50 protein-coding genes and 1 pseudogene are annotated in these 56,718 nt (G+C 71.7%); 27 read left to right on the top strand and 24 right to left on the bottom strand.

The window, feature by feature from the left end; translation table 11 throughout:
- Positions 1–278 precede the first annotated feature (278 nt).
- The 3 genes from P3T35_RS35690 to P3T35_RS35700 form a co-directional block, all read right to left on the bottom strand.
- Positions 279–1,118 (bottom strand): hypothetical protein, encoded by an 840-nt coding sequence (locus P3T35_RS35690; protein WP_101384326.1) that lies wholly within the window; start codon positions 1,116–1,118, stop codon positions 279–281.
- 17 nt (positions 1,119–1,135) lie between these two features.
- Positions 1,136–1,912: a papain-like cysteine protease family protein gene (locus P3T35_RS35695; protein WP_280709202.1), complete on the bottom strand. Its 777-nt coding sequence runs from the start codon at positions 1,910–1,912 to the stop codon at positions 1,136–1,138.
- Between the two features lie 942 nt (positions 1,913–2,854).
- A complete protein-coding gene (locus P3T35_RS35700; RefSeq protein WP_101385550.1) occupies positions 2,855–3,742 on the bottom strand; it encodes a hypothetical protein in 888 nt (295 codons plus the stop codon).
- Between the two features lie 407 nt (positions 3,743–4,149).
- Here P3T35_RS35700 and P3T35_RS35705 point away from each other — a divergent pair, with 407 nt between their 5' ends.
- Positions 4,150–4,575 carry a carboxymuconolactone decarboxylase family protein gene (locus tag P3T35_RS35705; protein ID WP_101385551.1) on the top strand — a complete coding sequence of 142 codons (426 nt, stop codon included), beginning with the start codon at positions 4,150–4,152 and terminating at the stop codon, positions 4,573–4,575.
- Entirely contained in the window at positions 4,572–4,898 is a 327-nt protein-coding gene (locus P3T35_RS35710; protein ID WP_101384327.1) for a nuclear transport factor 2 family protein, read from the top strand. Before P3T35_RS35705 ends, P3T35_RS35710 begins: the two co-directional genes overlap by 4 nt.
- 308 nt (positions 4,899–5,206) lie before the next feature.
- Here the strand turns inward: P3T35_RS35710 and P3T35_RS35715 are convergent, their stop codons facing one another.
- Complete coding sequence (locus P3T35_RS35715) at positions 5,207–6,433, bottom strand: SpoIIE family protein phosphatase (RefSeq protein WP_101384328.1); 1,227 nt, start codon at positions 6,431–6,433, stop codon at positions 5,207–5,209.
- Between the two features lie 337 nt (positions 6,434–6,770).
- Complete coding sequence (locus P3T35_RS35720) at positions 6,771–7,043, bottom strand: hypothetical protein (protein WP_101385552.1); 273 nt, start codon at positions 7,041–7,043, stop codon at positions 6,771–6,773.
- An 804-nt stretch (positions 7,044–7,847) separates the two neighbouring features.
- On the opposite strand from P3T35_RS35720, the gene P3T35_RS35725 reads away from it, so the two are divergent.
- Complete coding sequence (locus P3T35_RS35725) at positions 7,848–8,291, top strand: universal stress protein (protein WP_101384329.1); 444 nt, start codon at positions 7,848–7,850, stop codon at positions 8,289–8,291.
- 7 nt (positions 8,292–8,298) lie between these two features.
- Here the strand turns inward: P3T35_RS35725 and P3T35_RS35730 are convergent, their stop codons facing one another.
- The 11 genes and pseudogenes from P3T35_RS35730 to P3T35_RS35780 all read right to left on the bottom strand — a co-directional run bounded on the left by P3T35_RS35730 (position 8,299) and on the right by P3T35_RS35780 (position 19,579).
- A complete protein-coding gene (locus P3T35_RS35730; protein WP_143677026.1) occupies positions 8,299–8,556 on the bottom strand; it encodes a hypothetical protein in 258 nt (85 codons plus the stop codon).
- A gap of 202 nt (positions 8,557–8,758) precedes the next feature.
- Positions 8,759–8,902, bottom strand: a pseudogene (locus tag P3T35_RS35735) (exodeoxyribonuclease III); the annotation flags it as partial.
- A gap of 392 nt (positions 8,903–9,294) precedes the next feature.
- Entirely contained in the window at positions 9,295–10,578 is a 1,284-nt protein-coding gene (locus P3T35_RS35740; RefSeq protein WP_180356805.1) for a glycosyltransferase family 4 protein, read from the bottom strand.
- Entirely contained in the window at positions 10,575–11,696 is a 1,122-nt protein-coding gene (gene rfbG, locus P3T35_RS35745) for a CDP-glucose 4,6-dehydratase (protein ID WP_180356806.1), read from the bottom strand. The genes P3T35_RS35740 and rfbG overlap by 4 nt, the downstream gene beginning before the upstream one ends.
- Positions 11,678–12,478 carry a sugar phosphate nucleotidyltransferase gene (locus tag P3T35_RS35750; protein WP_107503380.1) on the bottom strand — a complete coding sequence of 267 codons (801 nt, stop codon included), beginning with the start codon at positions 12,476–12,478 and terminating at the stop codon, positions 11,678–11,680. The genes rfbG and P3T35_RS35750 overlap by 19 nt, the downstream gene beginning before the upstream one ends.
- A 34-nt stretch (positions 12,479–12,512) precedes the next feature.
- A complete protein-coding gene (locus P3T35_RS35755) occupies positions 12,513–14,327 on the bottom strand; it encodes an ABC transporter ATP-binding protein (RefSeq protein WP_218976747.1) in 1,815 nt (604 codons plus the stop codon).
- Entirely contained in the window at positions 14,324–16,207 is a 1,884-nt protein-coding gene (locus tag P3T35_RS35760) for an ABC transporter ATP-binding protein (RefSeq protein WP_218976748.1), read from the bottom strand. Before P3T35_RS35760 ends, P3T35_RS35755 begins: the two co-directional genes overlap by 4 nt.
- Positions 16,208–16,293: 86 nt before the next feature.
- Positions 16,294–16,911 carry a chorismate pyruvate-lyase family protein gene (locus P3T35_RS35765; protein ID WP_101384332.1) on the bottom strand — a complete coding sequence of 206 codons (618 nt, stop codon included), beginning with the start codon at positions 16,909–16,911 and terminating at the stop codon, positions 16,294–16,296.
- On the bottom strand, positions 16,908–18,326 hold the full coding sequence (locus P3T35_RS35770) for a fatty acid--CoA ligase family protein (protein WP_101384333.1): 1,419 nt from the start codon (positions 18,324–18,326) through the stop codon (positions 16,908–16,910). Before P3T35_RS35770 ends, P3T35_RS35765 begins: the two co-directional genes overlap by 4 nt.
- A gap of 47 nt (positions 18,327–18,373) precedes the next feature.
- Positions 18,374–18,625 carry an acyl carrier protein gene (locus tag P3T35_RS35775; protein WP_101384334.1) on the bottom strand — a complete coding sequence of 84 codons (252 nt, stop codon included), beginning with the start codon at positions 18,623–18,625 and terminating at the stop codon, positions 18,374–18,376.
- 60 nt (positions 18,626–18,685) lie between these two features.
- On the bottom strand, positions 18,686–19,579 hold the full coding sequence (locus tag P3T35_RS35780; protein ID WP_143677028.1) for a glycosyltransferase family 8 protein: 894 nt from the start codon (positions 19,577–19,579) through the stop codon (positions 18,686–18,688).
- A 454-nt stretch (positions 19,580–20,033) separates the two neighbouring features.
- Here P3T35_RS35780 and P3T35_RS35785 point away from each other — a divergent pair, with 454 nt between their 5' ends.
- The 13 genes from P3T35_RS35785 (at position 20,034) to P3T35_RS35845 (ending at position 33,434) form a co-directional block, all read left to right on the top strand.
- Entirely contained in the window at positions 20,034–20,969 is a 936-nt protein-coding gene (locus P3T35_RS35785) for a transglutaminase domain-containing protein (protein ID WP_180356807.1), read from the top strand.
- Positions 20,966–22,081 carry a Gfo/Idh/MocA family oxidoreductase gene (locus P3T35_RS35790; RefSeq protein ID WP_180356808.1) on the top strand — a complete coding sequence of 372 codons (1,116 nt, stop codon included), beginning with the start codon at positions 20,966–20,968 and terminating at the stop codon, positions 22,079–22,081. The genes P3T35_RS35785 and P3T35_RS35790 overlap by 4 nt, the downstream gene beginning before the upstream one ends.
- Positions 22,069–22,923, top strand: a complete 855-nt coding sequence (locus P3T35_RS35795) for a carbon-nitrogen hydrolase family protein (protein ID WP_101384337.1) — start codon at positions 22,069–22,071, stop codon at positions 22,921–22,923. The genes P3T35_RS35790 and P3T35_RS35795 overlap by 13 nt, the downstream gene beginning before the upstream one ends.
- On the top strand, positions 22,920–23,858 hold the full coding sequence (locus tag P3T35_RS35800) for a TIGR03621 family F420-dependent LLM class oxidoreductase (RefSeq protein ID WP_101384338.1): 939 nt from the start codon (positions 22,920–22,922) through the stop codon (positions 23,856–23,858). The genes P3T35_RS35795 and P3T35_RS35800 overlap by 4 nt, the downstream gene beginning before the upstream one ends.
- Before the next feature lie 101 nt (positions 23,859–23,959).
- Positions 23,960–25,540 carry a carbamoyltransferase C-terminal domain-containing protein gene (locus P3T35_RS35805; RefSeq protein ID WP_280709217.1) on the top strand — a complete coding sequence of 527 codons (1,581 nt, stop codon included), beginning with the start codon at positions 23,960–23,962 and terminating at the stop codon, positions 25,538–25,540.
- Complete coding sequence (locus P3T35_RS35810) at positions 25,537–26,601, top strand: nicotinate-nucleotide--dimethylbenzimidazole phosphoribosyltransferase (RefSeq protein WP_101384340.1); 1,065 nt, start codon at positions 25,537–25,539, stop codon at positions 26,599–26,601. Before P3T35_RS35805 ends, P3T35_RS35810 begins: the two co-directional genes overlap by 4 nt.
- On the top strand, positions 26,598–27,266 hold the full coding sequence (locus P3T35_RS35815) for an HAD family hydrolase (protein WP_101384341.1): 669 nt from the start codon (positions 26,598–26,600) through the stop codon (positions 27,264–27,266). Before P3T35_RS35810 ends, P3T35_RS35815 begins: the two co-directional genes overlap by 4 nt.
- Positions 27,267–27,275: 9 nt before the next feature.
- Positions 27,276–27,812: a 2-oxoglutarate and iron-dependent oxygenase domain-containing protein gene (locus P3T35_RS35820; RefSeq protein ID WP_101384342.1), complete on the top strand. Its 537-nt coding sequence runs from the start codon at positions 27,276–27,278 to the stop codon at positions 27,810–27,812.
- The gene (locus tag P3T35_RS35825) at positions 27,809–28,744 is read left to right on the top strand and encodes an NAD-dependent epimerase/dehydratase family protein (protein ID WP_101384343.1); all 936 of its coding nucleotides are present in this window, start codon (positions 27,809–27,811) and stop codon (positions 28,742–28,744) included. Before P3T35_RS35820 ends, P3T35_RS35825 begins: the two co-directional genes overlap by 4 nt.
- A complete protein-coding gene (locus P3T35_RS35830) occupies positions 28,741–29,961 on the top strand; it encodes a cytochrome P450 (RefSeq protein WP_101384344.1) in 1,221 nt (406 codons plus the stop codon). The genes P3T35_RS35825 and P3T35_RS35830 overlap by 4 nt, the downstream gene beginning before the upstream one ends.
- A gap of 77 nt (positions 29,962–30,038) precedes the next feature.
- On the top strand, positions 30,039–30,779 hold the full coding sequence (locus tag P3T35_RS35835) for a hypothetical protein (RefSeq protein ID WP_280709227.1): 741 nt from the start codon (positions 30,039–30,041) through the stop codon (positions 30,777–30,779).
- Between the two features lie 32 nt (positions 30,780–30,811).
- Positions 30,812–32,419, top strand: coding sequence for a condensation domain-containing protein (locus P3T35_RS35840; RefSeq protein WP_101384345.1), 1,608 nt, complete (start codon positions 30,812–30,814; stop codon positions 32,417–32,419).
- Positions 32,409–33,434, top strand: a complete 1,026-nt coding sequence (locus P3T35_RS35845; protein WP_101384346.1) for a hypothetical protein — start codon at positions 32,409–32,411, stop codon at positions 33,432–33,434. Before P3T35_RS35840 ends, P3T35_RS35845 begins: the two co-directional genes overlap by 11 nt.
- On the opposite strand, the gene P3T35_RS35850 is transcribed toward P3T35_RS35845, so the two are convergent.
- A complete protein-coding gene (locus tag P3T35_RS35850) occupies positions 33,394–34,458 on the bottom strand; it encodes a LacI family DNA-binding transcriptional regulator (protein ID WP_101384347.1) in 1,065 nt (354 codons plus the stop codon). The two genes, P3T35_RS35845 and P3T35_RS35850, sit on opposite strands and share 41 nt — an antisense overlap.
- Before the next feature lie 259 nt (positions 34,459–34,717).
- Here P3T35_RS35850 and P3T35_RS35855 point away from each other — a divergent pair, with 259 nt between their 5' ends.
- Together P3T35_RS35855 and P3T35_RS35860 are read left to right on the top strand one after the other, a co-directional pair.
- Entirely contained in the window at positions 34,718–34,990 is a 273-nt protein-coding gene (locus P3T35_RS35855) for a phosphopantetheine-binding protein (RefSeq protein WP_101384348.1), read from the top strand.
- Between the two features lie 7 nt (positions 34,991–34,997).
- The gene (locus tag P3T35_RS35860) at positions 34,998–36,689 is read left to right on the top strand and encodes an amino acid adenylation domain-containing protein (RefSeq protein WP_101384349.1); all 1,692 of its coding nucleotides are present in this window, start codon (positions 34,998–35,000) and stop codon (positions 36,687–36,689) included.
- Between the two features lie 617 nt (positions 36,690–37,306).
- Here the strand turns inward: P3T35_RS35860 and P3T35_RS35865 are convergent.
- Complete coding sequence (locus P3T35_RS35865) at positions 37,307–37,432, bottom strand: hypothetical protein (RefSeq protein WP_280709232.1); 126 nt, start codon at positions 37,430–37,432, stop codon at positions 37,307–37,309.
- A gap of 648 nt (positions 37,433–38,080) precedes the next feature.
- On the opposite strand from P3T35_RS35865, the gene P3T35_RS35870 reads away from it, so the two are divergent.
- The 5 genes from P3T35_RS35870 (at position 38,081) to P3T35_RS35890 (ending at position 43,902) form a co-directional block, all read left to right on the top strand.
- Entirely contained in the window at positions 38,081–38,884 is an 804-nt protein-coding gene (locus tag P3T35_RS35870; protein ID WP_280709233.1) for an SDR family oxidoreductase, read from the top strand.
- A 147-nt stretch (positions 38,885–39,031) separates the two neighbouring features.
- Positions 39,032–40,069, top strand: coding sequence for a MupA/Atu3671 family FMN-dependent luciferase-like monooxygenase (locus P3T35_RS35875; RefSeq protein ID WP_101384350.1), 1,038 nt, complete (start codon positions 39,032–39,034; stop codon positions 40,067–40,069).
- 127 nt (positions 40,070–40,196) lie between these two features.
- Positions 40,197–42,722: a beta-ketoacyl synthase N-terminal-like domain-containing protein gene (locus P3T35_RS35880; protein ID WP_180356811.1), complete on the top strand. Its 2,526-nt coding sequence runs from the start codon at positions 40,197–40,199 to the stop codon at positions 42,720–42,722.
- Positions 42,719–43,636, top strand: a complete 918-nt coding sequence (locus P3T35_RS35885) for a transglutaminase domain-containing protein (protein WP_101384352.1) — start codon at positions 42,719–42,721, stop codon at positions 43,634–43,636. The genes P3T35_RS35880 and P3T35_RS35885 overlap by 4 nt, the downstream gene beginning before the upstream one ends.
- An 11-nt stretch (positions 43,637–43,647) precedes the next feature.
- Positions 43,648–43,902 carry a hypothetical protein gene (locus P3T35_RS35890; RefSeq protein WP_101384353.1) on the top strand — a complete coding sequence of 85 codons (255 nt, stop codon included), beginning with the start codon at positions 43,648–43,650 and terminating at the stop codon, positions 43,900–43,902.
- A gap of 489 nt (positions 43,903–44,391) precedes the next feature.
- On the opposite strand, the gene P3T35_RS35895 is transcribed toward P3T35_RS35890, so the two are convergent.
- On the bottom strand, positions 44,392–45,195 hold the full coding sequence (locus tag P3T35_RS35895) for an exodeoxyribonuclease III (RefSeq protein ID WP_101384354.1): 804 nt from the start codon (positions 45,193–45,195) through the stop codon (positions 44,392–44,394).
- Between the two features lie 292 nt (positions 45,196–45,487).
- Between P3T35_RS35895 and P3T35_RS35900 the strand changes: the two genes are divergently transcribed.
- Positions 45,488–46,291 (top strand): GntR family transcriptional regulator, encoded by an 804-nt coding sequence (locus tag P3T35_RS35900; RefSeq protein WP_101384355.1) that lies wholly within the window; start codon positions 45,488–45,490, stop codon positions 46,289–46,291.
- A gap of 77 nt (positions 46,292–46,368) precedes the next feature.
- Here the strand turns inward: P3T35_RS35900 and P3T35_RS35905 are convergent, their stop codons facing one another.
- Positions 46,369–47,529, bottom strand: a complete 1,161-nt coding sequence (locus P3T35_RS35905) for an ROK family protein (RefSeq protein ID WP_348533451.1) — start codon at positions 47,527–47,529, stop codon at positions 46,369–46,371.
- A gap of 313 nt (positions 47,530–47,842) precedes the next feature.
- On the opposite strand from P3T35_RS35905, the gene P3T35_RS35910 reads away from it, so the two are divergent.
- A complete protein-coding gene (locus tag P3T35_RS35910) occupies positions 47,843–48,550 on the top strand; it encodes a 50S ribosomal protein L11 methyltransferase (RefSeq protein ID WP_101385556.1) in 708 nt (235 codons plus the stop codon).
- Between the two features lie 6 nt (positions 48,551–48,556).
- On the opposite strand, the gene bioD is transcribed toward P3T35_RS35910, so the two are convergent.
- Genes bioD through bioB form a run of 3 tightly spaced genes read right to left on the bottom strand, consistent with a single transcriptional unit; the run spans position 48,557 to position 51,887 of the window.
- Positions 48,557–49,306: a dethiobiotin synthase gene (bioD, locus tag P3T35_RS35915; RefSeq protein WP_101384357.1), complete on the bottom strand. Its 750-nt coding sequence runs from the start codon at positions 49,304–49,306 to the stop codon at positions 48,557–48,559.
- Between the two features lie 5 nt (positions 49,307–49,311).
- Positions 49,312–50,616, bottom strand: coding sequence for an adenosylmethionine--8-amino-7-oxononanoate transaminase (locus P3T35_RS35920; protein WP_101384358.1), 1,305 nt, complete (start codon positions 50,614–50,616; stop codon positions 49,312–49,314).
- Positions 50,616–51,887, bottom strand: coding sequence for a biotin synthase BioB (gene bioB, locus P3T35_RS35925; protein WP_101384359.1), 1,272 nt, complete (start codon positions 51,885–51,887; stop codon positions 50,616–50,618). The genes P3T35_RS35920 and bioB overlap by 1 nt, the downstream gene beginning before the upstream one ends.
- A 194-nt stretch (positions 51,888–52,081) precedes the next feature.
- Between bioB and P3T35_RS35930 the strand changes: the two genes are divergently transcribed.
- A complete protein-coding gene (locus P3T35_RS35930; protein WP_101384360.1) occupies positions 52,082–52,846 on the top strand; it encodes a hypothetical protein in 765 nt (254 codons plus the stop codon).
- A gap of 75 nt (positions 52,847–52,921) precedes the next feature.
- Here the strand turns inward: P3T35_RS35930 and P3T35_RS35935 are convergent, their stop codons facing one another.
- Positions 52,922–55,438: a DEAD/DEAH box helicase gene (locus P3T35_RS35935; RefSeq protein ID WP_101384361.1), complete on the bottom strand. Its 2,517-nt coding sequence runs from the start codon at positions 55,436–55,438 to the stop codon at positions 52,922–52,924.
- A 90-nt stretch (positions 55,439–55,528) separates the two neighbouring features.
- Between P3T35_RS35935 and P3T35_RS35940 the strand changes: the two genes are divergently transcribed.
- Positions 55,529–56,707 (top strand): 8-amino-7-oxononanoate synthase, encoded by a 1,179-nt coding sequence (locus P3T35_RS35940; RefSeq protein WP_101385557.1) that lies wholly within the window; start codon positions 55,529–55,531, stop codon positions 56,705–56,707.
- Positions 56,708–56,718: the final 11 nt, after the last annotated feature.

Here is a 56,718-nt window from a genome sequence, read left to right on the forward strand (position 1 = left end):
AACAACAAACACCCACACACACCACCCCCCTGTTTCGCGCCCGCGGGGGCCCCCCCCCCCCCCCCCCCCCGGGGGGGGGGGGGCCCCCCCCCCCCCCCCCCCCCCACGGCCGTCCGGAACTGATGCTCCGCAGCGAGGAGTTCGCCCTTCTGGCGATCCTCGCCGACTGGCCGCGCGCCCAGCGTCGGGCGCGCCTGGGCAGCAACCTGCGGCAGGGCAACCCCACGTGCCCTGCCGCAGGCGCATACGGATCCCGACTCCGCGTCCGCGCGCGGAATCTACCCCTGCGTCCGGGCGCGGCGCCGACGCAGGGTCAAGGTGCCGCCGGCCAGCGCCAGCGCCGCGGCACCGGAGGCGCCGAGCTCAGCCGTGGACGGCCCCGACTGCTGAGCCTTCCGGGCGGAGGCGAGGCCGTATCCGCCGGCCAGGCCCTTCTGGTCATAGGCCGAGCCCGGCAGCTTGTCGGCGTAGCGCTGGTGCACCAGCTTCTGGTACTCGGCCAGCGGCATGCTCGGGCGGCCGGCGAGCCCGTCCTGCGCCTCGTGGTTCAGCGGCTCGACCTTGCCGTCCGCGAGCACGTACCAGGCGTGGATCTGCGGCTCCGTGAAGACCGTGGTCCCCGGCGTGGCCCGCTTGGCGTAGCCGGTGTCCTCGCTCTGGGAGCGCACTCCGGCCAGCGCCCACGAGCCGGTCCGGTGGCTGAGCAGGACATCGGCGTGGTGGCCGTCCTTGCTGGTCACCGGGCTGGCCAGGAACGCCAGGTGCACGGTGTTGCCCGGCGTCGCCGACGACGTTCCCCGGACGAAGTCGGGCGAGAGCTCGTAGAGCGGGACGGGGGTGTCCATGCTGAACGACTGCCCGGCGACCGGGGATGCGGCCGCCCTGGGTACTGCGGGCGCACCGCCGGCGCCGCCTGCGGCCATCGCGCCGAGGAACTGGGAGACGGTGCTGTGGACGTGGTCGGAGGCCAGTACCTGCTGGGCCCCCGCCAGGTCGGGGACGTCCTGCCCCTGGTCGGCCTGGGCCGCCGGGGACACGACGGCCACGAGCGCTGCCGCGCCGAGGGCCAGCGCGGCCAGCCGGGCCGCTCGCCGAGCGGTACGGATGTTGTTTCGCATTGCGGCTGCGGCCTTCCTCAGTTGTGGATCCCGATCCGGGAGTGGGTCCAGGTGAACGAGTTGTTGCTGACGTAGCTGCTGTAGTCCCACCAGGTGTAGGTCTGGGTGGACGGCCACGGGTCGCCGACGGCGATCATGTTCGAGGACGGGTCGTACCCGTAGACGACGTTCATGTGCCCGCCTCCCGAGGTCCAGCCGATCCGAACCGCGAACGGGCGGCTGTTGGCTATCTCGTCGGCGGTCTCCGCGAAGGTGGCGCTGCGGTTGAGGTCCCTGCCGGTGCTGGCGAAGCCCATCTCCCACAGCGCGCCTGCCATGTCGTCGAGCGTGGCGGGTTGGTCGTTGCAGCTGATGCCGCTGTACTGGTTGGCGAGATTGCAGAAGTCGTACTGGTTGTACTGGTTGTAGCTCCAGTAGTTGGCGATGGTCAGGCCGGAGGCATCCCAGCACCATTCGTCCTGGACCTGCTTCTGCATGGTGATCGGCAGGGAGGACTGGCCGCAGGTGGGCAGGGAGTCGGTGTTCTCCGAGATGAAGGCGTCGGCGATGAAGAAGGAGCCCGACCAGATCCAGCGGGAGTCGTTGTCGACGGTGTCGCCCTGGGTCTGGCACTTCATGTTCACCGTGCTGCCGGGGGACGCCTGCCCCACGAGGGACGCGGACAGGTGTGGAGCGGCGCGTTCGTTGATGTACGAGTAGTTTTCCTGACCGCCTGTCACCGTGCCGGTGGAGTCGGCGAAGGCCGGAGCAGCCGCCCCGAGCCATCCCGCCACGGTCATCAGCCCCGTGGCCACCGCGATAGTCACCCTCCGCCGACGACGGGAGGGAGGAGAACCGTGCATGCAGCACTTCCTTCTCGAACGGACAGGTGGAACGAGCCGGTACGGCAGCAGCCGGGCACCGTGCAGCCGGGGACTCATGCGGAACCAACGCTGGAGGACATGAGTCGGCAGACAGCTGTGCCGCCGGCGCGGCACGGTTGCGTCACTTCTGCGGAGACACCCCGTGGTGGACAGACGAGGCTACGAAATCAGTCTGTGTACGACTTCTTCATGACCATTCCCCCGGGATGCATGGCAAATGGCACCGGCTCGGCACCTGTGATGGGTTGGCTGCCCGCCTGCAGCCCTGATGTGCAGACCGAAGGGCACTGGGTCGAGAGCCTTCGGCGTGCTGATGCGGATCATGTTAGTGACACGTCAAGCCACTTGGTCAAGCCCCTGGAATCACGAATTCCGCCCCGGGTGACAGGTCATCAGTCTTCGATCAGCCAGGCCACAACCACGTGATGACGCCAAGTCGGCTCGCTTGCTCAGCGGCTGGACGCTGCCGCCCGCAAGCGCGCGCATCGAGCATGAATGCCATGGGGGTGCTCTGGCGGCCGCGTTTCGCTCGCCAGTGCACCGCCCTCGGGGCAGGTGTGACATGGCGCCAGGGTCGCGCAGGATCACGGCGGCGAGGATTCGCCATGACCATGATCTCGCGCCAGGGGCATGACATGTGCAATGGTACGTCCGACCGGTCGGTCGGCTTCAGCCGTCCCGCCCGGCCGTCCCATGTGCCAAAGGGGGATTCGTTGTGCTGACAGGTGAGTTCGGCCAGTGCTGGGATCAGCTCGGACCGGGGTACGACCTGGGTGGGGCGGTAGACGGTCTCCAGGAGGGCATGCTTCTTGAGCTGCTCGACACACCACCGTCGGCCAGGGGATGGCGTGACTCGTCAGGCTCCGTGCACAGTCACTCCGTTGCCGGTGCCGGTGCGCGCCCGGCGCCGGCGGCGAAGACGCCCGCGGGGAAGGCCCCGTTGGCCAGGCTCACCGCCGTCAGCTTGCCCGCGAGCTCGGTAAGCCGGGCCACGCCGTCCTCGCCGAGGGCGCGGTAAGGGGACGCGGCCAGGCGGTCGGTGCGATCCTCGATCTGCTGGCGCAGCTGCTCGCCGGCCTCGGTCAGCCGGCCCGCGCCGTCCAGCAGTCCCCGGGAGCGCAGCCGCTCTTCGCCGCCGGCCCACTCGTCCTCGCTCCAGCCGCGGGTGGCCCGCGCCGCCTCGGGCAGGAATCCCTTCCCGGTGGCAGTGTGGCTGATCAACGCCTCCAGCCCGTCCAGCTCGGCGTCCAGCAGCGCGGCCAGGTGCCCGTCGCCCCGGTGCTCGCGCAGCAGGGTGGCCGCGTGCCACAGCGCCGGGGCAGGCTCATCGGGGACCGGCTGGTCCGCGTGCGCCGCGTACAGCGGCCGCCCCGGAGCGGTGCACCCCTCGGCAGCCCGCAGCGCCAGCTCGGCTGCCTCGGCCAGCTCCGCCGACGCCAGCAACTCCGCGCCCAGGGTTCGCTGTTGGGCTGCCGCCACGGCGCGCAGCCTGGCCGCCAGCACGGCTTCGGGAGCGGCGATCTCCCAGAGCGCGGGGACGTGACGGGAGATCAGCGCCTTGTTGTAGTTGTAGAAGGTGCCCGCGACCACTCCGGGCCCGACCCGGCCCATCGCGGCCGCCCGTCCGGCGAAATAGCTCATCGTGCCCGGGGCGAGGCCCAGCGCGGTGAACTCCGCCTCGGCCTCCGGTGCGAAGTAGATCATCGAGTGCAGCGGGTTGAGGACGTTGTGGCAGTGCCTACCGGCGGCGAGTAGCGTCATGCGGCCACCGTACTTGCACCGGTCCCGCACGGTCGCGGCTCAACCCGGGTTGTCTTCACGATGACCCGCGTCATCGAGCGGCCAGACCAACCGAGTTGAGTTCCCGCCATCGGGCCTGATGCGGCGTCGCCCACGGCCTCGGACCGGGCCGGACGCGCGGCGGTCGAGGGGGCGTTCGCCTGGCAGCATTCCAGGCGACTCCGCGTCTGCCGGACCAAGAGGTCACCGAGCTGCCAGGTCGGCCGTCATCGCGGCGGCTTGCCTTAGAGTGCGCTCCAACTCCTATGGTGATCTTGCACCGGGCAGGAGTTGCCTGGTCGGCGGCGGATGTGTCGGGGATCTGACGGGGCGTCGGAGCACGTCTCGATCGAGCAGGTGGAACGGAGTACGGAATGACCGTCGGGGACATGGGAGCGGAGACTCGCCAGGACCGCTTCGAGCGGGGTTCGAGAGTGCTCGGTGCGGTGGACGGCGAGGCCGCTGAGAAGGTCATCGGCTCGCTCGCGGACATCTCGCCGGAGCTGGGCCACCAGGTGGTGGCGTGGGGCTTCGGGGAGATCTACAGCCGACCGGGCCTGGCGCCGCGGGACCGCCAGTTGGTCACACTGGGCATGCTGACGGCGCTCGGCGGGTGCGAGCCCCAGCTGGAGGTGCACGTCAACGCGGCGCTCAACGTGGGGCTGAAGCCGACGGAGATCGTCGAGGCCCTGCTGCACTCGGCGGTGTACTGCGGCTTCCCCAAGGCCCTGAACGCGACGTTCGTGGCGAAGAAGGTCTTCGGCGAGCGCGGGCTGCTGCCCGTCGAAGCGCAACGCGCGGCGAGCCCGGCATGAACGAGAAGACCGCGGTGGTGGACCGCCAGCTGTCCGCTTACAACGCGCACGACCTGACGGCCTTCCTGGCCACGTACGCACCCGAGGTGACGATCGAGCGCCGTGACGGTTCGTCGATGAGCGGCCGCGAGGCGCTGCGTGAGAGCTACGCGGGGATGTTCGCGGCCGGGCGGTGCCGGGCCGAGATCGTCGGACGGCTGGCCGAGGGCGACTGGGTCGTTGACCACGAGATCGCCCACGGGGTGGCTGAGCAGCCGATCCGGGTGTTGGTCGGGTACCGGGTGCGGGACGGGCTGATCGACCTGGTCCGGTTCCTGGGCTGAGCCGTCCCGCAGGTCGGACTCCTCGTTGCCCTGGCCGTCCGCGGTCGCCTGGACCCGTACGGCTTGGCACGGGCTGCGGGGAGGTTGCTGCACGGTCGGGGTCTGCGCGTTCTTGATCTGGACGCCGGCCTCGACAATCGCCGAGCCCGCAGGCCCTCCGGGCCCGTGTCACGGCCCTCACAGACCCGGGCGATACACGGCGTAGCCGATATTGCCGGCGGGGTCTCAAGTCCCCTGTCAGGCAGCGCACGTCACACGTCAACACGTCACACGTGCCGCTGTGGCGGTCACCGGCCGCTCAGGAGCGGCTATAGGCGAATGACGACCAAGGCGGTGTCGTCCGTGGCGCCGGCGACGGGGAGCAGGTCGTGCAGGAGCGCGTCGGCCAGCTGCTCGGGTGCTAGCGCGCGGTGGGCGGCCAGGGAGTGGGCGAGGCGGGCCAGGCCGACATCGATGTCTTCACGACGGCGTTCGATCAGACCGTCGGTGTAGAGAACGAGGGTGTCCCCGCTGGCGAATTCCTGCCGTGCCTGGGGCCGCGACGCGTGCTCGGGCCGGGCGCCCAGAGGTGGGTCGGTGGCCTGGTCCAGAAACGCCACCGCGCCACCCTCGCGCAGCAAGGCCGGCGGGGGATGGCCGGCGCTGCTGTAAGTGAGGGAAAGGGCGGACCAGTCGATGTGCACGGACACCGCGGTGGTCGACTCGGCGCCGTTGACCGATCGGGCGTACAGGCCCAGCGCCTCCAGAGCCTGGGCAGGTCCGGCCGAAACACGGGAGGCGGCGCTGAGCGCGCTGCGCAGCTGGCCCATGACGCCGGCAGCGGCCAGACCGTGGCCCACGACATCGCCCACGGCCACCGCCAATCGCTCGCCGGGGAGCTCGACGAGGTCATACCAGTCCCCGCACACGTTCAGCGCGCCGACGGCCGGCTGGTAGCGCACCGCGGTCCGGTGGTGATCGGCCAGGCGGGGGACGGGCAGCATCGCGTCCTGGAGTGCGAGTGCGACCTCCCGTTCGCGGGCGTGGGCCTGCCGTAGCCGCTCATTCACCTCCTGCAGTTCCCGGGAGCGGGTGTACAGCTCCGCCTCCAGCACCCAGGCACGATCCCCCGCCGCCCGGCCGCGGGCGCGGAGCAGCTCGGTGACCTCCTCCACCCGGTGCACCAGCAGCACGACCCGGCCCTCGGCGTCCAGCACCGGGGCATTGATCGGACTCCAGTACCGCTGCTCCCACTCGCCCGGGCGTTGCAGCGACTCCACGTCGTAGCGCTGCAATGCCATCGTGTCGCGCTCCCCAGTGGCGATGACCCGGCGCAGGGACGCTTCGAGATTGCGGGCTCCCGTGGCGGCGGGATCATTCGGATTGTTCGGGAACACGTCGAAGAGATAGCGGCCGACCAGGTCCTCGCGGGTGCGGCCGGAGTTGCGCAAGTAGTCCGCGTTGGCATTCACGTACACCAGCTCCGGCGTCAGCAGCGCCACCATTCCCGGCAGCGCCTGGAACACCGCCCAGTAGTCGATAGCCGGTTCGTTCATGTCCACACCCAGTCCTCGCATTCCACGCCCCCACCGTCGCACGCCCGGCCCGCGGCGGCCCCTGGTGCAAGTCGGCCTGACGCGCTGCCACCCGAACGAGGTAGTCGCCGGGGTACGGCAGCTTGCCAGGCACGCCAACGCTGGCCTTTCACGAGTTCACAAGTGGCAGTCGCATTGCCGAGGTGGCATTCGTTCAACTTCAACCTGTCGAGAACACCGGCACCAAGCCATGGCCTTGCAAGACCCTCTACGCCGCCTTGGCCGACCGCAGGGCCTCCCCTCAACCGGTCGACAGGACGGCCGCCGGCCCCGCCCGGGTATGGTCATGGGCGCCTCGTCACGGGGTGTCGCCGGCCCAGTCGAACCGGCGCGGATCCCCCTGGCGTGGCTTGTAGCGGGCGCGCCCGCCCGGGCCGTACCGGCCGATCTCCGTCAGCAGCGCCGCCCCGCCGGCCAGTTCCTTCTCGCTCCAGCCGGTGCCCTCCAGGAGAAGGCCGTCGAGCGGGCCTCCGCACAGCTCCCGGTAGTCGTGGCCGGGCTGCGGCCCCGGACCGGGATCGTCGTGGTCGGCTCCGTACACCCGGCCCCGCAGCAGCGCCTCGTCATCCATGAACGCCAGCATCCGTCAGCCGGCGCCGTCGGCTCCGGCGCCCGGACGCGGCGCCGGGGCAGGACAGCGTAGACAATGACACCATCAAGGGTTTGTACCGGGCTGTACGCGCTCGCCGGGACCTGGAAGACGATCGCGGAGAACTTCGCGCAGCATGCCAACGACTGGGTGGCCGACGTCCAGGCGCATGTCAACGGCTCCGGTTGGACGCGGGATGCGGCGGGCGCGGCGAAGGCCAACATCGCGACCTGGGAGCAGCAGCTGAAGAGCACCCAGCAGGAGCTGGAGAACTTTCACACCCAGCTGTGCGCCGCGGCGGACGACTTGTCCGCAGGGTATGTAAGCAAAAGGGGCGCGGAAGGTGCGGGACCAATAGAGTCCGGCGCTCGCCGTGGGCCCCCGGTTGCTCACGCGCGGTGGCCGCCGGGGCAGGCGGTGGTGGTAGGTGGCGATCACCTCGGAGACGGCGGCGAGGTCGCCAATCGGGGAGGCGCCCAGGGCGGCGCCCAGGGCCTGCTCGAACTACTCGCAGTCGCCGGGCAGGCCGTACCGGGGGAGCGCGGTGCGCAGTTCGTGCAGGGTGGCCGGCCTGGCCGGGGCCGGGCTCTGGTGGTCGGGCTGGGTGGGGCACCTGGGGCTTCCCGGTGGTGGCGGCCGCCGTCACGGCGGGCCGCAGGATCGACTGGGGACTGCTGCACGGCCGCCGGATACTGGAAGCAACGGGTAGACGGCCAGGTTCGGTCCGTGCCAGCCGGTTGGCGGCTGGCAGGGGGAGCCTTGAGCGCTGAAGGCTGGTGGGACAAAATGAACGAGCGCACTGGTCCAGAACGCCGGATCGTCGTCGGCGTCGACGGTTCCCCCTCATCGAACCAGGCCCTGCGATGGGCGATCCGCCAGGCGGACCTTACCGGCGCCGCCGTGGACGCCATAGCCTGCTGGCACCCCACGACCGTGTACGACTGGATGCTGCACGCGAAGGACCCCCACCAGGACGCGACCGCCAGGAAGACGCTCGCCGCGACCGTGGCCGACGCTCTCCAGGACGCACCCCCGGTGCAGGTGCGTCAGAGCGCCCTGCCCGGCAAGGCCGCCGAGGTGCTGGTGGAACGGTCCCGCAGCGCGGACCTGCTCGTTGTCGGAAGCCACGGTCATGGCGGCCTTCCCGACACCCGGCTCGGCTCCACCAGCCACAACTGCGTCCAGCACGCCCACTGTCCGGTCGTCGTCGTCCGACCTTCCGAATCCTGAAACCGAGTCAATCCAGGGCGAGGACGAGCAGCAGATCACGGCCGGCAGCGGGTCGGTCAGCAGCCAGACCGACGACGACTGCATCAGCTCGGCCGCGTTGCGCGCCAGCCGCTTCATCTCGTGCACGGCGAGGACGACCGACCTGGTCGAAGGCGGTCTCCTTGATGGCGTTGGCCGGCGCGAGCGCGGCGTCCATCTCGGAGCGCCGGTGAACGCGGGTGGAGATCTTCTCCTGGAATACCTTCGTGCAGTCAGCCTTCTCCAACGCAACGAGCCGGCTGGTGATGAGGCCATAACAACCAGCCGGCGCTCCATATGGGTAGCAATGCCGAGGCACCCTGGGCCTCCGGAGTGCCTCGGCTAATGGCAGCGTGTCAGCGGCTGCCGTGATTCGGGGCTCTGAGGCCCGCGTGCTCCACCAGGGATCCAGGCCCGGGCGCTCCGGTGCCCGGGCCGACTACGCCGGCTCAGGCCTCGTGGTCGAAGTGCGCCGTGACCGGTGCGTGGTCCGACCAGCGTTCGGCGCGGGAGGCGGGGCGTTCGACGTAGGCGCGGGTGCAGGTGCAGGCGAGATTCTGACTTGCCATCAGATAGTCGATCCGCCAGCCTGCGGCGTAGCGCAGACCGAGCGCGAGCGTCGGGTGCCAGGGGAGTCGCCCCCGAACCTCGCAGGCGGCCGTGCTCTGGTCGGCCCGGTCATCGGGAAGTGGCCCTCGAACTCCCGTGCGCGAGGAGGCCTTTCGTGCTTTCCTGAGCTGGTTGCGGGCGGGCGCAGGCGTGGCGGGCGGACCGCTGTACCGTCGTGGCGCCGGCCGACAGTCGGTACGGCGGGTCGAGGCACCAGTACCTCAGCGTGCACCGTGGGCATCCGGTCGAGCGGGTCGGGCACGGGGGTCGGAAGGGCATCGGCGCAGCCGGAGCCGGGCCCGGTCTGACGGCTGCGCACACGGGCGCGCCGTCAGCCGGGGACTGGAGCAAGGTTGGGTACGGACCGCTCTTCTGCTCAGGAGTTGCCTTCTGTGATGAGCCGCAGCCCCAGTGATGACATCTCCCGGCCGAAGCGGTCGTTGGTGAAGTGCTCCATCATCCGCTCGCGGGCCAGAGCGCCGCGCGCCGCGGCTCCCACCGGGTCCTCCAAGGCGAGACGGAGCCTGCCCGCAAGTTTGTCCGGGTTGAGTCGCCTGTTTCCTGACGGACCTTCGACCGACACGGGGTAACCAACCGAGTCGTCCGGCATCAGTTCGCGGAGGGAGTCCACGCTGCTGGCCACCACCGGCCGGCCGAAGGCCATCATCTCGGCGCACACGTAGCAGAACGACTCCCAGAGGCTGGGAACGACCGCGACGTCGGCCACCGACATCCAGCCGAGGGCCTCCTCACGCCTGATGTCGCCGAGGAAGGCGACCTGCTCGGTCAGGCCGAGCTCCGCGGCCCGTTGCCGCAGATGCTCCTCTTCAGGACCGACGCCGACCACTGCGAGCTGCACGAGGGCGGGATCCGAGCCCGGCCGGTGAACGGGCCCCAGGCGGGCCAGTGCTGTCAGCAGCACATCGAAGCCCTTCACGGGAACCAGCCGGCCGCAGGCCACCAGGAGCGGCGCGGCGGGAGTGACAGTGCTCCGGAGGGCGGCACGCCGCTCGAACCGGCCCGGGTCGGCCTCGACGGCGGTGATCTCGGCCGGGTCGACTCCGAGGTGGACCACCGACTGGGTGGCGCTGTCCGCCCCGTAGCGGGTGGTGATGGCATCGCGCAGGGCGTGGCTGATGAAGACCGTGTGGTCGCTGTTGCGCAGGGCCTTCGCCTCGATCGCGAGCAGGTCTGCGCGATCGGCGGTTGTTCCGTTCGTCACCCGGTGGCCGTCACGGTCATAGGGCGTGATCGCCTCGAAGTCCTGGAGCAGGACGTTGACCAACGGTACGGAGTGCTCGCGGGCCAGGAGTCCGGCCTCCGGATAGCAGAACAGGTCGGGCAGGGCGACCAGGTCCGGCGGGCCAACCTCGCTGACGAGCCCCTTGGCGGCCGCGAGGATGCGGTGGTGGGTCCGCAGACTCTGGTCCCGCAGACCCGTCTCGCTGTTGTAGAGGACCCCGGTGCCGGTCCGCAGTACCCGCACGCCGTCCACGCGTTCGTGGATGTCGCCGGTTCCGGTGTGGCACGTGACGACGTGGACCTGCCACCCCTCGGCGGCCAGGCCCTTCGCCAGGCTCCTGGCCACCGTACTGGTCCCGCCGACGGTGAGCGGTGGGTACTCGCGGGAGAAGACGAAGACGCGGCGTGCGGGACTCATGGCTGGTTGCCTCCGGCGGGGTCGGCCAGGTCTTGGGCGTGTGCGAGGTACCGGTCGATCTGGGCGAGAGTGGCCAGGTCGGGGCCCGCGCCGCGTTCGACCATGCGGTGCCATTCGACGATCGCTGCCGCGGCCTCGTCCAGACCGAGGCGGTGCTCCCACCCGAGTTCGGCCGCGGCTCGGCGACCGTCCAGGCGGAGCACCGTTTCCTCGGTGAACCCGGGATCGGGTCGGGTCAGGAAGGCGGGGCCGGGCGGCTCGGTGGCCCGCTGCCCGGTGCGCGCCCAGTGGGCGGCGAGCGCGGCGACGAGTTCCCGGACGGTGGCACCATCGCCGGGAGGGGCGAAGTTGAACACGCGGCCGGCGGGCACCCGGTCGGCGGCGAGCGCGTCGGCGAGGCGCAGCAGACCAGCTGTGACGTCGAGGACGTGCTGCCAGGGCCGCACGCCGGACGCGTTGCGCAGCTCGATCGGCGCCTCGGCGGCCAGGGCCGCGATCGTGTCGGGCACCAGCCGGTGCGCGGCGTGGTCGCCACCGCCGATCACGTTGCCGAACCGCACGGAGGCGGCACGGGGCCCCTGGCGGTCGAAGAGCGCCGTGTACCCCTCGAAGACGATCTCCGCCGCCGCCTTGGAGACGCTGTAGGGACAGCCTCCGCCGATCTCGTCGGTCTCCCGGTAGGGCCAGGGCCATCCGAAGTTGCGGTAGCACTTGTCCGAGGTCACGTGGACGAGCACGCCGGGCCGGGCGTGGCGGGCGGCTTCCAGTACGTTGACGGATCCGCCGATGTTGGTGCTCAGCGTGGTCCGCGGATCCTCCAACCCGGCCCGGACCAGGGGTTGGGCCGCCAGGTGGAAGACGCAGTCGTAGGGGGCGCCGCTCATCACCCGGTGCACGGCGTCGTAGTCCCGGATGTCCGCGACGTGGCTCGTGACGCCGTGACGTGCCAGCCAGCCGTCGCGCGCGCGGGTCGCCGAGTCGGCGCTGAGGGCGATCCCCTCGACCTCGGCCCCGAGTCGACGCAGCGTCAGGGCAAGCCAGGAGCCGACGAATCCGCTGTGACCCGTGATCAGGATCCGGCGGTCGCGCCAGGATCCGTTCAGTTGGGAGTCGGCCACGGGAAGTCCTCTCGCACGATGAGGTCCTCGACCTCGGTGAAGTCCTTGTAGGTGTCGAGGGGGTGCCAACGGCCCTCGTGGATGACCGCCCGGACCTGGCCGTTGGCGGCCAACCGGGGCAGGACGGCGTCCTCGAGCTCCCCGCACGGTTCGGCCAGCTCCTCGAAGACGGCCGGGGTGCACAGGAAGTAGCCGGCGGAGATCAGTTCGGGGCGCAGGGGCTTCTCCTCGAAGGAGGTGACCATCGAGTCCGGTCCGACGGTCAGCTCGCCGTAGCGTGCCCTGACCCGGGTCGCGGCCATCACGACCATGGCACGGGTGCTTCGCTGCACGGTGAGCAGCGTGCCCAAGTCGAAGTCGGAGAGGACGTCGGCGTACCCCAGGAAGAAGGAGCGCTCACCGATGTGGGATCGCGCGTCCCGCAGGCGCCGGGACTTCTCCGCCAGCGGGCCGCTGTCGACCAGCGTCACCTGGACGGTGCTGCTGAACCGCGTCCAGCCCGGCCCCGACTCCACCGCCTGCGCGGGGACACCGAACTCGGTGAGGAGGGCGCGGCAGACCGCGTCCGAGCCGTACCCCACGCAGAGCACGAACTCGCTCAGGCCGAAGGCCCGGTAGTAGTCGATGACGTGGAGCAGGAGGGTGCGTCCGTCCGGCAAGGGGCGCAGCGGTTTCGGGGTGTGGTCGTCGTGGGTGCGCTGGCGCAGGCCGAGGCCTCCGCACAACAGCAGGACCGGTGGGCGGTCGCTCGTCCTCGTCGCGGGCCCCAGTATGGCCGTCATGAGATCTTCCCGTTCTCGTTGGTGCCGGTCCCGCCTATCGCAGGCCGGTGCGGTAGGCCTCCGCCTGGATCCCGTACAGCTGTGCGTAGTGCCCACCCAGCGCGATCAGTTCGTCGTGCGTGCCGAACTCCGTGGCGCGGGCGCCGTTCAGCACCAGGATGAGGTCGGCTGCCCGGACCGTGGAGAAGCGGTGCGACACCAGCAGGGTCACTCCGCCCGTACCGGAGCGGGTTCCGGCGCGAGCGTGCATGGTGTAGCGGTCGAAGAGCGCGTGCTCGGTCTCGGCGTCGACCGCGGACGTCGGTTCGTCCAGGACGGTGAGGAGCGGCTGATCGCGCATGAACCCCCGGGCGAGGGCGACGCGCTGCCACTGGCCGTGCGAGAGGTCCACTCCCTGCGGCCAGCCGGCGCCCAGCTGGGTGTGCACTCCTTCGGGCAGCGCCCGCACGATGTCGCTCGCCCCGGCCTTCTCCAGCGCCGTGCCGATGGCGTCCGGATCGTCCGCACGCGGCAGGTCGCCTATCCCGACCGAGAGCCGCAGTCGGAACTCGAACACGAAGAAGTCCTGGAAGGTCCCGGTCACCCGGCGGCGCCATGACACCGGGTCGGTGCGCGCGAGGTCCTGACCGTCCAGTGTGACGCGCCCGGAGGTGGGTGTGTACAGGCCGCACAGCAGTTTCACCAGGCTCGACTTGCCCGCGCCGTTCTCACCCACGACGGCGACCACTGCTCCGGCCGGGAGCAGGAGACTGACCTCGTCGAGGATCAGGCGGTCCGTCCCCGGGTAGGCGAAACTGACCGCGTCGAGCCGGATGCCCTCGGAGAGGCGCTCCGGCGCGGACCGGTCGGCTGCCACCAGGCGCTTCGCGGCGTAGTCCTCCAGCCAGGCCAGCTTGCGCGAGCAGTCCAGCCAGATGGTCTGGAAGAAGTGGATCTGAGTGATCGTCTGGCCGATGTAGCCGGAGAGCCGGCTGCCCGCGGCGAGGACGAGCAGCACGGCACCCGTGCGGTTCGCGGAGTGCGCCGTGGTGTAGGCCACGGCTGCGATGAACGCCGCCCCGAACAGGGCCTGCGCGCCGGTCTGCCACGCCGTGCTGATCCAGCGGGCCCGGGCGAGCGGCCGGTGGCGCTGCTCCCACGCCCGGTGCCGCAGGCGCCGGACGAGCGGACCGGTGCGGGCGACCCGCAGTTCCTTCCCCGCCGCCGCGGAGGTGGCCAGCAGGAACAGGTGGCGGGCGAGCCGGTCGTGCCGTGCGCCGGCCTCCTCCACCCGCTTCTCCACCGCGGCGCGGCGGCCCGAGACGAGGACCGTCGGCAGCGGGAAGAGCCCGAGCAGTACCAGGAGGGGGTTCACCGAGGCCAGCAGGCCGAGGGTGATTGCCGCCCTGAGGAGGACACCGATGAGGGTGAACAGGTGCCGGTACAGGTCGCTCAGCGCCGAGGCGTGGTCGCGCAGCACGGACATGCGGTCGAGCTGGGCGGGCCGTTCGTGGTGCTCGATGGTGGCCACGCCCGCCTGCAACCCGGCGATGTGCGACTCGACGACCACGGCGGCCCGGTCCGCGAAGCGCTGGTTCACCCGGGCGCTCACCGTCTGCAGCAGCCAGTTCCCCGCCGCCATCGCCGCGAGGATCCCCGAACTGGCAGCGATCCCGGTATCATTTTCGGCGATCACCGCAGTGGCGAATGCGGTGAGCCCCCAGGCGAACATCGCGTCCGGCACGGCGCTGAGCACCTCGGCGCAGAAGGCCGCGGCGATCATCGCCGGACTGGAGCGCCAGCCCATGCGCAGGGAGCGTCCCAGGGATCGCCATGCTCCGGGGAGCGGATCGAGTTCGTCGGTGGTCACGGCCGGCCCTCCTCTGCGCGGTCGTCCTGAGCGGACCCGGCCGACCGTGCCGCCAGCGCCAAGTCGTCCTCCGGCTCGGCACCGGTCGCCGTCGACTCGTCGAACCGGGAGGCCTGGAGGGTGTAGAGGTCGTGATAGCGGCCGCGCGCGGCCATCAGTTCGGCGTGGGTGCCGAGTTCGACGATCCGGCCCTGCTCGAGCACGCAGATCCGGTCGGCCTGGCGCACGGTGGAGAACCTGTGCGAGATCAGCAGGGTCGTCACACCGCGGGTGGCACGCAGGAGGCGCCCGAAGATCTCGGCCTCGGCGCGCACGTCGAGTTGCGCGGTGGGCTCGTCCAGGATCACCAGACCGGCCCCGGACCGCACCGCGGCCAGCGCCCGGGCGATGGCCACGCGCTGCCACTGGCCGCCCGACAAGTCGGTGCCCCCCTCGTACTCGCGGGCGAGGACGGTGTCGAGCGGCGCGAGCCCGACCCCGCCGGCCTCCCGCAGGGCGGCCTCGATGACCTCGTCACTCGCTCCGTTCGGAGCGACGTTGTCCCGCAGTGGCAGGTGGTAGCGGAGGAAGTCCTGGAACACCGCCGCGACTTGCCCGCGCCAGGCCTCCAGGTCGAACTCACGCAGATCGGTGCCGTCCACCTCGATGGCGCCGTCCGTGGGGTCGTGGAGCCGGCAGAGCAGCTTCGCCAGCGTGGTCTTGCCCGCCCCGTTGACGCCGACCACGGCGAGTGAGGTCCCCGCTTCGATGGTCAGGTCGACCCCGTCGAGGACCGGGCCCGCGCTGCCGGGGTAGCGGAACTTGACCCCGCGCAGCCGGATCCGGGAGGCGGGCAGGCCGTCCGCCGGGCGCGTGCCCGACGGCAGTCGGCCGGCGTCTCCCATGGAATCCCGCAGGGCCAGGGCGGTGGCGACCGACTCGGCGGTGGGCGGCAGGGCCCAGTTGATGCCGCCGAAGGCCACGGCGGAGACCCCGAGGGCGGCCTGGGCGAACATCGCAGCCCGGCCGACGGACAACCCGCCGGCGGCCGCCTGCTGGGCCAGTGACCAGAACATCAGCCCATTGGCAGCCAAGAGGACGAGCACCGCCCAGCGCAGCGGCCTGCGCCGCAGCCGGGTCGCCTGCCACCGCAGCTCGCCGAGCTTGCGGCGCTCCGCGGTGAACCGGGCCACGGTCCACTCGCTCAGGCCGAAGATCCGCAGTTCCTTGGCGGCCGGCGCGGCCACCGCGAGGCGGTAGGAGTAGTCCGCGTCGCGTTGCGCCGCGAGCACCTCGGCCTCGGTCCGGTCCCAGGAACCGCTCTCCCGCAGCAACCAGTGCGTCGACAGCCAGGCGCCGGTCAGCAGCAGGGCGGCCCACCAGCTGTAGTCGAGCAGGACCACCGCCTGCGCCAGCCCGGCGGCCGCCTCGACCAGGCCGCCGGAGATCAACCCGATCGCGATGGTCATCGGAGGGCCGGACATCCCTTGGTCGAAGTCCTTGGCGAGCGCGAGGCGTTCGGCGAGCTCCCGGGACTCCAGGTGGGCGAGGGCGGGTGGCTCGGTCGAGGCGCGTGCCAAGACGTCCTGCAAGCGATCGGAGAGTCGTTCGCCGAGGCTGCTGCTCACCTGGGCGTGCACCGGAGCGAGCAACTGGATGAGCACGAACGCGACGCCGACCGCCACCAGCGGGCCCACGTACGACCGGTCGGCGTCGAGTGCCCCGACCAGCCCGCCGGTCAGGACCGTGAGGACCGCCGGCAGCGCGCCGCGACCGGCGATCAGGCACCACCAGGCGATGCCCAGGCGGAGGTCGGTCCGGGTGAGGAAGGCGAAGAGGACGAGCTCCTGCCGGCGTCGGATCGCGGCGATCACCGCTGCCTCGCGGTGAATGGGGTGCACATGCGGTTCGTCGGTTCCTGTCTGGGGAGGAGACGGCCGGGACGGGTGCCGGGCAGCGCGGGGGCCGCCCGGGCGGGTGCGGCGCTTCACGTGATGGTCATGGACCGGGGCTCGTCCGGGCCCGGAGCGTCGCCCAGTCGCAGGCAGGCGGTGGTGAAGACCTCGCCCACGACCATCGCGGGGCGGCCGCCGATGAACACCCGGTAGATGCGCAGGGCGCCGGTCACCGCCTGGTCCGGTCCGCGGGGCGGCGCCGCGTCCGCCGCGCCGTCCAGCGGGTCGGGCTCCTCGCCGGCGAACAGCGCGCGGCTGAAGAGGAGTTCGCGGAAGGTCTCGACCCGCCGCCGTCGCAGGACCCGGCCGATCGGCTCGGCGGTCGTGGTGAGGTCCTGGTGGACCGGCCAGGGCAGCGCCTCGGCCGCGAGTACGGACCGTGCGCGCACCAGGGTCGTGCCGGAGACGGCGCCGACCAGCAGCGTGCACCGGTTCAGGACGGGGCCGCAGCCGATGCCGTCCGTCAGGGCGGCCAGGGCCCCGGCGGGCGCGGGACCGCCGTGCTGCAGGTCCGCGAGTCGGATCGTTTCGCCGGCCAGTTCCTCCAGCAGGGTGGTGACGGTTCCGTCGCTGGTCACGAGCATCCGGGCGAACGGGCCCAGCCGGCCAGGGGGCGGCTGCGCCGCCCGGGGCGTCCCCGCGGCTCTCATCCGGAGTCCCGTGCCGGCCGTGCTCCCAGCGCCTTTCCGGTGGCCGACCGCGGGATGCGGTCAACGCGTTCGAAGGTGCGCGGCATCTGATGGGGAGCCAGCTCGGTGCGGCACCACTCGACGAGTTCACTCTCCACGGCACCGGGTCGCAGCACGACCCGGGCGGCCGGCACTTCGCCGCGCACTTCGTCGGCCACGGCGGAGACGGACACGTCGAGGACGCTCGGGTGCTGGGAGATCACCCGCTCCACCTCGCCCGGAGAGACCTTCTCACCGGCCACGTTGATGATGGTGGCCGACCGCCCGAGCAGTGTCAGCCGACCCGGTGTGACGCCCGACCACCGGGCCAGGTCGCCCGTGCGGTACCAGCCGTCGGGCTCGGAGACGGGCAGCAGCCGGTTGCCCGTCCGGGACCCGAACTGCCCCAGGGCGAGTGAGGAGGTCTGCACCTGGAGCTCCCCGCCGTCGAGACGCACCCGCACGCCCGGCAGCGGTTCCCCGATGTCACCGGGTTCCTGTTCGCGGTCGACGCGGGAGAGGGTGATCGCCCCTGCTTCGGAGGAGCCGTAGCAGTTGAAGAGCGGCAACTCCAGGGTGTTGCCGGGGTGTTGCCGGACGGCCGGTGGCAGTGCCGCCCCGGCCGAGACCGCGGCGCGCAACCGGGCCAGGTGCTGGACGGTCCACCCTTGCCACCCGGCCCCCTGCGCCAGCAAGCCGTAGTGGGCCGGTAGCGCGATCAGGGTCCGGGCGCCGAGCGCTCGAACCGCCGCGGCGCACGTCGAGGGCAGGCACCTGCTCGGCAGCAATCGTACGGCGGCCCCCGCCACGAGTGGTGCGATGAGGCCGTAATTGAAGCCGTAGGCGTGGAACGCCGGCGCGGCGCAGACCACCGGTGCCCCGGGCTCGTAGCCGAGGAAGTCCGCGACCCGCCGGGCGTCCGCGAGCACAGCGGCGGCGGGCCGGACGACCCCCATCGGCGTTCCGGTCGAACCGGAGGTGAAGAAGACCTGCGCGTCGGGCGGTAGTTCACCCGCCCACTCCGGGCCGTCGGCGGCGGCGCGGACGAGGCCGAGGAACGGTGACTCCTGACCACCGGTCGGCGCCGGTCGTCCGGCTGTGCCGGTTTCGTCGTGAACGGCCGGCCCGGACGGACCCGCCGCGGCCGACGGGTCCCGGTGCAGCACCGGGATCCCGGCCCGGTCCGCGGCGAGGGTGAGCAGAGCCGTGGACACCGGATCGTCGGTCTCCACGACGACGGCGCCGCCCGAGTAGCGCCGTGCCAGCCCCTCGGACAGCTCCGCCGCCGTGAGCAGCAGCTCGTCACGGCTCCACGAACGGTCGCCGGTGATCAGCGCGGGATCGGTGGAGCTGCCGGCGGCTGCGGCGACCGCGGCGAAGATTCCCGGCGAGTTCATGACGGCTCCTGGAGTGCGCTGCTCGGCTGGGCGACGGACCGGGCCGGTCAGCCGCGTGCAACGATGTAGTCGGCAATCTTCGCGGGCGTGCTGAACCTCTCCACCGTGAGCTCCTCGTCCGGAATGGTGAGGGAGAACTCCCCCTCGATCCAGACCAGGAGTTCCAGGACACCGAGCGAGTCGAACTCGGCGTACTCGCGCAGGTCCGTCTCGGCGTCCGGGGAGTTGCCGCGCAGCGCGGGAATCACCTCCTGGAGACGCACCGAGATCGCGGTGAGAACTTCCTGACGTTCTGCCATTCTCTTTGACTACCTGTCTCGTTGGGGAACGGGTGGGAATCGGCTGTGGACGGGGTTCGTTCATGGCGCCGGGGTGAACGACCGGTCGGCGCTGCGCACGGCTGACAGCAGCGCGCGGTACGAGGCGGCGGCGGGCCCTTCCGGCAGCAGGTCCTTCCAGGGCTTCGCCGGGCTCGCGAAGTGCAGCACCGCGGCCGTCTCCTCAAACCGGACGAGGTCCTGGAAGGGCATCAGGTCCTCCGTGGTGTAGCGGACCCAGGGCGTCCGGACCAGTGCCGACAGCGGAAAGGCGTTCCAATGCGGCTCCAACCGCTGCCACCGGTCTCGGGCGGCCCAGTTGAGTGCGTCCTGGTCCCAGAGCCGGATGTGCTCGGGATGGGCCGCGATGAACTCGATCGCCCGGGCGAAGAGCTGCTCCTCGCGGCAGGCGGCCGGGTCGATCAGCAGCACGCCGGAATTGAAGTACTCCTGCTCGGGAGGAATCCCGAGCTTGGACCAGCCGGGCAGGGCTCGCCCCCGTCCGACGACCGGGTTGAGCGGATCCCGTACGGCTCCTAGCGGCCGGCCGTCGAGCTCGGTGCCGAGCAGCGCGCCGAGGTCCCCGCGGATGACGAGGTCCGCGTCGAGGTAGAGGACCCGCTCGCAGTCGGGGTACATCTCGGGTATGACCAGCCGCAGGTAGTTGGCCTGGGCCCCGCCGAACGCGGTCGGATAGCGGATCGGCTCCAGGTGCACGGGGCGCAGCCGCACCCGCAGGCCGAGGAGTTCCGCGTGCCGCCGCAGGCGCTCGATCGTCGGCGGTGAGAGCTCCTCGTAGAGCAGGTCGATCTGCAGACGGTCGGTCAGCTCGGCGTTCGACGCACGGAGCGAGTGCCATGCCACGGTCAACGGAAGGCTGTAGGACTCGTCGATGGCGAAGACCACTCGAGTCGGTCCGCCATCGTTCGAAGGCATCGGCTTGGGCACAGGCGCTCTCCCCCGGATTCACTGCAAAGGATGGGTCCGCGACGGCCGTGGTCGGGTCTCGCCCCACCGGCTCCCGTCGCGCGGCTGCTGCCTCAACTACGGGTCCATCTGGGCTACATGACTGTTCGTCTCGCCATGTGAGCGGTCACGTGAACCTTCACGGAAACTATGATCCAGGCCGTCCACCGCTGTCAACAGCCGCATACGGAGCACGCGTTGGCCGGTGCTGCCGTCGAGATCCGGACTCATTGACAGTGCGGCTCGCCTGGGTCATAGTGCCGTGAACGATCACGTGACCGATCACGTGGATCATGCGCTCGCTCCAGTAGCCGCTCCGCCCGGCCCGCGCCGCAGGGCGCCGCGCGGCGGACCCGCTCACCACCTTTCCTCGCCGGGGACACCGGTCGCGTTCCGAGATCACGTCACGAGAATCGAGGGAGTCATGACACCGCCTCACCCGACTCGGGCTGCACGGCTGCTCCCCGCCGACCCGCTCGCCGAGGTCGTCGGCCGCGTCCGCCAAGTACCGGACCGCTACCGCGAGTTCCGTCAGGACGGGCACCGGGCAGCCGGTGAACACGGCATCAGCCCGGCGCTGCTCGGGGAGCTCGGCGACGTTGGGCTGCCGTCCTCGTCCCGTGACGGCGTCAGGTACTACGACAAGATCGATCTGGCCAACGTCTCCCTGGCGTTGCGCCTGCCCAACGCGCGCACCCTGGCGATGCGCGGCTGGGCGAACTCGCTGCGCGCCGCGTCCACCGCGTCCGCCGGCTCGTTCGAGGTCGAGGTTCGGGCGCACTGCCCGGAACCGGGGCACCCCGGTGAGTGCGCGTACGTGCGCAGCGAGGCCCTGCGCTCGCTCGCCGGCTACACGCCGGGAGCCACCGCCACCACCGGGCGGCTGCACCACCGGGTCGCGCGGCCCAGCACCGACGGGCGGCTGCCGGAGGCGCTGGCGGGCCTGGTGCGGCCGCTGTCCTTCCACCTGCTCCCGGAGCCGTTGCGCGCCGATCTCGGATTCCTGGCCGAGACCAATCTCGCCGACTGCGACCTCGCCGCCCTGTACCTGGCGCGCGAGGCCGGTCGGCTCGGCCTTGCCGCCCGCTACAGCTACGGGTTCTTCCTTGCCGCGCCCTACTCCATCGTCCACGCGTGGACGGAGGTGCTCGACGGTGGGGAATGGCACGCGTTCGACCCGCACCTGCTCAACCTCCTCGGCGACTGGTCGCTGCTCGACCCGCAGGAGTGGCCGCCCCACCGGTCCATCAGAAGCTGCATGGCGCGCGTCAGCGACCACCACGTCTGGCTGACGACGCATCACGGGGCCTGTGCTCCGATGTCGCTCGCCACGCGCTGGGTCGAGGCGACCGCCGCATGAGCAGCGAACCGCGGATACCGGAAGGGCCGGTACGGATCGTCCTGGTGGGTGCCGGCGCGATGGGGCAGGCCTGGGCCCGAGCGCTGCACAGGCACCCCCGCTGCCGGCTCGCGGCGATCGTGGACAGCGACCTGCGTAGGGCGCGGGGGCTGGCGCTGCGCCTGCGCCTTCCGGAGCTGCCCGTCAGCGCGACGCTGGAGTCGCTGCCGGGACCGGCGGCGGACGCCTGCGTCAACGCCACTCCTCCGCAGGTCCACCTGTCGGTGATCACCCAGGCCCTCACCAGCGGCCTGTCGGTACTGACCGAGAAGCCCTTCGCCATGGATCTCGACCAGGCGGTCGAGCTGACCGGGACGGCCGCCCGCCACGGCCGGCTGCTGATGGTCGGCCAGTCGCGGAGCTTCCAGCCGGGGGTGGACGCCTTCCGAGCGGCCATCGACAGGCTGGGCGGCCTGGACAGACTGGAGGCACGCTTCAGCCGCGGCTACCCCGCGGAGGGGTTCCGCGCGGAGCTGGACCAGCCGCTGCTGCGCGACATGGCGGTGCACGCCTTCGACACGGCCCGGAAGCTGACCGGGAGCGACGCGGCCTCCGTCTACTGCGACGCCCCCGCGCGTCCCCACACGGGATACCGCGGCCCGGCCGAAGCGACCGCGCTGTTCACCATGCTCGACGGCTCGCGCTTCCTCTACCGGGGCAGTTGGTGCGCCCCGGCGATGCCCACCGCGTGGAGCGGCAGCTGGCGGGCGACGGGTCTGCACGGCACCGCGACGTGGACGGGGACGGGGACGGTCCGGCTGGCGCTCGCGGGCGGTGCGGCGGTGGCGTCCGGGGAGACGGGGGCGGACCACGGGCCCGCCCCGGACGAGGCCGGAACGATCGTGGCCCGGGTCGACGACCAGGGGTTCGACCTGGATCCGGTGCGCCAGGTGGCAGCGCCGCTCGAGGAGTTCCTCGATGCCCTCGCCACTGGAGCGCCGGGCTGGGGCAGCGCCCGGAACAACCTGGCGACGATGGCGATGCTCGATGCGGCGATCGCGTCCGCGCGATCCGGCCTGCCGGGCGCGGTCGCGCCGGGCCTGGCGCGACTGTCTGACGGATGGGGCGACTGATGCGCCTGGCCCTGGTTCAGGCCCCCGCCGCGCCCGGCGATCCGGGGGAGAACCTGCGGCGCGGTCTGGCACTGTGCGAGGAGGCCAGGGCCGGCGGCGCCGACCTCGTGGTCTTCCCCGAGCTGTGGCAGACCGGGTACGCTCCCTGCCCGACCGACGCGGCGGGCGAGCACCGCTGGCGCGACCAGGCCACCTCGGCCGACGGCCCCTGGCTGGGCGCCTTCCGCGAGGCCGCCCGGCGCTTGGGCCTCGCCGTCGTCACCACCTACCTGGACGCGCACGGCACCGACCTGAGCAACGCCGCCGCCGTCATCGACGTGGCCGGCCGGGTCGTGGACGTCTACCGGAAGGTCCACGTCTGCGACTTCCTGTGGGAGCGGGTCTTCACCCCCGGGCCCGGGTTCGCCGCCACCACCGTGGAGACGGCTGCCGGTCCCGTCAGGATCGGTGTCATCATCTGCTTCGACCGCGAGCAGCCGGAGGCCTGCCGGGCGCTCGCGCTCGACGGAGCGGAACTCATCGTCTGCCCGAACGCCTCGCTGCTGTGCGACGACCGGATCGGACAGGTCAGGGCCCGGGCGTTCGAGAACTCGGCGGCGGTCGCGGTCGCCAACTACCCGCTGCCGAGGATGAACGGGCGCTCCTGCCTGTTCGACGGGCGGGCCGTGCAGCGGAACCGACCGCGCGACCACACGATCACGCTCGCTGACGGCCGCAGTCAGCTGGTCCTCGCGGATCTGGACCTCGCGGCACTGCGCGAGTACCGCGCCGGCTCGATCTGGGGCGCGGCGCACCGGCGGCCGGCGGCCTACGCCTCGTTGACCCAGGGAGTGGCCCGATGACCCAGTCACCCGCGATCCGGCCGTTCCGCTTCGGCGTGCTCGCCGGCCGTGCCGCCGACGTCGCGCAGTGGGAAGCGCTCTGCCGGCGGTGCGAGGAGTACGGATACGGTTCGTTCCTCGTCCCCGACCACCTGAACCGCGAGTGGGGCCCGCTCGTCGCCCTGGCCCTCGCGGCGCGGGTGACCCGGTCGATCGCCCTGGGCCCGCTCATGCTCGGGGCCGCCCTGCGGCAGCCGTCGGTGGTGTACAAGGAGTTGGCCACCCTCGACCTCGTCGCGCCCGGCCGCCTCGAGATCGGGGTGGGCGCGGGCTGGCTGGCGTCGGACTTCAGCCGCGCTGGCGTCGACATGGAGCCCGGTCCCGCCAGGCTCCGCCAGACGGTGGAGGCGGTGACGGTCCTGCGTCGGCTCTGGGACGAGGGGAGCGCCACCTTCCTGGGGAGCTCCCACCAGGTCCTCGACGCGGTCGGCGAGCCCCGGCCGAGCCCGGCCCGCTGGACGATGGGCGGAGGCGGACCCGGGATGCTGCGTGCGGCCGCCGAACTGGCCGACATCGTCTCCTTCTCCGCCCGGCTCTCCTCCGGCAGCAAGGACAGCAGCTTCGGTCCCTCCGCGCGGGCAGCCGAGTTCGACCGGCGGGTGCGCTGGGTGCTGGAGGCCGGGCCGGTCGGGGACCCGCCGGAGTTCCAGTGCCTGCTCTTCGCCGCCGCCATCTGCGCCTCCAGCACGCGCTACGCCGAGCGGGTCCTCACCCACATGTTCGGCCTCCCGCCCACGGAGGCACTGGACTCCCCGCTGGCACTGGCGGGCAGCGTCGACGAGGTCTGCGAGCGGCTCGAGGAGCGGCGGAAGCGGTACGGGATCTCCTACTGGGTGCTGCCCGCCGCCCAGGCGGACGCGTTCGCACCGGTGGTCGCGCGACTGGCCGGCAAGTGACCCATGCCCGACGAACACGATCAGGAGGAACGTTGCGCGTCCTAGGACTGGGTGGATCACACCATGACTTCTGCGCCGCCTTGGTGGCGGACGGTCAGGTCGTGTCGGCCATCGAGGAGGAGCGGCTCACCCGGGTGAAGATCGCCTACGGACTCGGGCCGCGCCTGCAGCGGTGCCTCGCGGCGGAGTACGTGCTGGCCGCGGCGGGAATCACCGCGGACGAGGTCGACCTCGTCGTCGCCAACGACTTCGTCAATCCCGTCTACACCCTCCGACTGCGGGACCGGGTGCGGTGGATGGGACACCACCTCGCCCACGCGGCGAGCACCTTCTACACCTCGCCCTTCGAACGGGCCGCCGTCCTGGTCATGGACGGTCGCGGATCGACCGTGGTCGAGCAGGGCCGGCTGCACGGCGAGACGGTGACCTGCTACCAGGCCGGGCCCGGCGGCCTCGAGGTGCTGCGCGCGCAGCACGGCCGCGTCACCCTGACGGACCGTCGGTCCGAGGACCCCTACGAGGACTCGGTGGGCTGGATGTACGAGGCGGTGTCCAAGGCCATCGGCCTGTTCACCACGGGAGGCATGGGCGCGCCGGGCAAGACCATGGGGCTGGCCGCCTACGGGACGCCACGCTACGTCGCCCGACTGGGGGAGTTCTTCCGGCTCAGGGCCGGAGAGTTCCGCCAGTCCACCGCCGAGCAGATCGCCATGCGCTCCTTCATCGACCGGGAGCTCGCCGGGGCCGGTGACGCGGCCGAGGACCAGGCCCGGCGCGCCGACCTCGCCTACGCGGTCCAGCACCACACTGAGCGTATCGTGATCGAGTTCGCCCGCTGGTTGCACCGCCGCACCGGTCTGACCGACCTGTGCCTGGCGGGCGGGGTGGCCCTCAACAGCGTGGCGAACTACAAGCTCCTGTCGGAGACGGGGTTCGAGCGGGTGCACGTGGTCCCGGCCGCGGGCGACGGCGGGACGGCGCTCGGCTCGGCCCTGTACGGCTACCACGAACTGGGCGGACACCCGTGGCAGCCGGCACCGGAGCCGTTCTCCCCCTACCTCGGCCGCGCGTACGGGGCGGACCGGATCGAGGCGGCGCTCGCCGCCGAGTCCGGCCGGCTGCGCGTCCTGCGGCCGGACGACTTGTCCGCCCTGGTGGCCCGTGAGCTGGCCGGCGGAGCGATCGTCGGCTGGTTCCAGGGCCGGTCGGAGGCGGGCCCGCGGGCCCTGGGGAACCGCAGCATCCTCGCGGACCCCCGGGATCCGGGGATGAAGGACCGCATCAACGCAAAGGTCAAGCACCGAGAGGCGTTCCGACCGTTCGCCCCGATCGTCCTGGAGTCCCGCCAGGCCGAGTACTTCACCACCACCGTGCCGGCCCCATACATGCTCATGGTCCCGGACGTGCGACCGGAGATGCGTGCGGTCATCCCGGCCGTCACCCACGCGGACGGCTCGGCCCGGCTCCAGACGGTGCTGCGGGCGCTCAACCCCCGCCTGGACTCCCTGCTGACCGCCTTCGACGCCCTCACCGGCGTTCCCGTGCTGCTCAACACCTCGTTCAACGACAACGAGGAGCCGATCGTCGAGACACCCGAGGACGCCGTGCGCTGCTTCCTCAAGACCGAGATCGACGTCCTGGTGCTCGGTGACCTCGTCGCCTACAAGACCGCGGGCTCGTGACCGGCGAGCCGGCGGCGATCGACGCGCTGTGCGCCCTGGTCGGACCGACGGACCGTCAGGCGGGCCGGCTCGCGGCGCTGCGGCTGCGGACCCTGGCCCGCCCGCACGGAGCGCTCGGCCGACTCGACGACCTGGTGCCCAGGATCGCGACGATCCGCAGCGATCCCGACCCCGGGCCGCTGCCCGCGCTCGTCAGCGTGCTGGCGGCCGACCACGGGCTGGCCCGGCGGGCGGTCTCGGCACTGCCGCAGCCCGCCGGGGGGCGGGTGCTCGCCCTCGTGCAGGCGGGCCGGGCGCCGCTGAACCTGATCGCCGACCGGGTGCCCGCGCGGGTCGTCAGCGCGGACTTCGGGCTCGTCGAGCCGGTCGGCGAAGCCGAGTTCCGGATCGGAGCGGGCACCGAGGACATCCTGCTGCGCGACGCGATGACGCGGGCCGACGCCGAACGCGCGGTGCTGGGCGGTGCCCGGTTCCTGCGGAGCCGGCTGGGGGAGGAGGCGATGGTCGCCGTCGGCGAGATCGGCGTCGGGAACACGACCTCGGCCGCTGCGCTGACGGGCAGGCTGCTGGAGCTGCCGGCGGCCGAGGTGGTGGGAACAGGCGCGGGCGTCGACCCGGCCGGAGCGGCGCGCAAGCACGCGCTGGTCGAAGGCGCACTGGTCCGCACCGCGGGACTTCCCGCGGCGGACACCCTGGCGCAGCTCGCCGCCCTCGGCGGCTACGAGATCGCCGGGAACGTCGGAGTGATCCTCGCCGCCGCCGCGGCGCGCCGGGTGGTCGTCCTCGACGGGTTCATCACCGCGGTCGCCGCCCTCGTCGCGGTCCGGCTCTGCCCGCCCGCGGGCCACTACCTGGTGGCCGGCCACCGTTCGGCGGAGCCGGGCCACCGCCCGCTGCTCCAGGTGCTCGGGCTGGAGCCGCTGCTGGACCTGGGCCTGCGCCTGGGCGTGGCGAGCGGTGCCGCGCTCGCCCTCGGTCTGGTCAACACCACGCTGGACCTCGCCCATCGGACGCCGCACGCCCGTGCCGTGGGTCTCGCCCTGCCCCTGGAGGACGGATGAACCGCGCTGCGGCCGCGCCGGCGGGACCGCGCGGGGTCGTCTTCGACCTCGACGGGACGCTGCTGGACACCTGGCAGATCCACGAGCACTGCCTCCGCGAGGCCGTGCGCGACCTCGGCGGGTCGGCGGTGGGCAGGGTGCGGCTCTGGCGCGCCCAGCGGCCGACCGATCTCGCCACCCTGGGCGAGCTCATCGGGGCCGAGCACGCCGAGGAGGCATTGCTGTCCTACCGCGCGGCGCTCGCCCGGGAACTGACGGTTCGTCAACCCAGACCGGTCGGCGGGGTCGAGGCGGTGCTGGTGGGGCTGAGGAGCCACGGGGTCCCGGTCGGGGTCTGCACCGGACGGTCGCGGGAGGACGCGCAGACCCTGCTGACGGCGGCGCGACTCGACGTGCCGCTGGTCGTCGCCCGCCAGGACGCGCCACCGAAGCCCTCCCCGGAGGCCCTGCTGTTCGCACTCCGACGGCTCTCCCTGGAGAAGCAGGACGCGCTGTTCGTCGGCGACAGCGAGTGGGACCGGGCGCAGGGGCATGCCGCGTGCGTCCGCACCCTGATCGTCGAGCGGGCCGGCCTGCCCGCCGAACTCGCCGCCGCGAGGTGGCCCCCAGGCACCCACCCAGCCGCTGCCGCCGAAGACCCGAGCGGCACCCCCATTCCTCAGTGAGAGTCAGACATGGACATCAGTACAGGGACCAGTCGGCCGGCTGAGTCGGCCGCCCGAGGTCCGGCCGACGCCCCGGCGGGCGAGGGCCCCACCACCGTCATCGACCTGACGGACGCGCGGGACGCCGTGGGCCGGGTCCGGCTGGCCGCACGGATCCGGGAGGTGCGCGAGGACCTCGGCGCCTTCCTCGTCGTGGGCCACGGCATTTCCGACCAGGTGGTGCACGGGGTCCGGGAGGCGACTGCCACGCTGTTCGGCGAACCCGAGCGGTTCGCCGCCGAGCTCGCCGTCGACCCCGAAGACCCCTTGCTGCGCGGTCCGATCGCCGGGAGCGTCGAGCCGCTGCTGGCCTTCGATCGTCTCTCCCTCGCCTACTTCCACCAGCTGGGCCCGGCCGCGTTCGTCACCCCGCTCGCGGGACCCGCCGGTCCGGCGACCGGGTCCGCCTACCGCCGGGTCCGGGTCGATGACTACTTCGCGGCCAAGCGCCGCCATGCCCGCGCCTCCGAGCGGCTGATCACCTCCTCCGACCGGCGGCGGGCATGAACGGGGAGCTGGCCCTGGTCACCGGTGGTGCCGGGTTCATCGGCAGCCACCTCGTCGAAGCCCTGCTCCGCGACCGCCCCGAGGCGCTCGTGGTGTCCGTCGACTCGTACCTCACCGGGCGGAAGGAGAACCACACCGACGACCCCCGGGTGCACTACCTGACCGGGGAGACCGCGGAGCTCGGCCGCCTCTGGTCCGAGAACGGCCTGCCCGCTCCCCGCACGGTCTTCCACCTGGGCGAGTACTCTCGCGTCGAGAGCTCCTTCGACGAACTCGACCGGGTGTGGCGGTCCAACCTCCACGGCACGAAGGAGGTCGTCGACTTCTGCCGCCGGCACGGGGCCCGGTTGGTCTACGCCGGGTCGAGCACGAGATTCGGCGAACCGCCTCATGACGAGCACTCAAGTCCCTATGCCTGGATGAAGGCGAAGAACGTCGAATACATCCGCAACACCGCCGACTGGTACGGGCTCGACTACGTCATCACGTATTTCTACAACGTCTACGGGCCGAGGCAGATCCGCCAGGGACCGTATGCGACGGTCATCGGGGTCTTTGAGGAACAGCGATGCCGGGGAACGGCCCTGACCGTCGTCGAGCCCGGTTCCCAGCTGCGCGACTTCACCCACGTGGACGACATCGTCTCCGGGCTGCTGGTGTGTGCCGCCCACGGAGCGGGGGACGGCTACCTGCTCGGTCGCGGTGAGGAGCACCGGATCATCGATGTCGCCTGCATGTTCGGTGGCCCGGTGCGCATGATCCCGGCCCGCCGTGGCGACCGCTTCCGCAGCGCCTCGGACTTCTCGAAGGCCCGCGACCTGGGCTGGGTGCCGAAGGTCCACCTGCAGGACTACATCGCTGGGCTCGGCCATCCGGATCCCGTTCCCGGGCCCGGCGCAGGAACAGAGCTGGACGAAGGAGTGTGTGAATGAGCATCACCGACAGCACCGGAGCGACGGCCACCTGCCCGGTGCGATTTCCGGCCGCGAGGGAGAACCCCTTCGCCCCGCCCGGCGCCTACCGTCCCGAGGGACACGACAGCGGGCCGATCGAGGTCGACCTGGCCTACGGCGGCCGGGCCTGGCTGGTCACCCGGCACGCCGACGTGCGGGCGCTGTTCAGCGACAGCCGGTTGAGTTCGGACGCCACCGTCGAGGGCTATCCGCAGATTCCGCTCTCCTACCGGCAGCAGCGTCCCGGTGTCTTCCTGTCCATGGACCCGCCGGACCACGAGCGCGTCCGGAACCTGCTGAGCCGGGAGTTCAGCGCCGGCGCGGTGGCCGCCCGCCGTCCGGCCATCGAGGGACTCGTGGACCGGCTGATCGACCGGCTCACCGCCGGCGGGCGCCGCTCGGGCGACCTGGTGAAGGACGTCGCCGACCTGCTGCCCTGCTACGTGTCCGGTTACCTCTACGGAGTCACCAGCGACTACGAGGACTTCGTCCGGCAGTGCATCAACGCGCGGGCCACCCATGACGGATCGATGGCCAAGCGCCTGGTCGCGGGCGAACGGATGCGGCGCTTCCTCGGTGAGCTGCTGGACGCGAAGGAACGGGAGCCCGGCGACGACCTGCTCTCCCGGTTGCTCGCCAACGCGCGTGCCGCCGGTCTCGGCCGGGACGACGTCGTCGGCGCGGCCACCCTGCTGCTCGCGGCCAGCCTCGACGCCACCGCGGCCGTCACCTCCATGACCGCCTTGGCGGTCCTGCGGGACCCGGGGCTGACGGAACGGATGCGGGCGGATCCGCGCCGCTGGGCTGCACCGGCGGTCGAGGAGGGACTGCGGTACTGGACCGTGATCCAGCACGGCCCGGTGCGTTCCGCCACGGAGGACATCGAGCTGGCCGGTCGGACCATCCGCAAGGGCGAGTTCGTCATCCTCCACCTGCACTCGGCGAACTGGGACCCGGCGGTCTTCCAGCACCCCGAGGAGTTCGACATCGACCGCGTCCACAACCCGCACCTGGCCTTCGGGCACGGGATCCACCGCTGCCTGGGCGGTGGTCTCGGCACCCTGGAGGCGACCATCGCCCTGGAGCGGATCTTCACCGCACTGCCGGACCTCCGGCTCGACATCGCGGAGGACGACCTCACGTACCGTCATGAGGACCTCGTCTACGGCGTGCGCAGCCTCCCGGTCGCGTGGTGACCCGAACCGGTAGGCCGGCCCCTCCGCGTGACGCGGCGGGGCCGGCTGCGCTCGGGTACCAGGACCTGCCACGGCTGATGTCGATGATGACGGGCGACGAGAAGCACGGCGCGAGCGCCACCTCGACGCTCGACGTCCTCTGGGTGCTGTACGACAAGGTGCTCCGGATGTCCCTGGAGCAGCCGGACGCTTCGGACCGCGACCGCTTCCTGCGGTCCAAAGGTCACGGTCCGCTGGCCTACTACTACTTCCTCGCGGCCAAGGGCTTCGTTGCGGTGGACGAGCTCGCCACCTTCGGCCGGGCCGGATCGACGCTCGGCCACCACCGGGACCGCACCCTGGTCGCCGGCGTCGGGATCTCCAGCGGCTCGCTCGGCCACAGACTGCCGCTGGCCACCGGAACGGCACTGGGGCTGCGGGCGCAGGGGCGCACGGAGCCGAGGGTCTTCTGCCTCATCGGGGACGGCGAACTGGAGGACACCCAGGGCGATTGGGAAGTCCACGTGCCCGGCCACCGCGACGAGGTCGAACCGCTGCTGCGCGCCGCGGTCAGTGGGGGCCGTGCCTACATCCGCCTCTCGGAGCGGGCCAACGGTACAGCACACGCGCCGGAGCCCGGCCGGGTCCGGGTGCTGCGCCGAGGCCGACTGGGAACCGGCCGACGTGCCGCACCGGCTACTCAGTCCGGGGGTCGGCCGTGCGGGGGTGCGTGCCTACACGACGGTGGAGGACCACGACCGGATCCACGGGCTCGACGCGCCGAGTCTGCGGCAGCGCTTCGACGCCTTCTTCGGCAGCTGAGCGGGGGCGAAGGGTGAGCGGACAGTACGGAGTGGAACGACGAGGGCCGATGACGCTCGGTCAACTGGCCCAACTGATGGAGTTCGAGGAGATCGCGGACCGCGCGCCGCACAGCACCTGGACCCGGATCCTCGCCATGCGCTGGTCGCTGCCGCACCGGGTCGAGGCCGATGCGGTGTGCGAGGCGGTGCGGATCCTGGTCCGGCGCCACGAAGTGCTGCGCAGCACGTTCGCCCGTGACGCCTCGGGGACACCCGTCCAACTCGTACACCGCCCCGGCCGGGAGCGGATCACCGTGGTGGAATGCCCGCCCGGCGCGGGCGAGGCGTGGACGGCCGAGCTGGCGGAACGGGCCCGCCGCCGGCCCATGAACCTGGAGACCGAGCCTCCGGTCGCGTTCGAGGTACTCGGCGTCCCGGGAGTCGCCCGCGAGGTACTGGCGATCCTCCACCATGTCGTCGCCGATCTGCGGACCAGTCAGCTCCTGCACCAGCAACTGGTGGAAATCGTCGAGGCCGTGCGGGACGGGGCACCGCTGCCCGCACCACGTCCCGTGACACAGCCGATCGACACCGCGATCAAGCAACAGGCCGCCGCCGGACGGAGCACCCAGCTGGCCCGGTGGCGTGAGGTGATCCAGGCCGCACCGCCCAGCCAGGTACCCGTGCTGGACGACCGTCGCCGCGACAGCAGCTACACCGCGACGTTCACGTCCGCGAGCCTGCACAGCTCGGTGAAGGCGCTGGCGGATCGAAACCGCCTGCTCCCCGCACAGGTGCTCGTGGGGCTCTACGGCTTCGTCATGGGTCGCTACACGGGTCTGAGCACCTGCGTGATCTGCGTCATCAGTTCCAACCGGTTCTCCTATCCGTCGGCCGTGCACTGCTGCGCGCTTCGCTATCCGTGTGCCGTGGCGGTACCGCACCACGCCGACGAAGCCGCCCTCATGGCGGCGGCCCGCGTGGCCACCGATGGGCTGTTCCGCAACTGCGACCACGACGTCCGTGAGCTGCGGGCCCTCCTTGAGGAGCACCAGCACACCACGGGCTGCAACGCCCGGTTCCGCCTGGAGTACAACTTCATGGTGGTGGACCCGCTCTCCGGTGCACCGCGTCGGGAGCTGCCCGAGCGGACAGCGCAGACTCCGGAGCGGTTCCGCAGTGCCGCCACCGAACCCGCCGACCCCGCGCTCACCTACCTGCTCGCCGTCGCGGACGGCGCCGCGGGCCTGATGACCCTGCAACTGGAGTCGAACGAGGCCGTCATCTCGCTGCCGGCCGCACGGGCCCTGCTGGCCGGCCTGGAATCCCTGGCCCTGGAACTGGCCGGGGGCAGGCCGCTGGACTGGCACGCGCACCTGGCGGCCGCCCTGCGCGAGAGATCACCGGAGACGGTCCTGGCGCCCTACCGCACCGGCGTGGTCGACACCTTGCGTGCCGCGCGGGTGGTGGCGGCCGAACTGGGTATCCAGGACGGGGTCGAGGTCCTGGTCAGGGGGCGCGGGTCGGACCAGGAGAGGCTGGTGGCGCTGCTTCCGGTGGAGCTGCGCCCGGCGGAACTCGATGCGCTGGTCAGCCGGCTGCACCGCCGAACTCGTAGCGACCCCGCGCTGGTCGTACCCATCGAGTTCGTCCAGGAGGCGAATCGTGCACCGTGACCCGCCCCAGTCCGCCCGAACCGTCCGCCGGCGGGCACCGTCCGATCCGACGCCGGCCGTCGCCGTCGAGCGGGCCAGAATGGTTCCGGACCGGTACCGGACCTTCGCGGCCGATCCCTCCCACAACGCCTCGGTGTTCGGCCTCCAGGACGGACTGCTCCAGGAGCTCCTCGACCTCGGCCTGCCGCACGAGCGGCGGGACGGGCGGCTGTTCCTCGACCCCCTGGATCTGGAGAACACCACCCACCTGCTCGGGCTACCCTCGCCGTACCGCAGTGCCCTGGACCTCTGGAGCAGGTCGCTGCGCGACCCGGACTCGCTGACCGGGAGCCGCTACCAGATCACCCTGCGATGGACCTGCCCGGCCCCCGGGCACGCCGCACAGTGCCGCTTCGCCGCGGCCACGCAGGCACTGGCGGCGGTTCTCCAGGAGACCGGTCCCGCCCAGGCCGATTCGCTCACCGTGCAGGTCGAGACGGCGGACACCTGGCACGACTTCGGCAAGGCCATCGAACCGCTGGTGGCCGCGGCCGCGGAGCTGGCCTTCCACAAGGTCCGCTGGCCGCTCGCCGGCGACCCCGGCTTCGTCCGGGAGACCGGGCTCGCCGAGTGCCGGCTGGCCACCCGACACCTCCTCCGCGTGGCCGAGGAGGCCGGCATCGCGGCCGGCGCGGCGTGCGGCTTCTTCCTGGGACTTCCGTTCCCGGCTCCCCACGCCTGGCTCGAGGTTCGCACCGAAGACGGCTGGTGTGCCGCAGACCCGTTCTTCCTGGGCACTCTGCACGGATGGGGCGTCCTGGATCCGCACGACTGGCCCGTACGCCGTTCGCCACGCCAGCTCCTGTGGCGGACCGGGGTGGAGTTCAGCTCGCACGTGCCGCTCCTGACGCACAACGGGCACTCCGTTCCGGTGCGGGTGACGGCCCGGCGAACCCGACGGGGGCTCCTCCGAGGCCCGGCAGACCAGGAAGGGATCAGCCCGGGAGGGCTGCCCTGCCCACGGTCGAGGCCCTGACCACGAGTTCCGGATGGACCACCGAGACCTTCGGGCCTCGACCCGACTGCCCGAATTCCGCTGCGACCAGTCGGACCGCCTCCATCCCGAGGCTCTGCTTGTCCACGTGCAGGGTGGTCAGCGCGGGCTCCACGAGTTCGGCGAGGCCAAGGCCGTCGAATCCGATGACGGCGCAGTCGTCCGGCACCGCCCGACCGAGCCTGCGCAGCCCGCGTGTGGCACCGACCGCCACGACGTCGTTGTAGGCCAGAACGGCTGTGATGTCCGGCTGCTCCTCGAGCAACCGGCCGACGGCGTCCTCTCCGCCGGCAACCGAGTTGACCGAGCGCTGCAGGCGCCGGGGATCCGTGACCAGTCCAGCCTCCCGGAGCAGGTCAAGGACGATCCGACTGCGCGGACTGACGGCGTAGCCCGCCCCGGTCAGCCGACTGACGTCCAGGACACCGATGTCGCGATGGCCGAGGTCGACCAGGTGGCGGACTGCCGCCTCCAAGCCGCTGCGGAGGTCGATGTCGACGCGGTTGAACGTCGCCGCCGTGGTGTCGGACTCCTCCCAGTCGAACAGTGCGAAGGGGATCCCGGTCTCGAGGGCGCTGCGCACCGACTCGTCGAACTCCAGGTAGCCCACGAACGCGTCAGCCTGACCGGCGATCAGGTCAAGGCCCACCCGCTCACCGTCGGGCGTGGCGCCGGTCTGGTGGATGACCACGTGCCAGCCCAGCTCCGCAGCGCACTCCAGAATGCCGTTCGCCACCTCGGGGAAGAACGGATTGGAAATGTTGGGTAGCAGCAGGCCCAAGGTGACGGTCTCCTGCCGCACCATGGCACGCGCGAACCGATTCGGGCGGTAGCCGAGCGACCTGACGACGTCGAGCACCCGGTCCCGGGTGGTCGGATCGATCTCGCCCTTGCCGTTGATCGCGCGGGAGACCGTTTGGCGGGACACCCCGGCAGCTCGTGCCACATCCTCGATGGTGACGCGCCGAGCGGTCGACTCGAAGGCACCCGCACGCGAACTCTTCATCTGGGACTCCTGGCGAGCGGCCAGGCACCGCCCCTCTGGCACTGGGTGCGACATCGTCGACGCACCGACAGCATACGCGGCGGCCTTTCGCCCCGGTCGCCGCCCTTCGGATCCCTCGCTGCGCCCACGAAGGGATGAGCTGACTGTTGTTGACAGCATTTCAGGGCATGGGCGAAACTGCCACGTGAACGCTCACGTGAACGCTCTCAGAACGGTGCGCCCAGCTCGACCGCACCGCATACAGAGACGAGGTAGCACAGTGACGCTGGAATCGGACACCACTCCGCCATGGGACGCGGCGTTCGAGGACCTGCTCCGGGGTGCCGTGGAGGACCTGCCGGCCGGACCGGCGCTGCATGCCGATTTCGACCTCCAAGCGGCCGGCCTCAACTCGATGCGCATGGTGGTGCTGCTGACACACATCGAAGAGCGGTACGGACTGGTCTTCCCCGACGAGTACCTGGCACTGGAGACCTTCGCGAGCCCCGGGACGCTCTGGCAGGCACTGGTGACCATCGGCGGGACGGGCTGAGGGCCCCGTGCGGCACGAACGCCCCGACGTCCTCAGGAGACGACACCCGGCCCGTGGCCTGGCCCGCCTGCCACTGCGTACGGACACGCTCGGCCCGGCCCGAGCCCGGTCCCTTCGCTCGCCGCTCGCCCGGATCGACTTCTCGACCGGTGTCTGGGCCCGCGTTCGCGCGTGGGCCGAGCAGGAGCCCGACCGGGTGGCCGTCGTGTCGGACGACGGAACGGCCACCTATCGGCAGCTTGGCCACCGGGTCCAGCAGGTACGAGCGGCCCTCCTCGCCGAGTCCTGCGTCCCCGGGAGCCGGATCGCCGTCGCGGGCACGCGCGGCATCGACACCATCGCGATGTTCCTCGCCATTGAGAGTCTGGGCGCGACGTACCTCCCCCTCGCACCCGACTGGCCGCCAGCGTGGACGGTCAGTGTGCTCCGACGCGCCGAGTCTCACTGCGTACTGGTAAGCGGCACCACTGACGTGCCGTCGGTGACCGCCGCTCATGCGGCGAGTGAGACCGCTGTCCCGTTGGTCGTGCTCCCGTCGCCCACGGCCGGTGTGGCACCGGATGAACGGCACACGCCGGCGCGGGTGGCCACCAGTGACGAGCCCCGCTACGTCATCCACACCTCGGGAAGCACCGGGCTCCCGAAGGGTGTGGTCGTCAACCAACTCGGGCTGATGAACCACCTGTGGTTCCTGGTGCGGCGGCTGCGCCTGACGGCTGCGGACAAGGTGGCCTTCACCGCCCCGCCGACCTATGTGATCTCCGTCTGGCAGATGCTCGCGCCGCTGCTCGTCGGCGGATCGGTCGTGATCGTCGCAGATGCCGACCTGCGGTTCGCCCGGCGCCTGGCATCGACGGTCGAGCGCACCGGAGTCACCGTCATGGAGCTGGTGCCGACGGTGATCGGCTGGGCCGTCCACGAGGCTGGGCGCCTCGGTACCGCTCGGGCGTTCGCGAACCTGCGATGCCTCATCTCGACCGGCGAGAGACTCGACCCCGGGATCGCGGGCGATGCCTTGCGGTTGCTTCCGCACGTCGAGTTCTTCAACGCCTATGGGGCGACCGAGTGTTCCGACGACGTAGCCCTCCACCAGGTCACCGCCGATGACCTGGCCGCACCGCCGCTACCGGTGGGGAAGCCCGCCTCCGGCGTCGTTCTCTACCTCCTGGTTCACGAGGACGGCACGTGGCGCGCCGCGGAGCCCGGCGAGGCCGGCGAGCTGTGGGTCGGCGGAGACGCCGTCAGCGCGGGCTACCTGCATGATCCGCAACGCACCGCGGAGTCCTTCTTCGTGGACGAGTTCGACCCGACCTCACGCACCGGGCGTCTCTACCGCACGGGCGACCTCGCGCGATTCGACAACGGGATCGCCTACTGCCTGGGGAGGGCCGACCGGCAAGTCAAGATCGGCGGGGTTCGCATCGAGCTGGACGAGGTCGAGGGGGCTCTTTCGCGCCTGCCCGGCGTGCTCGAGTGCGCCGTCCTGGCCGAGGTCCGTGACGGTGTGGCACAACTCGTCGCCTACCTCGTCGCGGACCGAGAGGTGCCGCGCGACACGGCATTGGACGCCTTGCGCACCACGCTGCCCGCAGCGCTGGTCCCACAGCGCTGGGTACAGCTGGAGGCCCTTCCGACCAACGGTAGTGGAAAGATCGACTACCGCGCGCTGCGCACAGGGCCGGGGGTGGAGCCTGCCTGAAGAACCCAGTGTCCCGTAGCCGTCCCGTAGCCGTCCAGGAATGGTATGCGGCTGAGATTCGGTCGACTGTCCGGAATCAGTCGGCGGGCTAGCCGGCCGAACAATTCCGGTTGAGTCGTGCTATTGAGAGTCGGACTCTCCCGGGCGTGTAGCCGGACTGCTCGGCCTGACGAGGCCGGGGAAATTCCGGGCGGTTTGCTGACCCGGGCTGCCTGTCAATTGGGCTACTTGGCTGGGGGAAATATTCTCTGATCACCGCACTCGACTGCGTATCAGCCGGGGGGAGGGTTTGACTGTCTGTGCACTGGCTGACGTTCTCTCGGGGGTCGGGCCACCATGTAGTCGAGAGGTTTTTGCGTTGGTGGCTGCGGCAGTCGGGCCGGGTTGCCGTGCCATGCGATTGTCTACCCGAGTCGAAGCCGAGAACGACCGTGCGCCAGGAGGGGGGAGTGAATGCATAGCGGGCACAGCTCGCCATAAAGGCCTGAGTCGCCCTGCTGGCCAGCGGAGTCGATCGGCTCGCATGTCTGATCGTGCTTCCGCGGGGGAATCCCGCCACGGAAGCACGATCAGCGATGGGGGGCGTCAACGACAGCGAAGGAATTCGCTGGTTACGCTTACGGCTTTCCCATCTTGAACGAACGGTCTTCGTCCTCCTCCAGCTCGGTGATCCAAGCCTCGAAGTCCGCGATCTCCTCGACGGTCAGCGCCGTCCGAGTCTCCTCGACGAGTGCGACGGACATTTCTCCACCCCCTTCCCTCTCGAAGTTGGGATCGAGATTAGCAGCTCGGATGGGAATTGCAAGGCGTGATTCGGGGCCTATGATCGGTGGGTGTCGGCCGAAACTGCTCGTTTGCCCGCTTTGGGTATTTCGAGTGAATGGCTTCCGGGTATGGGTCGCGCGACGGGCTATCGACATGCCGGCTGTGGTAATTTATGGTGACCGCTAGGGTTTCAGCGACGGTGGCACGGTAGGGTTTCTTGTGCCGGCCGCCCGTTCTGTTCGCCCGGCCGGATGAATAACCTGGAATGCATTGCATGCTGGAGGGGGATTGACCGGGATGCTTCGCCGTCGGGACAATCGGAATTCCTTTGGCCCGCCCCGCAGCTGCTTGGATTCCTTGCTGCCCGCGACGGAGAGCGGGGCGTCTGCGGGCACCGCCCACCTGGGAGCCCGTGAACGCGACGCACTCGCCAGGGCACGCGATCTCGAGACTTCGACCGAGGCGGCCGGCCGCCGATCATCATCGTGCCGGACCGCTCCTGTCTGGTGGAGTACGGCTCGCACGCAGAGCCGCCGGCCCGTCGGGGCCGTTGTCGTTGGGGCCACAGCACGCAGACCGCTTCTTGTCGGAGTGCGGCGCGTGGGTGGCTCGGAAGGGTGGAGCAGGTGACGGGTGCGACGGAGAACGAGGAGAACGGGGCGCGCCGGCTGGGAGGGGCGGGACCGGCGGTGGGGCCGCTGGTCGGCAAGACCGCCCTGGTGACCGGTGGTTCACGTGGTGTCGGCCGGGGAATCGTCGAGCGATTGGTCCGTGACGGCGCGGTGGTGGTGATCGGCTTCCGTCAGGACGCGGACGCGGCCGCGGCGGTGGCAGGCCGCATGGCAGCGGTGGGCGGCCTGGTTCACCCCGTGCGGGCGGACCTGACGCGACCCGGTGAGGTGGCGCGGTTCTTCGCCGTAGGCGAGGAACTCACCGGCGGGATCGACATCCTGGTGAACAACGCCGCCATCATGCTCCGGGGTAAGTTCGCCGATGCCACGGAGGAGGACTTCGACCGGATCATGGCGCTCAACGTCAAGGTTCCGTTCCTCGCCATCCAGCAGGCCGCCCATCGGCTCCGGGACGGCGGACGCATCGTCAACATCTCCTCCACGGCTACCGCGTTGGCTCACCCGTCGCAGGCCGCTTACTCGGCAAGCAAGGCAGCGCTCGACCAGTTGACCAAGGTCGCGGCGAAGGAGTTCGCCAAGCGCGGCATCACCGTCAACACCGTCTCGCCCGGCGGCGTGGAGACCGAGGAGGTCGTGGCCGGCGTCCGGCCCGAGGTACTGCAGCAGTGGCGCCGCTCGAGCGCCTTCGGCCGGCTCGGGCTGCCGCAGGACATCGCCGACGTGGTCGGCTTCCTGGTCGGACCTGACGCGAGGTGGCTGTCCGGCCAGAACCTGCAAGCCGCGGGCGGGGCGGTCTGATGGCGGTGCTCGACCGCCGCTCGGGCCTGGCACGAGGGCTCGGTCACCCGCTCTCCCTCCCGCCCCAGGTGGACGAACCCTCGCGACGAGCTGACCGCCCCAGTGGGTGGGCCCCGCTCCCGCTCGGACAAGAAACGGACCCCGGACATGACCTTGCACCACGGCGAGCGGTCGCTGGGCCTCTACTTCTTCTCCGCCCTGGAGGACGGAGCCAGGGGCGACGCCGCGGGCTACCGCCTGCTGCTCGACGCGGCACGGGCCGCTGACGACGGGGGACTTGACTTCCTGTGGCTCCCCGAGCGCCACTTCACACCGTTCGGCGGCGCACACCCGAACCCGTCCGTGCTGGCGGCCGCGGTGGCGGTGGCCACCCGGCGGATCCGGATCCGAGCGGGCAGCGTGGTGCTCCCACTGCACGATCCGCTCCGGGTGGCGGAGGAATGGGCGGTCGTGGACAACCTGTCGGACGGGCGCGTGGAGATCGCCTCGGCCGCCGGCTGGAACCCGCGGGACTTCGTGTTGTCGCCGGAGGCGTACGCGGACCGCGCCGCACGGGCTCACGAGAACCTGCGAACCGTGCGGGAGCTGTGGGCCGGAGGCGAGGTGTGCCGCACCGGCGCGCTCGGCGAACGGTACGCCGTGCGCTCGTACCCGCGGCCGGTGCAGGCGGTCCTGCCCCACTGGGTCACCGCTGCCGGCAACCCCGAGACGTTCGAGTACGCCGGCCGGATCGGCGCGGGAGTCCTCACCAGCTACGGTGCGGTCACCGCCGCCCAGCTCACGGAGCGGATCGCCGCCTACCGCCGTGCCTTCGAGGAGCACCACGGTGGGACGGGTCGGGTGTCGGTGATGGCGCACGCCGCCATCGGGGCCTCGGGGCAACAAGTCCGCAGTGAGGCCGAGCAGCCGCTCCGCCGGTACCTGGCCAGCTACGCGAGCCAGCAGGAGGCGCGCGGTGACCAGCGGACGGTCGAGAAGAGCCTGGACTTCGCAGCGCAGCGCTACCTGCGGGGCCGGTCGCTGATCGGCGACCGGAACGAGGCGCTCGCAGTCCTGCAGAACATCTTCGCCACCGGTGCCGACGAGGTGGCCTGCCTGGTCGACTTCGGCGTGCCGCGGCGGACCGTGCTCGGCACCGTTGACGAACTCGCCGAGATCCAGGCAGCACTGCTCCGACTCCCCTGAGCCCGCCCCGTGTCCAGCAGGGCCGTAGCCGTACCGAGAGGAAAGGATCAACATGCCCCGCGAATCCCGAGACACCGAACAGGTCGAATCCGTGAAGCCCCTGCCGCTCCCGATGGTGCGGTCATACGTGCGTGAGGTCGTGGCGGCGGTCATCGGCGGTACGGCGGACGAGCTGACCGGCCCCGACGCCCTGCGGGAGCTGAACATGGACTCGCTGACCCGGATGAACATCACCTTGCGGTTCGACCAGGACCTCGGCGACATCCCGCCCACTCTCATGTTCGAGCACCAGACCGTCGAGGATCTCGCCCACTACCTTGTGGCCGAGCGCGACACCCGGCTGCGCGAGGTGCTTCCGCCTCCCGGGCCGCAGGTGAGCCAAGCGGCTGCTCAGCCGCACCCGGCGCCGGCCGGTGAAAGCCCAGTAACGTACCCTGCCGGGGACATCGCGGTGACCGCGGTGACCGGACGGTACCCGGGCGCGCCGGACCTGGAGGCGCTGTGGCAGAACCTCCGGGACGGCGTGTCCACCATCAGCGAGGTGCCGGCGGACCGCTGGGATTGGCACGAGCATTTCGACCCATGTCACGGGCAGCCGGACCGGAGCTACGGCCGCTGGGGCGGGTTCATCGACGGGGTGGCGGAGTTCGACGCCGAGTTCTTCAACATCCTGCCGGTTGACGCGGTGAACACGGACCCCCAGGAGCGGCTCTTCCTGCAGGCGTGCTATCACCTCCTGGAGCAGGCCGGCCAGTTGGGCACGATGCACGAGCCGTCGACCGGTGTCTTCGTCGGAACGATGAACGCCACCTACGGCAAGATCGGTGCCACCGCCTGGCCCTCGGGCAAGCTGACCGGAGCCAACTCCGCCCCGTGGTCGATCGCCAACCGGGTCTCCTACTTCTTCGACCTGCACGGCCCGAGCTTCGCGGTCGACTCGGCCTGCTCCTCCTCGCTGACCGCGATCCACCTCGCGGTACAGAGCCTGCGGAGCGGTGAGTGCCGCACGGCGATCGCCGGGGGAGTGAATCTGATCCTCCACCCCGCGCACCTGGTCGGCCTGTCCGCGGCGGGCATGCTCTCATCGGACGAGGCCTGCAAGGTGTTCGACGCAGCCGCCGACGGGTTCGTGCCGGGAGAGGGCGTCGGGGCGGTCCTGCTCAAGCCCCTTGCCGCAGCGGTGTCCGACGGCGACCGCATCTGGGGCGTGATCAAGGGTACTGCGATCAACACGGCCGGCCGGACGTCGGGGTACGCGGTGCCCAACCCGGCCCGACAGGCGGAGCTGGTGGCCACTGCGATGCGTGTCGCCGCAGTGGCCCCGGGATCCATCTCCTACATCGAAGCCCACGGCACCGGAACCGAGTTGGGCGATCCGCTGGAGACGGCGGGCCTGGTCCGGGCGCTCGCCCCGGGCCGGGCGCCGCAGGCCCCCTGCGCCGTCGGCTCCATCAAGGCCAACATCGGGCACCTTGAGGGAGCCGCGGGCATAGTCGGCCTGACGAAGGTCCTCCTGCAGCTGAAACACCATCAGATCGCGCCGTGCTCCAGCCTGGTGAACCTCAACCCCAGGATTGCGGAGTCCTCGGTGCTGCGCTTCCCGCGTGCTCTGGAGGACTGGCAGGCCGAGGGCCCGCGCCGGGCCGGCGTCAGCTCCTTCGGCGCGGGTGGTGCCAACGTCCATCTGATCGTGGAGGAGTACCTGCCCGCGTTCCCGGAGCCGGCGGCCGAACCCGTCAGGTCGGCCGAGCCGGAGCAACTGGTGCTGCTGTCCGCGCGCACCAGCACCCAGTTGCGGGAGCTGGCCCGTGCGTTGGCCCAGCGGCTGGACGAAGCAGCCACTGAGCCGTACGACTTGACGGGGCTGGCGTACAGCACCCAGGTGGGGCGCAGGGAGCTTCCGGTGCGACTGGCCGTGTCCGCCACCGACGCGGCCTCGCTCCGCAGTGCCCTGACCGCGTTCGGCACCGGTGAGCGGGCTCCAGGGGTCCAAGCCGGCCGCCTGGACCCGGACCGCGCACACGGCGACCTGCTGGACGACGAGGACGGGCGGGCCTATGTCGACGCCCTGATGGCGAAGCGCCGGCTCAGCAAGCTCGCGGGCCTGTGGGTGGACGGAACCCCGATCGACTGGGCGCGGCTCTGGGACACCCGCCCGCCCGCCAGGGTCGAGCTGCCGCCCTATCCGTTCGAGCCCGCGTACTACTGGGTCCCGGTCGCCCGGGACCACGCGCGGGTCCCCGTATCTCAGGACGACGCGCCCGTTGTGACGCCACCGACCACCCGCACCACGGCGGGCGTTCCGAGCGGGGCCGATGGCCGGGCCGGCGCCGACGACCGTCATGCGGTGGTCGAGTGGGACGTGCGGCTCGCGGCCTGCGGATTCCTCCTGGTCGACCCCGCCGACGTCGACCTGGCGGCCGACCTGATGGAGCTGGGCTTCGACTCCGTCTCACTGGTGCACTTGACCAGCCAGATCGGCGAGACTTACGGCGTGGAAGTGGAACCGGTGGTGGTGTTCGACCACCCGACGCTGGCCGATCTCTGCCGCTTCCTGGTGACGGACTTCGCCGAGGCGGTCGACGAGCGCTGCCGGCGCTTGGGCGGCGAGGCACCCGGCGCCGCGTCGACCAGCGGGGAGGAGCAGCCATGACGACCCCGACGACTGCGCAGGTGGTGGAGAGAGCCCGGAGGATCCCGGACCGGTACCGGGAGTTCGACGTTCCCTCGGACACGGTGCTGAAGGTCTACCGGGTTCCTCGGCCCTTGCTGGACGAACTGCTGGATCTCGGTCACCCGCATCGAGGCCGGGGTGAGGAGCAGCGGTTCGACGTCTTCGACTTGGAGAACCTGACCAACGCGCTGGAGATCAACGCGCCCAACTGGGTCCTGATGAGGGCCCTGGGGCACACGTACGACAGGGACATCGGCAGGATCGACGATGCGTACCGCCTTCAGGTGACGGCCCGTTGCCCGGAGCCGGGCCACGCCGGTGACTGCGACGTCGCCCCTGGCCGTCTGCTCGTCCCGGCACCTGAGGAGGCGGACGACCTCTCCTGTGAACCGCCGAGCACCGTCGTGCGGCGGGTCACTCTGCCGGCTGAGGAGTACTACTTCGAGGACTCGGTGCTCCCGCTCTTCGAACCCGCAGCGCAGCTGACCTTCTACCTCATCCCGACCGACCTCTCCACCGATCTCGGATTCGCCGCCGAAACCGGCCTGGCGGACTGCCGCCTTGCCAACCGCCTCCTTCTCGATCGTGCCCGGCGAGTCGTCGTCGAGGCCCGGATCGCCAGCGGCCTCATCATGGCCGCCCCGCTTCCCCTGCGCCACATGTGGATCGAGGTCAGGGTGGGCGACCGCTGGATCGCCGCCGACCCGTTCTTCATCCGGACGCTGACCCGCTGGCGGATCATCAGCCCTCAAGAGTGGCCGCTGCGGCGATCACCGCAGCGCATCTACTGGCCCATCGCCGGCTCGCCACTGCCCGAGGACATGTCGCTCCTCACGCACAGAGGCGCAGAAGTACGCGGATCAGCGCGGATCGCGAACTGGCGGCCAAGGTAGGAAGTTGTCGGATGTCCGGACGTGATCGCGGCGTGTTCACACCGGCCGGCTGCACACCCTGCTCGAAGGCACCGACGTCGCGCAGAGCGTGCGCAACCGCTTCCCCCGGTAACCGATCGCGCGGCCGGCGCATTCCCCTGGGGGCGGCTGCCCTGAACCGGCAGGCCTGGGGCATCAACGCGAACACCCTCGACACGCGGCCGACCCGCAGTGAACTGCGGGCGATGGCGATCGACTACGCCGAGCTCGCCGGCAAGGAGCAGTAGGGGGCTGCTGTCCCGCCCTGGTCGAGGAGGCCCATGGGAATACCGGGAGTTGCAATCTCCCGCCACCGCACATGGCTCTCGCGCCGGATCCGTCGCGGTGGCCCGGACAACGACCGGGGAGCGGCTGGGGCGAGACTCTTCCATGAGAGTCAGGTGCCTGCAGATCATCCACCCCGCGGCTGACATCTGCCTGTCCCAGGAGCGCGGGACGACGCCGTAGCACCCGGAAGTCCTGCGACCTGCGCAGCGCTGTCCGCGGCGAATCGCCATCGCGGAGCGCCGCGAACCAGCGCGGGGTTACTGCGGTTCTGCGGGCTCTCCTACGGCGCCGATACCGTCACGACTGGGTGGCGACCGTCACCTGCTCAGGGCACGTGGAGCTGACGGCAGCGCGTCAGCGGCTGCCGTGATCCGGGGCTCTGAGGCTTGTGCTGCTTCCCAGAGATCCAGGCCCGGGTGCTCGGCGGCGCCCGGGCCGACTGCGCCGGCTCAGGCCTCGTGCTCGAAGTGCGCCGTGACCGGTGCGTGGTCCGACCAGCGCTCGGCGTGGGAGGCGGGGCGTTCGACGTAGGCGCGGGTGCAGGTGTCGGCGAGATTCTGACTGGTCATCAGATAGTCGATCCGCCAGCCGCTGTCGTTGTCGAAGGCCCGGCCGCGGTAGGACCACCAGCTGTAGGGGCCGTCCTGGTCGGGGTGGTGGCGGCGGACCACGTCGACGTAGCCGGCCTCGTCGAGGACCCGGGTGAGCCAGGCGCGCTCCTCGGGGAGGAAGCCGGAGGCCTTCTGGTTGGCCTTCCAGTTCTTCAGGTCGGCCTGCTGGTGGGCGATGTTCCAGTCGCCGCAGACCAGGACCTCGCGGCCCTCGGCGGCTGCCCTGGTGCGCAACTCGCCGAGGTGGACCAGGAATTCGGCCATGAAGCGTTCCTTCTCGGTCTGCCGCTCGGTGCCCACCTCGCCCGAGGGCAGGTAGAGGCTGGCGATGGTCAGGCCGGGCAGGTCGATCTCCGCGTAGCGGCCGGAGTCGTCGAACTCCGTTGAGCCGAAACCGATTTGGGTGCGCTGCGGGGCGGTGCGGGAGAGCACGGCCACCCCGGCGCGGCCCTTGGCGGCGGCCGGCGCCCAGAGGGTGTGCCAGCCGTCGGCGTCCCGCACCTCGGGCGGCAGCTGGGCGATCTCCGCGCGCACCTCCTGCAGGCAGACCACATCCGCCGAGGTCGCGGCGAGCCACTCGATGAAGCCCTTCTTCGCCGCGGCCCGGATCCCGTTCACATTCGCAGTCGTCACCACAGTCACCCGCGCAGCCTACCTGCCGGGTGCGGGCTGCCGGTCAACATGAAGGCCGGATGAAGGTCCGTTGCGCGGCGGTCAAAGCCTTGGCATTGGTCTTGACCATCTCCCGGCGCACCACCTAGGGTCCCTTACTGCAAAGACCTTTAATAAAGAAGGACGGATAAAGCCCCGGCCTGCCACCAGGCAGAACCCGCCCCGCAGCAGGCGCCTCGGGGGCCGGAGCCAGCCGCGCCTTCGGGATGCCGGACGCGCGGCCGTACCACAGCGGCCCGGGCCGGCCAGGGTGGAGGACACGGTGGGGACAGCTCAGCTCGCGGCGGTACCGGAGCCGAAGTACTGGCACCTGCGCACGGTGCTGCTGCGCGCCATCACCTCGGAGTTCGCCACCGGTGAGGTGATCCCGAACGAGCGTGAGCTGGCCGCCCGGTTCGGCGTGGCCCGGGCCACCCTGCGGCAGGCGCTCGACCAGCTGGAGCTGGAGGGCCGGCTGGTCCGCCGCCGCGGCATCGGCACCCTGGTCGCCGCGCCCCGGGTCGGCGTGCCGGTCAGCCGCCGCGACGAAGGCTGGCCCGGTGGCAACCGGGAGCAGGTCTGGCAGACGGTCGGCTGCACCGTGGCCCCCGCCGGTGAGCGGCTCGCCGAGGCGTTGGGCGTGCCGGCCGGCGAAACCGTGCACAGCGTGCGCCGGATCCGGGTGGCCCAGGGCCAGATCGTGGCTACCGAGGCGCTGCACGTGGCGGACTCCGCACTGCCCGCGCTCCCCGAGATCCGCCTCTCCGGTGCGGGGGAGGACGCTGCCGAGGGTGCCGCCGACGGCGAGGAGCAGGGCCGCGCGGTGCTGCGCCGGCTGGAGCGGCTGACCGTGGACGGCGAGTCCCGCGCGGTCGAGCTCGGCGTAGCCGAGGCCGACGAGGCCGCGCTGCTGCAGCGGCCCCCGGGCACCCCGGTGCTGGTGGTCACCGCCCAGTACGCCGCCGCGGGCCGGCTGGCCGCCCTGGCCGTCTCCACCTACCGCGCCGACACCTGCCGGCTCACCTTCGGCGAGACCGGCCTGGTCGAGGTCACCCCGGTCCCGGCGGCGGTCCGCAGCGCCAGCTGAACCGCCGGCTGACGAGACGTCAAGAAGGCCCCCGTTCCTACCAGGACGGGGGCCTGACTGTCTGTCAGCCCGGTCGGTCAGCCCCGCGCGGAGACCGGCTGATCCAGCGCGAACAGCTGCTCCTCCACCTGGTCGAGCGCCAACCGCAGCGCCCCCAGCGCCACCACGTCCTCGCCCAGCGTGGAGAGCGCCACCTCGGGCGCCCGCAGGCAGTAGCGCGCGAGCTGCTCGCGCAGCGGCTCCAGCACGTCGTCCAGGCCGGCCGCCCAGCCGCCGATCACCACCAGCTGCGGATCGATCGCCAGCACCAGCGCCGCGACATCGTGCACCAGCCGGCGCAGGAAGCGGTCCATCGCCACCCGGGCCACCTCGTCGCCCTCGCGGGCCAGGGTCAGCACCCGGGCCACCGCCGCCTCGTCCAGCGGGTCCAGCGGCTTGCCGGTGGTGGAGAGCAGCCGCTCCGGGGTGGCCTGCTGGCCCAGCAGGTGGAGGGCGCCGATCTCACCCGCCGCGCCACCGAAGCCGCGGTGCAGCCGGCCGTTGATCAGCGAGCCGGCGCCCGGGCTCAGCCCGGCGAGCACGAACACCACATCGCCCATGCCGACCGCCGCGCCCTGCCAGTGCTCGGCGATCGCGGCCAGATTGGCGTCGTTCTCGATCAGCACCGGGCAGCGGAACGAGCGGCGCAGCCTGGCTCCCAGGTCCAGGCCGGTCCAGCCGGGCATCGCGGTGCCGAGCCGCACCGAGCCGTCGCCGTCGATGATCCCCGGCGTGCCCACGCCGACCGCCCAGAGGCTGTCCCGGGACACCCCGGCCTTGCGCAGCAGCTCGGCCACCGCGCCGCGCGCCGCGCCGAGCCGCCCCTCGGCGTCCATGGTCTCGGTCACCGCGCGGGTGTGGCTGCCGAGCTGCTCGCCGGCCAGGTCGGCCAGCACCACCCGGATCGTGTGCACGCCGATTTCGATGCCGAGACTGTGCCCGGCCTCGGCGCGGAACCGGAACCAGCGGGCCGGCCGACCGCGCTGGCGGCCGCCGTCCTGGCTCTGCTCGACCTCGGCGACCAGCCCGGATTCCATCAGGCCCTCGATCACGCCCTCGACGGTCGGCCGGGACAGGCCGGTGTCGCCGACCAGTTGGGTGAGGGTGACGGCCTGCCCGTCGCGCAGCGCCCGCAGGGTGACCGCGGCGTTGATCCGACGCAGCAGCGAGGTGTCTCCTCCGACGAGTCGATCCGTCAAGTCGCTGCCTTTCCGCATTCGCGCGACGTCCCTGGCGCGCGGTGACGAGAGTGCGCGGTGCGATCGGTGCGCCGCGAGCGGACGCTTCGCCGATGCCGCGCGCGAGGTGCCGCATCTCGGAGGGCGTCAGCCGGATCCTAGCCCGGGCCGCGACGAGCCCGCGAGCATTCTCGCAGCTCATGCCCTGTTCGAAACCGAAAGTTGACCTAAGGTCCGGCGGTGTGGCGATGGGCTGTTGACGGGCTCATGGCGCAGGTGTGCCCCGCGCGAGTTGCGGGCACGGCAGGGCGCCGGGGGACATATGCTGCGGCGCATGCCGAACGATATTCCCGTCCTCGAACCGAGCGGAACCCCGGCGCCGGATGCGGCCGCGTTCCTGGCAGGGCGGACCAGTCTGGCCCCCGTGCCCTTCGTGCCCGAGCTCAGCCTGCACATGGCGGATGACGTCATCACGCTCTGGGAGGCGATGGAGGAGGCCCGCGGTGAGATCGGACTGCCGCCGCCGTTCTGGGCGTTCCCCTGGGCCGGTGGCGTGGCGGTGGCCCGGTACGTGCTGGACCACCCGGAGCTGGTGGCCGGGCGCCGGGTGCTCGACCTGGCGGCGGGCTCGGGGCTGGTCGCCATCGCGGCCGCGCGGTGCGGTGCCGCGGCGGTTCGGGCCGTGGACATCGACCCCGATGCCGTGGTGGCCATGGACGTCAACGCCGAGGCGAACGGCGTCGAGATCGAGCCGGTGGCCGAGGACATCCTCGACGGCGACGGCGGGACGGCGGAGGTGGTCCTGGCGGGCGACGTCTTCTACGAGCGGGCCATGGCCGCGCGGTTCCTGCCGTTCCTCCAGCGGGCGCAGGCCAGGGGAGCACAGGTGATCGTCGGTGATCCGGGCCGGGCGTATCTGCCGCGCGAGCGGTTCACCAGCCTGGCGACCTACCGGGTGCCGGTGGTGGCCGACCTGGAGGACGCCGAGCACAAGGCCACCACCGTCTGGCGGCTCAACTCGGCGTCCTCACAGGGCGACTGACACGGACTACGCGGGGTGGGCCCGGGCGAACGCCGCCGCGTCCCAGACTCCGCCCAGGGCGGGCGCGAGCGCCGCGGCCGCCCGGTCGGCGAAGCCCTCGGCGGTCGCGACCGCCCCGGCGGGCAGGGCGCCGAGCAGCGGTGCGCCGGCGTCCTTGGGCAGGTCGGCGAGGTTGCACCGCATCGCGAGATCGGGATCGGCCGGCCAGCTGCCGATCACGATGCCGGGGGTGCGCAGGCCGCGGGCCCGCAGCGCCTCGGCGTTGAGACCGGTGCTGTTGAGGCTGCCGAGTCCGGCGGTCACCACGGTGAGCACCTCGCCGCCGGTGGCCTGCGCCATGTCGGCCAGGGTCAGCCCGTCCTCGTTGTAGCGGACCAGCAGGCCGCCGGCTCCCTCGACCAGCACCAGGTCATGGCCGGCCGTCAACTCCTTGATTTCCAGCGTCACCTGATCAAGGGTCAGGGACGGAAGTCCGGAGCGCCGGGCGGCCGTGTCGGGGGCCAGCGGCTCGGGGTAGCGGGCCAACTCGCGCAGCGTCACGGTGGTTCCGGCGAGCCGGGCCACCTCCGCGCAGTCGCCGGCCTCGCCCGGTGCCACGCCGGTCTGGCCGGGCTTGAGCACCGCCACCGAGCGGCCGGCCCGCGCCGCGAGCGCCGCGATCGCGGCCGTCACGGCGGTCTTGCCGACCTCGGTGCCGACACCGCTGACGAAGAGCAGCTGTCCGGGGCCGTCTACCGAGCTGGTCGCTGCGTTCATCGTGCTCATCCCTTCAGCGCCGCGGCCGCGACGGCGGCGCCGATCCGGGCCAGGTCCTCGTCGTCGGTCACGTACGGCGGCATGGTGTAGACCAGGTCGCGGAACGGACGCAGCCACACCCCCTCGCGGGCCGCCGCCTCGGTGGCGGCCACCACGTCCACGGGGTGGTCCAGCTGCACCACGCCGATCGCCCCGAGCACCCGGGCGTCCGCGACCCCTGGAGCCCCGGCCAGCGGGTCGAGCGCGGCCCGCAGGCCGGTCTCGATCCGCTTGACCTCGGCGACCCAGTCCTGCCCGAGCAGCAGCTCGATCGAGGCGTTGGCGACCGCGGCGGCCAGCGGGTTGCCCATGAAGGTCGGCCCGTGCGCCAGCACCGGCACCGAGCCCCGGCTGATGCCATCGGCCACTTCGGCCGTGCACAGCGTGGCCGCCATCGTCAGGTAGCCGCCGGTGAGCGCCTTGCCGAGGCACATCACGTCGGGCGACACCCCGGCGTGGTCGGCCGCGAACAGCGCTCCGGACCGGCCGAAGCCGGTGGCGATCTCGTCGAAAACCAGCAACACGCCGTGCTGGTCGCAGAGTTCACGCAGCAGCCGCAGATAGCCGGGGGAGTGGAAGCGCATCCCGCCCGCACCCTGCACCACCGGCTCCACGATCACCGCGGCCAGTTCATCGGCATTGCGCTCGATGGTGTCGGCGAGCTCGGCGGCGTAGGCCGGGTCGACCTCCGCGTCGAAGCCGGCCGGCGGCTCGCCGACGAACAGCTGACGGGGCAGCACCCCGCCCCACAGCTGGTGCATGCCGCCGACCGGGTCGCACACCGACATCGGGTGGAAGGTGTCGCCGTGGTAGCCGCCGCGCCAGGTGAGCAGGCGCTGCTTGGCGGGACGGCCCACCGACTGCCAGTACTGCAGGCACATCTTCATCGCGACCTCGACCGCGACCGAGCCGGAGTCGCCCAGGAAGACGTGCTGCAGCGGCTCGGGCGTGATCTCCACCAGCTTGGCGGCCAGCCGCACGGCGGGCTCATGGGTGAGCCCGCCGAACATCACATGGCTCATCCGGCCCAGCTGGTCCTGGACCGCCTGGTTCAGCACCGGGTGGTTGTAGCCGTGCAGGGCCGCCCACCAGGACGACATGCCGTCGATCAACTCGCGGTTGCCGCCCAGGGGTTCGGCCAGCCGCAGGCGCACGCCGGCGGCCGACTCGACCAGGTGCGAGGGCACCGTGCCGGGCATCGGCCCGTACGGGTGCCAGACGTGCGCCCGGTCGAGCGCGACCAGCTCCGCTGCGTTGGTGAGGTCGGACATCAGGCGTTCGGGGCCAGCTCGGTGCCGGCGCCGCGGCGGCGGACCCGGACCAGGTCCTCGCGCAGGGCGCCGGCGTCGGGCTCGGCCTGCGCGGCCGCCGCCTCGGACTGCTCGGCGGCCGCGACGGCTCCGGCGGGCTCACCGCACGGACCGCAGCCGCCACCGGCGTGCCCGCCGCAGGCGTGGGCCGCGGCCGTCTCGGCGGCCTCGCCCGAGGAGCCGCACCCGCCGGAGGAGCCGCAGCCGGCGAACTGCTCGGCGTACTCCGAGCGGTGCCGCGGCATGGTCGCCTCGCCCTGGCCCTCGACCTCGAAGCCGGCGTCCTTGATCATGTCCAGGTCCGCCTGCCCCGCCTGGCCCTCGCTGGTCAGGTAGTCGCCCAGGAAGATCGAGTTGGCGATGTGCAGGCCCAGCGGCTGCAGGCTGCGCAGGTGCACCTCGCGGCCGCCCGCGATCCGCACCTCGGTGTCGGGGTGGACGAAGCGGACCATCGCCAGGATCCGCAGGCAGTGCTGCGGGGTGAGGTTCCACTCCTTGGCCAGCGGGGTGCCCTCGAACGGGATCAGGAAGTTCACCGGCACCGAGTCGGAACCGAGCTCGCGCAGCGCGAACACCACGTCCACCAGGTCCTCGGCACTCTCGCCCATGCCGGCGATCAGGCCGGAGCAGGCGGACAGGCCGGCGCCGTGCGCCTTCTCCACGGTGTCCACCCGGTCCGCGTAGGTGTGGGTGGTGGCGATGTCGCCGTAGGTGCCCTCGGAGGTGTTGAGGTTGTGGTTGTAGGCGTTGACGCCGGCCGCGGCCAGCCGCTCGGCCTGGTTGTCGGAGAGCAGGCCGAGACAGGCGCAGATCTCCACGCCCGGGTCGGCGTCCTTGATCGCGGCGATGGTGTCGGTGACCCGGTCGATGTCGCGGTCCGTCGGCCCGCGCCCGCTGGCCACCAGGCAGACGCGCTTGGCGCCGCCGGCCACACCCGCGGTCGCCGCCTGGGCGGCCTCGTCGGGCTTCAGCCAGGTGTACTTGAGGATCTCGGCCTTGGACCCGAGCCGCTGGGAGCAGTAGTTGCAGTCCTCGGGGCAGAGCCCGCTCTTCAGGTTGACCAGGTAGTTGAGTTTGACCCGGCGGCCGAACCACTTGCGGCGAACCTTGCCGGCGGCGGCGACGACGTCCAGCAGGTCGTCGTCCGCGGTGGCCAGCACCGCGAGGGCCTCCTCCCGCGTGGGGAGTTCGCGGTTGAGGCCTTTGGCAACGAGGGTGTCGAGCAGATCCATGCGCTGATCCTGCCTGGCGGACGGCGCGCGGCGCCATAGCGAACCGACCAGAAGATCGCCCGGATGGTGTGCGAGTTGTCACATAGCGGATTTGAGGGATGGTTCGCTCACGAGCCCTTGGTCGGCGGGTCCGCCGGAGGGTCCGCCGCCAACCCTGTGACCTGCGCCTCGATCTTGCTGCATACAATCACCCCATGACCACGCAGGGGGATGAGAGCTCGATATCCGACCGCGCGCCCGGCACCCCAGACGCCGTCAGAAACGGCGCGCGCGGCGGGTCCAAGCGGCGCATCGTCGCCTGGTGCGGCGCGATCGCGGTGCTGGGCGCCGGCGGCTGGGTGGTCTCCCGTCCGCATCCCGGCGACCTGCTGCCCGGGCTCGGCAGCACCAGCCAGGACGTGTCCGTGGTGGTGGGCAGCCCGGCGCCGAGCTCGGCGACCGACCCCAACCCGTTCGACGTCAACCGGTACTTCCCGCAGAGCAAGCCGGTCGAGGTCAACAACTACAAGGGCAAGCGGTCCGGAGCCCGGCAGAGCGGCGACTGCAACGAGGTGCTGCAGGACGCGGCGAAGAAGCTCCTCAAGGACGCCGGCTGCCAGGCCTACATGGCCGTCAGCATCAGCCGGGGGGACACCAGGGTGCTCACCAGTGTCACCGTGCTGCGGTTCGCCGATGACGGCGCCGCCGCCAAGGCCGCCGAACTGCTCGCCGGCCAGGGCGCCGTGGTGCGCTTCGTGCTGCCGGACGCCACCTTCGCGGCCGCGCCCAGACCGGCTCCCGGCGGCGCCGCCAAGAGCGACCCGGCGCCCAAGGTGCAGGCGGTGCGGCACTACGTCACGCTGACCAGCTCGCGGTTCGCCGATGGCCACGCCCCGGTGACCCCGCAGGACAGCCAGGACCTGGACGAGGCCACCCGGGCCGGCTCCTACACCGCCGGGACGGCCTTCGTCTGGTCCTGATCGTCCTGACCGTCCTGACCGTTCTGAGCTTCCTGATCGACCGTCAGTCGACGGCCGATCAGGAACAGAGAGTGCTCAGCCGCCCAGTCGGTCCACCGCCATCACTCGCAGCACGGCCCGGCCCTCGGCGTCCGAACCGTAGAGGTCGACCTCGGCGCTGATGCCCCAGTCGTGGTCGCCCGCCGGGTCGTCGAAGATCTGCCGGACCCGCCACAGGCCGGCGTCGTCGTCCTCCTCGATCAGCAGCATCTTCGGGCCGCGGGCGTCCGGACCGGTGCCCAGGTCGTCGTGCTCCTCGTAGTAGACGTCCATCGCGTCCGCCCAGCGGTCCGCGTCCCAGCCGTTCTCGCCGTCCAACTCGCCCAGCGCGCCGTAGTGTTCGAGGGCGGCCAGCTCGACGCGGCGGAACATCTCGTTGCGCACCAGGACCCGGAAGGCCCGGGCGTTGGCGGTGACCGGCTGCGGCTTCGCCTCCAACTCGGTCTGTTCCTCGGTGGGTTCGGTCGGGTTGGCGAGCTGCTCCCACTCGTCCAGCAGGCTGGAGTCGACCTGGCGGACCAGCTCGCCCAGCCAGGCGATCACGTCCTTGAGCGCCTCGGTCTTCAGCTCCTCCGGCACCGTCTGCTCCAACGCCTTGTAGGCACCGGCCAGATAGCGCAGCACGATGCCCTCGGTGCGGGCCAGGTCGTAGTGGCCGACGTAGTCGGTGAAGGTCATGGCGCGCTCATAGAGGTCGCGCACCACCGACTTGGGCTGCAACTGGTGGTCGCCGATCCACGGGTGGGCGCGGCGGTAGACCTCGTAGGCGTGCTCCAGCAGCTCCTCCAGCGGCTTGGGCCAGGTGATCTCCTGGAGCCGCTCCATTCGCTCCTCGTACTCGATGCCGTCGGCCTTCATCTGGCCGATCGCCTCACCGCGCGCCTTGTTCTGCTGGGCGGCCAGGATCTGGCGCGGGTCGTCGAGGGTCGCCTCGACCACCGAGACCACGTCCAGCGCGTAGCTGGGGGACTCCTGGTCGAGCAGCTCGAAGGAGGCCAGCGCGAAGGTGGAGAGCGGCTGGTTGAGCGCGAAGTTCTCCTGCAGGTCGACGGTGAGGCGGACGGTCCGGCCCTCGGCGTCCGGCTCCGGCAGCCGCTCCACCACGCCGCCGGCCAGCAGGCTGCGGTAGATGGCGATCGCGGCGCGGATGTGGCGGCGCTGGGCGGCGCGGTCCTCGTGGTTGTCGGTGAGCAGCTTGCGCATCGCCTGGAAGGCGTTGCCGGGCCGGCCGATCACCGCCAGCAGCATCGCGTGGGTGACCTTGAACCGGGAGACCAGCGGCTCCGGATCGGCGGCGATCAGCCGGTCGAAGGTCTCCTCGGTCCAGCCGACGAAGCCCTCCGGCGCCTTCTTGCGCACCACCTTGCGCTTCTTCTTGGGATCGTCGCCGGCCTTGGCGAGCGCCTTCTCGTTCTCCACCACGTGCTCGGGCGCCTGGGCGGCCACCTGGCCGACGGTGTCGAAGCCGGCCCGCCCGGCGCGGCCGGCGATCTGGTGGAACTCCCGGGCCCGCAGCACCCGCACCCGCACCCCGTCGTACTTGGAGAGCGCGGTGAACAGCACGGTGCGGATCGGCACGTTGACCCCGACGCCGAGGGTGTCGGTGCCGCAGATCACCTTCAACAGGCCTGCCTGGGCCAGGCGTTCGACCAGTCGGCGGTACTTGGGCAGCATGCCCGCGTGGTGCACGCCGATGCCGTGCCGGACGTAACGGGAGAGATTGCGGCCGAACTTGGTGGTGAACCGGAAGTTGCCGATCAGGTCGGCGATGGCGTCCTTCTCCGCCTTCGAGCACATGTTGATGCTCATCAGCGACTGGGCCCGCTCCACCGCCTCCTTCTGCGTGAAGTGCACCACGTAGACCGGCGCCTGATTGGTCTTCAGGAGCTCTTCCAGGGTGTCGTGCAGGGTGGTTCGGCGGTACTCGTAGAACAGCGGCACCGGGCGGGTGGCGGATCGGACCACGGTGGTGGCCCGGCCGGTCCGCCGCGTCAGGTCGGCCTCGAACCGGCGGACGTCGCCCAGCGTCGCCGACATCAGCAGGAACTGCGCCTGCGGCAGCTCCAGCAGCGGGATCTGCCAGGCCCAGCCGCGGTCCGGCTCGGCGTAGAAGTGGAACTCGTCCATCACCACCTGGCCGATGTCGGCCCGCTCGCCGTCCCGCAGCGCGATGTTGGCCAGCACCTCGGCGGTGCAGCAGATGATCGGCGCGGTCGGGTTGACGCTCGCGTCGCCCGTCATCATGCCGACCTGCTCGGTCCCGAACATCTTGCAGAGGTCGAAGAACTTCTCCGAGACCAGGGCCTTGATCGGCGCGGTGTAGAAGGTCCGCTTGCCCTCGGCCAGCGCCGCGAAGTGCGCGCCCGCGGCGACCAGCGACTTGCCCGAGCCGGTCGGCGTCGCCAGGATCACGTTGGCGCCGGTGAACAGCTCGATCAGCGCCTCCTCCTGAGCCGGATAGAGGGTGATGCCCCGCTCCTCGGCCCACCCGGCGAAGGTGGTGTACAGCGCGTCTGGGTCGGCGGGCCTGGGCATCAGATCAAGGAGGGTCACCGGCCCACCCTACCGTTCGCGCAGCACAGGCCCGGGGTGTGCCCGGGAGCACGTTGCCCGGGGCCCGCCGCGCGTGCCAGGGTGCGGACCATGATCGAGCCGACCACCACCGCCCGCCCGCAGGCCCCGGCCGCCGTCTTCGACTGGCTGGACGAGGCGGCCGAGCTGCGCGCCCGCGCCGGCCTCACCCGCACCCTGCGCAGCCGCCCGGCCGACGACCCGGTGCTGGACCTGGCCTCCAACGACTACCTCGGCCTCACCCGCCACCCGGCGGTGACCGAGGCCGCCGCCGCGGCCGCCCGGCGCTGGGGCGGCGGCGCCACCGGCTCCCGGCTGGTCACCGGCACCACCGCGCTGCACACCGAGCTGGAGGTCGAGCTGGCCGACTTCTACGGTGTGGAGGCGGCCCTGGTGTTCTCCTCCGGCTATGCGGCCAACCTGGCCGCGCTGACCGCGCTCACCGACCCGGACACCCTGATCGTCTCGGACGCCTACAACCACGCCTCGCTGATCGACGGCTGCCGGCTGGCCCGCGCCCAGGTGCACCGGGCTCCGCACGCCGACCCCGCCGCCGTGGCCCGGGCGCTCGCGGAGCGGGCCGAGCCGCGGGCGCTGGTGGTCAGCGACACGGTCTTCTCGGTGGACGGCAACGCGGCGCCGCTGGCCGAGCTGTCGGCGGCGGCCCGCAGCGGGGGAGCGGCGCTGCTGGTGGACGACGCGCACGGGCTGGGCGTGCTCGGGCCCGGCGGGCGCGGCGCGCTGGTCGGCGCGGGCCTGGCGGGCGAGCCGGACACGGTCGCCACTGCCACCCTCTCCAAGTCGCTCGGCGCCCAGGGCGGTGCGGTGCTCGGTCCGCGACGGGTGATCAGGCACCTGGTGGAGAGCGCCCGCACCTTCATCTTCGACACCGGCCTGGCCCCAGCCTCGGTGGGCGCGGCACTGGGCGCGCTGCGCCTGCTGCGGGCCGAGCCGGAGCGCGCCGCCCGGGCCCGCGAGGTGGCCGCGCTGCTGGCCGAGCGGCTGACCGCGGCCGGGCTGCACGCCAGCACCCCGGATGCGGCGGTGGTCTCGGTGCGCGCGCCCGGCCCCGAGCAGGCGCTCGCGTGGGCCGCCGACTGCCGCACGGCCGGGCTGGCGGTGGGCTGCTTCCGCCCGCCGTCCGTGCCCGACGGCTACTCCCGGCTGCGGCTGACCGCCCGCGCAGACCTGACGGACGCCCAGATCTCGCTCGCGGTGGCCACCCTGGCCCGTACTGCCCCGAGGCCGTAGCCGCTACTGTC

Origin of the sequence: Kitasatospora sp. GP30, assembly GCF_029892145.1 — a bacterium.
Taxonomy (GTDB): domain Bacteria; phylum Actinomycetota; class Actinomycetes; order Streptomycetales; family Streptomycetaceae; genus Kitasatospora; species Kitasatospora acidiphila.

Excerpts from the sequence above, each read along its gene's own strand:
- P3T35_RS35725 (WP_101384329.1), top strand. The coding sequence starts at position 7,848 with ATGAACGAGCGCACTGGTCCAGAACGCCGGATCGTCGTCGGCGTCGAC.
- P3T35_RS35780 (WP_143677028.1), bottom strand. The coding sequence starts at position 19,579 with ATGCCTTCGAACGATGGCGGACCGACTCGAGTGGTCTTCGCCATCGAC.
- bioD (WP_101384357.1), bottom strand. The coding sequence starts at position 49,306 with ATGAACGCAGCGACCAGCTCGGTAGACGGCCCCGGACAGCTGCTCTTC.
- P3T35_RS35930 (WP_101384360.1), top strand. The coding sequence starts at position 52,082 with ATGACCACGCAGGGGGATGAGAGCTCGATATCCGACCGCGCGCCCGGC.
- P3T35_RS35875 (WP_101384350.1), top strand. The coding sequence starts at position 39,032 with ATGACCTTGCACCACGGCGAGCGGTCGCTGGGCCTCTACTTCTTCTCC.
- P3T35_RS35705 (WP_101385551.1), top strand. The coding sequence starts at position 4,150 with ATGGGAGCGGAGACTCGCCAGGACCGCTTCGAGCGGGGTTCGAGAGTG.
- P3T35_RS35850 (WP_101384347.1), bottom strand. The coding sequence starts at position 34,458 with ATGAAGAGTTCGCGTGCGGGTGCCTTCGAGTCGACCGCTCGGCGCGTC.
- P3T35_RS35790 (WP_180356808.1), top strand. The coding sequence starts at position 20,966 with ATGAGCAGCGAACCGCGGATACCGGAAGGGCCGGTACGGATCGTCCTG.
- P3T35_RS35715 (WP_101384328.1), bottom strand. The coding sequence starts at position 6,433 with ATGAACGAACCGGCTATCGACTACTGGGCGGTGTTCCAGGCGCTGCCG.
- P3T35_RS35770 (WP_101384333.1), bottom strand. The coding sequence starts at position 18,326 with ATGAACTCGCCGGGAATCTTCGCCGCGGTCGCCGCAGCCGCCGGCAGC.
- P3T35_RS35800 (WP_101384338.1), top strand. The coding sequence starts at position 22,920 with ATGACCCAGTCACCCGCGATCCGGCCGTTCCGCTTCGGCGTGCTCGCC.
- P3T35_RS35775 (WP_101384334.1), bottom strand. The coding sequence starts at position 18,625 with ATGGCAGAACGTCAGGAAGTTCTCACCGCGATCTCGGTGCGTCTCCAG.
- P3T35_RS35740 (WP_180356805.1), bottom strand. The coding sequence starts at position 10,578 with ATGAGTCCCGCACGCCGCGTCTTCGTCTTCTCCCGCGAGTACCCACCG.
- P3T35_RS35820 (WP_101384342.1), top strand. The coding sequence starts at position 27,276 with ATGGACATCAGTACAGGGACCAGTCGGCCGGCTGAGTCGGCCGCCCGA.
- P3T35_RS35835 (WP_280709227.1), top strand. The coding sequence starts at position 30,039 with ATGTCGATGATGACGGGCGACGAGAAGCACGGCGCGAGCGCCACCTCG.
- P3T35_RS35700 (WP_101385550.1), bottom strand. The coding sequence starts at position 3,742 with ATGACGCTACTCGCCGCCGGTAGGCACTGCCACAACGTCCTCAACCCG.
- P3T35_RS35890 (WP_101384353.1), top strand. The coding sequence starts at position 43,648 with ATGTCCGGACGTGATCGCGGCGTGTTCACACCGGCCGGCTGCACACCC.
- P3T35_RS35765 (WP_101384332.1), bottom strand. The coding sequence starts at position 16,911 with ATGAGAGCCGCGGGGACGCCCCGGGCGGCGCAGCCGCCCCCTGGCCGG.
- P3T35_RS35690 (WP_101384326.1), bottom strand. The coding sequence starts at position 1,118 with ATGCGAAACAACATCCGTACCGCTCGGCGAGCGGCCCGGCTGGCCGCG.
- P3T35_RS35795 (WP_101384337.1), top strand. The coding sequence starts at position 22,069 with ATGGGGCGACTGATGCGCCTGGCCCTGGTTCAGGCCCCCGCCGCGCCC.
- P3T35_RS35885 (WP_101384352.1), top strand. The coding sequence starts at position 42,719 with ATGACGACCCCGACGACTGCGCAGGTGGTGGAGAGAGCCCGGAGGATC.
- P3T35_RS35840 (WP_101384345.1), top strand. The coding sequence starts at position 30,812 with ATGACGCTCGGTCAACTGGCCCAACTGATGGAGTTCGAGGAGATCGCG.
- P3T35_RS35920 (WP_101384358.1), bottom strand. The coding sequence starts at position 50,616 with ATGTCCGACCTCACCAACGCAGCGGAGCTGGTCGCGCTCGACCGGGCG.
- P3T35_RS35910 (WP_101385556.1), top strand. The coding sequence starts at position 47,843 with ATGCCGAACGATATTCCCGTCCTCGAACCGAGCGGAACCCCGGCGCCG.
- P3T35_RS35720 (WP_101385552.1), bottom strand. The coding sequence starts at position 7,043 with ATGGATGACGAGGCGCTGCTGCGGGGCCGGGTGTACGGAGCCGACCAC.
- P3T35_RS35815 (WP_101384341.1), top strand. The coding sequence starts at position 26,598 with ATGAACCGCGCTGCGGCCGCGCCGGCGGGACCGCGCGGGGTCGTCTTC.
- P3T35_RS35940 (WP_101385557.1), top strand. The coding sequence starts at position 55,529 with ATGATCGAGCCGACCACCACCGCCCGCCCGCAGGCCCCGGCCGCCGTC.
- bioB (WP_101384359.1), bottom strand. The coding sequence starts at position 51,887 with ATGGATCTGCTCGACACCCTCGTTGCCAAAGGCCTCAACCGCGAACTC.
- P3T35_RS35825 (WP_101384343.1), top strand. The coding sequence starts at position 27,809 with ATGAACGGGGAGCTGGCCCTGGTCACCGGTGGTGCCGGGTTCATCGGC.
- P3T35_RS35750 (WP_107503380.1), bottom strand. The coding sequence starts at position 12,478 with ATGACGGCCATACTGGGGCCCGCGACGAGGACGAGCGACCGCCCACCG.
- P3T35_RS35830 (WP_101384344.1), top strand. The coding sequence starts at position 28,741 with ATGAGCATCACCGACAGCACCGGAGCGACGGCCACCTGCCCGGTGCGA.
- P3T35_RS35865 (WP_280709232.1), bottom strand. The coding sequence starts at position 37,432 with ATGTCCGTCGCACTCGTCGAGGAGACTCGGACGGCGCTGACCGTCGAG.
- P3T35_RS35785 (WP_180356807.1), top strand. The coding sequence starts at position 20,034 with ATGACACCGCCTCACCCGACTCGGGCTGCACGGCTGCTCCCCGCCGAC.
- P3T35_RS35710 (WP_101384327.1), top strand. The coding sequence starts at position 4,572 with ATGAACGAGAAGACCGCGGTGGTGGACCGCCAGCTGTCCGCTTACAAC.